The following is a 57671-nucleotide window of genomic DNA, read 5'->3' on the forward strand; positions in this document are numbered from 1 at the left end:
AACAAGGGCTGTCTTTTATAGGATGTTATCTAGCAGATTAGGCGAAATGAGTGAGTATGATGGCAATCCTACGAATTGAAAAAATATTAAATAATAACGTTCTAATCGCAGAGCATCCGTCGTATCAAGAGGTGGTTTTAATTGGTAAAGGGATTGGCTTCAACCGCAAACGAGGCGACTCGATTGATACCAACGGGATTGAAAAACTATTTGTGTTAAAGAATGAAAAGGAGCAGGAGAACTATATCAAACTGCTTCCTTTTATCGACCGGGATATTCATGAGGTAATTATTTCAGCGATTGAGCTGATCAAACAGCGGACGCACTCCGAGTTAAATGAACATATCCACGTCGGTTTTACGGACCATTTAATGTTTGCGCTTACCCGGGTATCGCAAGGCATGCAGATAACCAATCCATTTTTAGTTGAAACAAAGGCGCTATACCGCCGTGAATATGAAATAGCGTTAGAAGTGGTAAGCCTTATTAAGGAAAAAACGGGGATTGAGCTTCCCGCTGGTGAAATTGGCTTTATTACACTCCATATCCATAGTGCGATGACAAATAAAAACTTATCTGAAGTCAACCAGGATTCACAGCTTGTCAGCAGACTTGTAAGTATGGTGGAAGAACAATTGGGAATCACGATTGATAAGGATGGTATTGATTATATGAGACTTGTTCGCCATCTTCGTTTTGCCATTGAACGAGTGAAAAAGGGAGAACAGGTGGAGGAACCGGAGAAACTAGCATCTCTCTTGAAAGAGGAATATCCAATATGTTATAATCTCGCTTGGAAGCTCATTAAAGTGATGCAGCAAACTCTTAAATTGAAGGTTTTTGATGCAGAGGCCGTATATTTAACGATGCATCTGCAGCGGCTGCAAGCGAAAATTAAATAGTCATTATTTTTTACGTGTTACTGATACGATCAGGCATGAGTGAAAAGTATTGATAGAAATAGAGACGGTGGGGAAAACTATACCCATTGCCCTATTTCTATTGGACTTTTCCTCATGCCTTTTTTGTTTTTATTAAGCGCAAGCCTTAATGAGCATATTTTTCATTGTTTGGAGGTTTTATTATGTTTAAAAACGCATTTGGCGTACTGCAGAAAATCGGTAAAGCATTGATGCTTCCGGTTGCACTACTGCCGGCAGCTGGTCTGTTATTGGGAATAGGTAATGCGATCCAGCAGCCAAACATGCTTGAATATCTGCCGTTTTTAGATGCCCATTGGATTCAGGTAACAGCGGGTGTCATGGAGGACGCAGGAAGCATTATCTTTGGTAACCTGGCGTTGATCTTTGCCGCCGGTGTAGCAATTGGTTTGGCCGGAGATGGTGCTGCCGCTCTTGCTGCGATTGTCGGTTATTTAGTGTTGAATCAGGTTATGAGCTCTTGGCTTGGTGTAACTGCAGACATGGTTGCGAAGAACCCAAGCTATGCCAATGTCTTAGGGATTCCGACATTGCAAACCGGTGTATTTGGCGGGATTATCGTCGGGTTGATTGCTGCCTATTGTTACAATCGGTTCCATGATATTGAGATGCCGTCGTTCCTAGGCTTCTTTGCAGGCAAACGTTTTGTTCCGATTGTTACAGCCGCAGCTTCATTTGTCGCAGGCTTACTACTATTAATTATTTGGCCGCCAATTCAGCACGGTATGAACAGTGCCTCCACTTGGCTGCTAGGAAGCGGAACGTATATTGCGGTGTTCTTCTTCGGTTTTATTAAACGTCTCCTCATTCCATTCGGTTTGCATCATATTTTCCATGCACCGTTTTGGTATGAATTTGGTTCTTATAAAACAGCCGCTGGGCAAATTGTACACGGTGATATGACGATTTTCTTCGCACAGTTAAAGGATAATGTAAAAATAACCGCGGGAAAATTCATGGGCGGTGAATTTCCAATCATGATGTTTGGATTACCAGCCGCAGCGCTTGCTATGTATCACACTGCTCGTCCTGAAAAGAAAAAGCTGGTAGCGGGTCTACTTGGTTCAGCTGCTTTAACATCATTCTTAACAGGGATTACTGAACCCATTGAATTTTCATTTATGTTTGTTTCGCCATTACTATTCTTTTTCATGCGGTTTTAGACGGGATTTCATTCGTGTTAATGGCAATGCTTAATGTTCATTTAGGTTATACATTCTCAGGCGGGGCAATTGACTTCCTCCTGTTCGGAATTTTACCGGGGAAACAGCCATGGTGGATTGCCGTTCTATTAGGATTATGCTTTGCAGTGGTTTACTATTTTGTCTTCCGCTTTGCGATTACCAAGTTTAATTTGAAAACACCGGGAAGAGAAGATACTGATGAGAAAGAAGTAACGGAAACTGGAGCACAGGGCGCAGCGGGTGACCTTGCCTATAATATTTTAGATGCAATGGGCGGACAGCAAAACATTGCCCATCTTGATGCATGTATTACGCGTCTCCGCGTATCAGTAAATGATATTAAAAATGTTGATAAAAATGAGTTGAAGAAACTCGGTGCGGCAGGTGTTCTTGAAGTCGGCAACAATATTCAAGCGATCTTTGGACCGCGTTCTGAAATTATTAAAGGGCAAATGCAGGATATAATGAGTGGTAAGAAACCTCGCGTTGTTGAAAAAGCTCCGGAAAAAGGCGTTGAGCAGCAAATAGAGGAAATCAATCCAGAAGCACTGCAAAATGAGAAACAGGATGAGGATAACTTTGCCGCTCCTATTAAAGGGGAAATTAAAGCAATTTCCGAAGTTCCAGATCCAGTCTTTGCTGAAAAAATGATGGGCGATGGTTTTGCGATTGTACCAGAGGAAGGAATGGTTGTTTCACCGGTCGACGGTAAAATTGTGAACCTGTTCCCAACAAAACACGCTATTGGAATATTGTCTGACAGTGGCCGTGAAATTTTGATTCACGTTGGTCTTGATACTGTTAACCTGAAGGGCGAAGGATTTGAAACATTGATCGAAGAAAATGCCCAAGTGAAACAAGGTCAGCCATTGCTGAAATTCGATATTGCCTATATTAAGGAACATGCAAAATCAACAATCACACCTATTGTCTTCACTAACCTTGCAGAAGGTGAGAAGGTTGTTATTGAAAAACAAGGTCTTGTTGAAATGAAACAAGAAGGAATTGTTAAGATTACGAAATAGTTAAAAACGGCCCTAAGGATTTTCCTTAGGGCTGCTTTTTTAAGTTGCTTTGTCAGAAATAAAAGACTTTTAAAGTTAGTGTTGACGTTTTAATTCCACGATGCTATTATAGGTAAGCAGTCGTTACTGAGGAGTTCACAACACGGTGATGATAAAAAATTAAAACCAACTGTTGACTTCTGCTGAATGACATGATATATTAATAGAGTTGCTTCTAAAGAAGCGCGATTGTTCTTTGAAAACTAAACAAACAAAAACGTCAACAAACAATAATTATTTATCTCTTTATGAGATGAAGCCAACGTAAAATTTATGAGCTAATCAACTTTCTTGGAGAGTTTGATCCTGGCTCAGGACGAACGCTGGCGGCGTGCCTAATACATGCAAGTCGAGCGAACTTGCGGGAGCTTGCTCCCAAAAGTTAGCGGCGGACGGGTGAGTAACACGTGGGCAACCTGCCTGTAAGACTGGGATAACTTCGGGAAACCGGAGCTAATACCGGATAATTCTTATCAACACATGTTGGTAAGCTGAAAGTCGGTTTCGGCTGACACTTACAGATGGGCCCGCGGCGCATTAGCTAGTTGGTGAGGTAACGGCTCACCAAGGCAACGATGCGTAGCCGACCTGAGAGGGTGATCGGCCACACTGGGACTGAGACACGGCCCAGACTCCTACGGGAGGCAGCAGTAGGGAATCTTCCACAATGGACGAAAGTCTGATGGAGCAACGCCGCGTGAGCGATGAAGGCCTTCGGGTCGTAAAGCTCTGTTGTTAGGGAAGAACAAGTATCGGAGTAACTGCCGGTACCTTGACGGTACCTAACCAGAAAGCCACGGCTAACTACGTGCCAGCAGCCGCGGTAATACGTAGGTGGCAAGCGTTGTCCGGAATTATTGGGCGTAAAGCGCGCGCAGGCGGTCCTTTAAGTCTGATGTGAAAGCCCACGGCTCAACCGTGGAGGGTCATTGGAAACTGGGGGACTTGAGTGCAGAAGAGGAAAGCGGAATTCCACGTGTAGCGGTGAAATGCGTAGAGATGTGGAGGAACACCAGTGGCGAAGGCGGCTTTCTGGTCTGTAACTGACGCTGAGGCGCGAAAGCGTGGGGAGCAAACAGGATTAGATACCCTGGTAGTCCACGCCGTAAACGATGAGTGCTAAGTGTTAGAGGGTTTCCGCCCTTTAGTGCTGCAGCTAACGCATTAAGCACTCCGCCTGGGGAGTACGGCCGCAAGGCTGAAACTCAAAGGAATTGACGGGGGCCCGCACAAGCGGTGGAGCATGTGGTTTAATTCGAAGCAACGCGAAGAACCTTACCAGGTCTTGACATCCTCTGACACTCCTAGAGATAGGACTTTCCCCTTCGGGGGACAGAGTGACAGGTGGTGCATGGTTGTCGTCAGCTCGTGTCGTGAGATGTTGGGTTAAGTCCCGCAACGAGCGCAACCCTTGATCTTAGTTGCCAGCATTCAGTTGGGCACTCTAAGGTGACTGCCGGTGACAAACCGGAGGAAGGTGGGGATGACGTCAAATCATCATGCCCCTTATGACCTGGGCTACACACGTGCTACAATGGATGGTACAAAGGGCTGCAAAACCGCAAGGTCTAGCCAATCCCATAAAACCATTCTCAGTTCGGATTGCAGGCTGCAACTCGCCTGCATGAAGCCGGAATCGCTAGTAATCGCGGATCAGCATGCCGCGGTGAATACGTTCCCGGGCCTTGTACACACCGCCCGTCACACCACGAGAGTTTGTAACACCCGAAGTCGGTGGGGTAACCGTAAGGAGCCAGCCGCCTAAGGTGGGACAGATGATTGGGGTGAAGTCGTAACAAGGTAGCCGTATCGGAAGGTGCGGCTGGATCACCTCCTTTCTAAGGATATAAGCTGGACATATGAGCCAGACAATAAAAGTTTGTTTGATTGTTTCTTGTTTGTTTAGTTTTGAGGGAGCAATTTTCTCTCAAAACTTTTTTATTCGTTCTTTGAAAACTAGATAATCGTATAGAAGAAGAAACCAAGTAAGAACCGAGTATCGCCATTTTAGTTTTTCTCTCTAAATTTAGAGTAAAAAAACCTTTTAGGTTAAGTTAGAAAGGGCGCACGGTGGATGCCTTGGCACTAGGAGCCGATGAAGGACGGGACTAACACCGATATGCGTCGGGGAGCTGTAAGTAAGCTTTGATCCGGAGATTTCCGAATGGGGGAACCCACTGCGCGTAATGGAGCAGTATCTTTACCTGAATACATAGGGTATTGAAGGCAGACCCGGGGAACTGAAACATCTAAGTACCCGGAGGAAGAGAAAGCAAACGCGATTCCCTAAGTAGCGGCGAGCGAAACGGGAACAGCCCAAACCGAAAGGCTAGCCTTTCGGGGTTGTAGGACACTCAACATGGAGTTACAAAGGAACGGGGCAGATGAGGCGACCTGGAAAGGTCCGCAATAGAAGGTAAAAGCCCTGTAGTCGAAACTTCGTTCCCTCCTGAGTGGATCCTGAGTACGGCCGGACACGTGAAATCCGGGCGGAAGCAGGGAGGACCATCTCCCAAGGCTAAATACTCCCTAGTGACCGATAGGGAACCAGTACCGTGAGGGAAAGGTGAAAAGCACCCCGGAAGGGGAGGGAAAGAGATCCTGAAACCGTGTGCCTACAAGTAGTCAAAGCCCGTTTATGGGTAATGGCGTGCCTTTTGTAGAATGAACCGGCGAGTTACGATTACATGCAAGGTTAAGTTGAAGAGACGGAGCCGCAGCGAAAGCGAGTCTGAATAGGGCGAATATAGTATGTAGTCGTAGACCCGAAACCAGGTGATCTACCCATGTCCAGGGTGAAGTCCAGGTAACACTGGATGGAGGCCCGAACCCACGCACGTTGAAAAGTGCGGGGATGAGGTGTGGGTAGCGGAGAAATTCCAATCGAACTTGGAGATAGCTGGTTCTCTCGGAAATAGCTTTAGGGCTAGCCTCACGTTGTTAGAGTCTTGGAGGTAGAGCACTGTTTGGACTAGGGGCCCTCATCGGGTTACCGAATTCAGACAAACTCCGAATGCCAAAGACTTATCCGTGGGAGTCAGACTGCGAGTGATAAGCTCCGTAGTCAAAAGGGAAACAGCCCAGACCACCAGCTAAGGGCCCAAAGTATACGTTAAGTGGAAAAGGATGTGGAGTTGCTTAGACAACCAGGATGTTGGCTTAGAAGCAGCCACCATTTAAAGAGTGCGTAATAGCTCACTGGTCGAGTGACTCTGCGCCGAAAATGTACCGGGGCTAAACGTATCACCGAAGCTGTGGATTGACATCTACGATGTCAGTGGTAGGAGAGCGTTCTAAGGGCGTTGAAGCTGGACCGTAAGGACCGGTGGAGCGCTGAGAAGTGAGAATGCCGGTATGAGTAGCGAAAGATGAGTGAGAATCTCATCCACCGAATGCCTAAGGTTTCCTGAGGAAGGCTCGTCCGCTCAGGGGTAGTCGGGACCTAAGCCGAGGCCGAAAGGCGTAGGCGATGGACAACAGGTTGATATTCCTGTACCCCCTCTTTATCGTTTGAGTGATGGGGGGACGCAGGAGGATAGGGTAAGCGCGCTGCTGGTTATGCGCGTCTAAGCAGTTAGGCTGATGAATAGGAAAATCCGTTCATCGTAAAGGCTGAGCTGTGATAGCGAGGGAATTATAGTACCGAAGTTCCTGATTCCACACTGCCAAGAAAAGCCTCTAGCGAGATAAAAGGTGCCCGTACCGCAAACCGACACAGGTAGGCGAGGAGAGAATCCTAAGGTGAGCGAGAGAACTCTCGTTAAGGAACTCGGCAAAATGACCCCGTAACTTCGGGAGAAGGGGTGCTTATTGAGGTGCATAGCCTCGATGAGCCGCAGTGAATAGGCCCAGGCGACTGTTTAGCAAAAACACAGGTCTCTGCGAAGCCGCAAGGCGAAGTATAGGGGCTGACGCCTGCCCGGTGCTGGAAGGTTAAGAGGAGGGGTTAGCTCACGCGAAGCTCTGAATCGAAGCCCCAGTAAACGGCGGCCGTACCTATAACGGTCCTAAGGTAGCGAAATTCCTTGTCGGGGAAGTTCCGACCCGCACGAAAGGCGTAACGATCTGGGCACTGTCTCAACGAGAGACTCGGTGAAATCATAGTACCTGTGAAGATGCAGGTTACCCGCGACAGGACGGAAAGACCCCATGGAGCTTTACTGTAGCCTGATATTGAATTTTGGTACAGCTTGTACAGGATAGGTAGGAGCCTGAGCAGCCGGAGCGCCAGCTTCGGTGGAGGCGTCGGTCGGATACTACCCTGGCTGTATTGAAATTCTAACCCTCACCCCTGATCGGGGCGGGAGACAGTGTCAGGTGGGCAGTTTGACTGGGGCGGTCGCCTCCTAAAATGTAACGGAGGCGCCCAAAGGTTCCCTCAGAATGGTTGGAAATCATTCGCAGAGTGTAAAGGCACAAGGGAGCTTGACTGCGAGACCTACAAGTCGAGCAGGGACGAAAGTCGGGCTTAGTGATCCGGTGGTTCCGCATGGAAGGGCCATCGCTCAACGGATAAAAGCTACCCTGGGGATAATAGGCTTATCTCCCCCAAGAGTCCACATCGACGGGGAGGTTTGGCACCTCGATGTCGGCTCATCGCATCCTGGGGCTGTAGTCGGTCCCAAGGGTTGGGCTGTTCGCCCATTAAAGCGGTACGCGAGCTGGGTTCAGAACGTCGTGAGACAGTTCGGTCCCTATCCGTCGTGGGCGCAGGAAATTTGAGAGGAGCTGTCCTTAGTACGAGAGGACCGGGATGGACGCACCGCTGGTGTACCAGTTGTCTTGCCAAAGGCATCGCTGGGTAGCTATGTGCGGACGGGGTAAGTGCTGAAAGCATCTAAGCATGAAGCCCCCCTCAAGAGGAGATTTCCCATAGCGTCAAGCTAGTAAGATCCCTGAAAGATGATCAGGTTGATAGGTCAGAGGTGGAAGCATGGTGACACGTGGAGCTGACTGATACTAATCGATCGAGGACTTAACCAAGTCAATAATATTAGCGCACTCATTCTTACGAATCTTCTTCTGTATTATCTAGTTTTGAGGGAATGAACCTCAAATAATATTATAGTCCGGCGGTGATGGCGAGAAGGTCACACCCGTTCCCATACCGAACACGGAAGTTAAGCTTCTCAGCGCCGATGGTAGTTGGGGCAGGCGCCCCTGTGAGAGTAGGACGCTGCCGGGCAAACAAAAAAGACAATCTGTAAAAGGTTGTCTTTTTTGTTTGCTTTATTTGGGTATAGTTGTCTTATTGGGTGAGGAAATTAGTTTCTGTAGTTATATAATAGGCTAAATTCCCGAGAAGGTGGAGACTAAAGGATTTCGAGTAGTTAGAACGGGTCTAGTTACTCGAAAAGGTGGAGCCTGTAGGATTTCGAGTAATTAGACCAAGTCTACTTACTCTCTAACTGCCAAAAACCCGGTTCAAAGACCAAGTAGAAGCTCTCTAGCTGCTGTCCAAAGTCAAAAATCCAATTTAGAGATCAAGTAGAAGCCCTCTAGTTGCTGTCTAAAGCCAAAAATCCAATTTAGAGATCAATTAGAAGTGCCCTAGCTGCTGTCTAAAGTCAAAAATCCAATTTAGAGGTCAAGTAGAAGCCCTCTAGCTGCTGTCTAAAGTCAAAAATTCGATTTAGAGATCAAGTAGAAGCCCTCTAGCTGCTGTCTAAAGTTAAAAATCCAAATCAGAGGCCAAGTAGAACCCCCTGAAGTTGCACTTGGCCACCCCTCACTCCCCATAAAAACTAATCATCTCATCCCAATTCCACTTTGAATAATAATTACTTGCCAAAGTAATATTGTTGATCCAGTATCTTTCCTCACCCGTTATGACATCTCCCTCCATTACAACTGCAGCTTTCCGATTGGTCCTAACCCAATACAGCTGTTTATCAAAATAGTGCAAAATGAAATCACCTACAGTTACAGGGTGTCTGCCAATCTGATTTTGATGCGAACTGGAAAGAATTATTTTATACAAATATGGCAAGGGTGTTTGGTTTGGAGGACCTTGATTGGTTTCTACGGACCGTGATGCATAAAGCACTCCGCTGCCTTTCCAAATAAAATCAATATCTACATACCCCTTTGGTGTTAACGGCCTTTTCTTAAAGCTAGGAACATAAATAATCCGTAAATATTTGTTCACTGTTGCTTCCCGGCCGATGCCGGTTATATATCCAAGGTTGCTGCCTACAGGGGCCCATTGGAACCAATCATCGTAATTTAACATTTCTGCTATTCTGCGAAACGTTTTACCATCTGCCGACAGTATACAAAGGGTATTACTGTCAGCGGATATCGAAGCCGTGGGTACAAGCAAGAAGCTAAGCCATTTTTGATCATGTGACCATTTAAATTGGCTTGTACTAACCACAATTTCATTTTCTCCCACGGGAACAGTATAAAAATGTTTCACTAAAGGCTCATCAGGGTATTTTCCTAAAAAGACCTTATATAAGAGGATATCAGAATTTAGCTGCTGATCTTTCTTTTTTGAGACTAATAATCCATCGCCTTTTGGGAGCCAGGAAAAGTTTTCAACGCCCTTAGCGGCCAATCTGACCGTAAATGGTTTGGCGGGGTCAGTGGTTACTACAAATACGTCTCTTTGGATCATAAAACTAAGCTGATTGTCATGGCTCGACCACTGAAAATTATTACTCACATTTTCCTTCACCTTATAATGTTTATTCATCTGTACATGATAAACCCAAAGATCACCCAAATATCCATCGCTCTTTTTACCGCGTAAATAGGCAATCCGGCTTCCATCCGCCGACCATTTTGGAAAGCGTACATATTCACCGTTTGTTAATTGCTTTTCATTGCGGCCAATTTTAATCCAAAGATCATCATTTCGTATGAAAGCGGCTTTTAAGGAAGAATCTGCTGATACATTTAACTGAAAAGGAAGAAAGCTAATAAATATCACGAAAACTAGAACCATTTTTTTAAACATAAAATCACCTCGCCATAGTTTGTGCAAAATAAAGACTTACCAAAAATAAAATTTGTGATAAAGTGAAATCAGTATCGTGTATCGTAGTATATAAGGGGGCCTTATTGTGTTGGAAAATAGCTTTGTCATGGTTGCAATTATTTTAATTATTAATATCGTTTATGTATCATTTTTTACAATCAGAATGATCTTAACGTTAAAGGGTCAGCGCTATTTAGCCGCTTGTCTTAGTATGGTGGAAGTGGTTATCTATGTTCTTGGACTTGGGCTTGTTTTGAATAACCTAAATCAAATTCAAAACCTGATTGCTTATGCGGTTGGATACGGAATTGGTGTTATTGTCGGAATGAAGATTGAAGAAAAGCTGGCATTAGGATATATTACTGTTAATGTTATAACCTCGGAGTGGGATAAGGATTTGCCGAAGCTGTTAAGGGAAAAAGGCTATGGAGTTACCGACTGGCAGGCGCATGGACTTGAAGGCAACCGAATGGCGATGCAGATACTGACGCCAAGAAAATTTGAACTAAAGCTATATGATTCGATTAAAAGTCTGGACCCAAAAGCATTTATCATAGCTTATGAACCGAAAACAATCCATGGCGGCTTTTGGGTGAAATCAGTGAAGCGAGGGAAACTGTTTAAATGAGCAAAAAGAAATTTGAAGTCGGGGAACAAGAAAGTATTGAAGAATGTTTAAATAGAATGAAGCAAGCAGGATATACCCCGATCAAAAGAATGGAGAAGCCAATTTTTCAAGAAGTGAAAAATGGCAATGAGACGATTTATGAACCAATTGGGCGAAAAATCGTGTTTGAAGGTCAATTAATGAAGTAAAACACGAACGTTTTATTCAGGTTGTAAAAATAACGTTCGATTTATTATTGACATCTGCCCAAAACGGCTGGTAAGATAGAGGTAGTTAATTAAGAATTTACCTTTACCCTCGTATATCCATGGGAATATGGCCCATAAGTTTCTACCCAATAACCGTAAATTATTGGACTATGAGGGAAAGTCAATATGTTCGGCAGCAAATAGAGGGAGTCATAGGCTTTATTCCTTCGTTTTGTTGACCTGTTTTCGATGCCCGGACAAATGGCTTTCTCTTTTAGAGAGGCTATTTGCCGGGTATTTTTATTTATAGAAACAGGAGGCGAAAGGCATGACAGCTCGTGTTGGTGTTATTATGGGGAGCAAATCAGATTGGGAAACGATGAAGCATGCTTGCGATCAGCTTGAGCAATTAGAGGTTGCTTATGAAAAGAAGGTTGTTTCCGCTCATCGGACGCCCGATTTGATGTTTACATATGCAGAAGAGGCTAGAGAAAAAGGCCTCAAAGTGATTATTGCCGGGGCTGGCGGAGCAGCACATCTTCCGGGAATGGTTGCGGCTAAGACAACTTTGCCGGTTATCGGTGTTCCAGTACAATCGAAGGCTTTGAACGGATTAGATTCCTTGCTATCAATCGTGCAGATGCCGGGCGGGGTGCCAGTGGCGACTGTGGCAATTGGAAAGGCTGGTGCAGTCAATGCAGGACTTTTAGCGGCACAGATTCTGGCGACAGAGGATGATGAGCTGGCGAAGAGACTTGAGGCAAGAAGAGAAGCAATCCGTCAAGAAGTGTTGGAAAGTAGTGATGAACTTGTATAATAAAACAATTTTACCAGGTTCAACAATTGGCATTATCGGCGGCGGCCAGCTAGGACGGATGATGGCATTGGCGGCCAAAGCGCAAGGCTTTCGGATTGCGGTATTAGAGCCGACAACTGATTCTCCCTGCGGGCAGGTGGCTGATGTGGAAGTCATTGGCGCATACGATGACCGGGAGGCAATCAGCAAGCTGGCAGCAGTGAGTGACGTAATTACTTATGAATTTGAAAATATCGATGCAGAGACATTGCGGTGGATTTGTGAACAGGCATACGTTCCTCAAGGACCGGAGCTGCTGGCGATTACCCAGGACCGGATAAAGGAAAAAGCGGCGATCCGTGAGGCCGGAGTTCAGGTAGCACCGTATGAAGTGATCGAAAGTATGGATGATTTGGTTTTAAAAATCAAAACAGTCGGTTATCCAGCAGTGTTAAAAACAGCGAGAGGCGGTTATGACGGCAAGGGTCAGCTCGTGATTAAGTCTCAGCAGGACCTGGCTCAGGGAGAGTCTCTCATCAATCATGGAGCCTGCGTTTTAGAAAGATGGATTCCATTTGTAAAAGAAATTTCAGTAATTGTGACCCGCAGATTAGATGGTGAAACAGCAGTATTTCCGGTAGGAGAGAACATTCACATCGAAAACATTTTGCATCAGACGATTGTTCCAGCTCGAATTACGACAGGTTTGAAGCTAAGAGCAGTTGAAAAAGCAAAGCAGATTGCTGATTCACTTGGATTAGTTGGGACGCTGGCAGTCGAAATGTTTGTAACTGAAGACGGAACAATTTATATTAATGAATTGGCACCACGTCCGCATAATTCAGGGCATTACTCCATTGAAGCCTGCGAAACGTCACAGTTTGAACAGCATATCCGTGCCATCTGCAATTGGCACCTAGGAAGTACCGAGCTATTAAAACCGGCTGTAATGGTCAACCTATTAGGGGAACATCTAGATGAGCTGTTTTCAGAAATCCCTTCCTTGACAGACTGGAAGATTCATTTATACGGGAAAAAGGAAGCGAAGATCAAGCGAAAAATGGGTCATGTGACATTGCTAAGGGATTCGGTAGAAGAGGCCCTGGCTGTGGTTGAAACGAGTAATATCTGGGGTGCTGTTAAGCAAAAGATCGGAGGATAAGACATGATTGATCGTTATACGAGACCTGAAATGGGTGCAATTTGGACGGAGGAAAACCGCTTTAATGCCTGGCTGGAGGTTGAGATCCTGGCATGTGAAGCATGGGCAGAATTAGGCGAAATTCCGAAAGAGGATGTTAAGAAGCTGCGTGAAAATGCCTCATTTAATATTGAACGGATTAAGGAAATTGAAGAAGAAACTAGACATGATGTTGTCGCCTTTACCCGCGCTGTTTCGGAAACGTTAGGCGAAGAGCGGAAATGGGTTCATTACGGCTTAACTTCAACGGATGTTGTCGATACAGCCCTTTCCTATGTACTGAAGCAGGCAAATGCGATTTTACTTAAAGACATCGAGAACTTTATCGAGATTCTGCGGAATAAGGCAATTGAACATAAATATACCGTGATGATGGGACGTACTCACGGTGTTCATGCGGAACCGACAACTTTTGGTTTAAAGCTTGCTCTCTGGTATGAAGAAATGAAGCGGAATCTGGAGCGATTTAAACAAGCTGCAAACGGTGTGGAGTTCGGAAAGATTTCTGGAGCTGTTGGGACCTATGCAAATATCAATCCATTTGTTGAACAGTATGTTTGTGAAAATTTAGGCATCCAGCCGGCACCGATTTCTACGCAGACTTTGCAGCGCGACCGTCATGCTCACTATATGGCAACGCTAGCTTTGATTGCGACATCGATTGAAAAATTCGCCGTTGAGGTTCGCGGATTGCAAAAAAGTGAAACCCGTGAAGTGGAAGAGTTTTTTGCAAAAGGCCAGAAGGGGTCCTCAGCAATGCCGCATAAACGAAATCCAATTGGTTCTGAAAACATGACGGGGATGGCGCGCGTGATTCGCGGCTACATGATGACTGCATACGAGAATGTGCCGCTATGGCATGAACGCGATATCTCGCATTCCTCAGCTGAACGAATTATTTTACCGGATGCGACCATTGCATTGAACTACATGTTGAACCGCTTTGGTAATATTATCAAGAACTTGACGGTATTCCCGGAAAATATGAAACGGAATATGGACCGCACGCTTGGGTTGATTTACTCGCAGCGTGTACTGCTTGCGCTGATTGATAAAGGATTGTCTCGCGAAGAGGCTTATGATACTGTCCAGCCTAGAGCAATGGAGGCCTGGGAGAAGCAGGTTCCATTCCGCAGCTTGATTGAAGCAAATGAAAAAATTACTTCATTGTTGTCAGCAGAGGAAATTGCTGATTGCTTTGACTACAGCTACCATCTCCAGCACGTTGATACCATTTTCGACCGGCTGGGATTGAACGGGTAATTTACGAGGCAGCTGATTACGACGAACTACTGCAAATAATTAGGGGGCCGTACGCCCCCGCGCCTAACCTGAAGATTCCCAATATTACGAACAGGGAGTGACCTACCATGAGAGAACTGCTATACGAAGGAAAAGCCAAACGGATTTACGCAACAGATAACGAACAGATTGTACTTGTTGAGTATAAGGATTCTGCCACTGCTTTTAACGGGCAAAAAAAGGCGGAAATTACAGGTAAAGGCCGTTTAAACAACGAGATTACCAGTTTGCTATTTTCAAAGTTAAAAGAACACGGAATTGACTCGCATTTTATCAAGCGTGTATCAGATATAGAACAGCTCGTGAAAAAAGTTACCATCATTCCACTGGAAGTCGTTGTCCGTAATGCTGCTGCAGGCAGTATGGCAAAACGATTGGGAATCGAAGAGGGCCGTCCGCTTACAACACCTCTTGTTGAGTTTTATTTAAAAAATGATGAACTCGGCGATCCCCTTGTTACGAAAAGCCATATTCTTGAACTGGAAGCAGCAACAGCAGAAGAAATCAGCGTATTACGAGAAAAAGCACTGCAGATTAATGAAGTCTTATCCAATTTCTTTGCCGACCTAGGCATTCGCTTAATCGATTTTAAGCTGGAATTCGGTAAGGACTCTGAAGGGCAGATTCTACTCGCAGATGAAATTTCTCCTGACACATGTCGTCTATGGGATAAAAAAACAAATAAGAAGCTCGATAAGGATGTATTCCGCCGTGATTTAGGAAGCCTTACAGAAGCTTATGAAACTATTCTACAAATACTTGGAGGTCATCAGCATGTATAAAGTAAAGGTATATGTGACATTAAGAGAAAGTGTATTAGATCCGCAGGGAAAGGCCGTAACCAACTCGTTAAACGCGTTAAACTACCAGGAAGTCACCGATGTTCGGATTGGAAAATACATGGAGCTCAAGATTGAAAAGTCAGAACGTGATATTCATGATGTAGTCAATGAAATTTGCCATAAGCTTCTCGCAAATCCAGTCATTGAAGACTATCGCTATGAAGTAGAGGAGTGTGTTACCCAGTGAAGTTTGCGGTAATTGTCTTTCCGGGATCGAATTGTGATGTCGATATGTACCATGCTATCAAAGATGAGCTTGGTGAAGAAGTAGAATATGTTTGGCATGATGCTGACTCTTTAGACGAGTTTGATGGCATTTTGCTGCCTGGCGGTTTTTCTTATGGGGATTATCTACGCTCAGGAGCCATTGCCCGCTTTAGTAAAGTGATGCAAGAAGTAATCAAAGCGGCTGAGGCTGGCAAACCTGTTCTAGGTATCTGCAACGGATTCCAGATCCTATTAGAAGCAGGTCTTCTTCCAGGAGCAATGAGAAGAAACGAGAGTCTTTCGTTTATTTGTAAACCGGTTGAGCTGAAAGTAGAAAACAGCGCAACGATGTTCTCAGCAGAATACGAAGAAGGTCAAACCATCACGATACCTGTTGCTCATGGGGAAGGAAACTATTACTGTGATGCGGAAACTCTTGCAAACTTAAAAGCGAATAATCAAATCGTATTTACTTATACACAAAACGTGAATGGCAGCTTAGAGGATATTGCCGGAATCATGAATGAGAGAGGCAACGTACTTGGCATGATGCCGCACCCTGAGCGTGCGGTTGACACCTTATTAGGCAGCGCAGACGGACTGAAAATTTTTCAATCAATCGTAAAGACTTGGAGGGAAGCACATGTTGTTAAAGCATGAACCAAATCCGCAGCAGATTAAAACAGAAAAACTATACCAGCAAATGGGTTTATCCGATGAAGAATTTACGATGGTTGAAAACATTCTCGGCCGCACTCCGAACTGGACGGAAACAGGGCTGTTTTCGGTTATGTGGTCAGAACACTGCAGCTACAAAAACTCTAAGCCGGTTCTAAAGAAATTCCCGACATCGGGTGAAAAAGTTCTTCAAGGTCCTGGCGAGGGTGCGGGAATTGTGGATATCGGCGATGGTCAGGCGGTTGTTTTTAAAATCGAAAGCCACAACCACCCATCAGCAATTGAACCATATCAAGGGGCAGCAACAGGCGTCGGCGGAATTATTCGTGACATTTTCTCCATGGGAGCACGCCCAATCGCGCTATTAAACTCGCTTCGTTTCGGAGAGCTGGATTCTGCCCGCGTTAAATATCTATTTAAAGAAGTAGTTGCTGGGATTGCCGGATACGGTAACTGTATTGGAATTCCAACAGTCGGCGGCGAAGTACAATTTGAAGCATGCTATGAAGGCAACCCGCTTGTGAATGCAATGTGTGTCGGTCTCATCAATCACGAAGACATTAAGAAGGGCCAAGCACATGGTCTTGGCAACACTGTTATGTATGTCGGGGCAAAAACAGGCCGTGACGGCATCCACGGGGCAACCTTCGCTTCCGAAGAATTAACGGAACAATCAGATGAAAATCGTCCGGCCGTACAGGTTGGCGACCCATTCATGGAGAAGCTTCTCCTTGAAGCATGCTTAGAGCTTATCCAATCGGATGCCCTTGTTGGTATTCAGGATATGGGTGCCGCAGGTCTTGCCAGCTCGTCGTCAGAAATGGCAAGTAAAGCTGGCATGGGGATTGAAATGAACTTAGACCTGGTGCCGCAGCGTGAAACTGGCATGACGGCTTATGAAATGATGCTGTCAGAATCCCAAGAGCGGATGCTGATTGTTGTGAAAAAAGGCAGAGAACAAGAAATTGTCGATCTGTTTAAAAAATATGATTTAGAGGCTGTCGCTATTGGGAAGGTAACTGATGACAAGCAATTCCGCCTTTTCCATCAAGGAGAAGTGGTGGCTGATATTCCGGTTGATGCACTAGCGGAAGATGCTCCAGTTTATCACAAGCCTTCAAAAGAACCTGCCTATTTTGCGGAGTATCAAGCAATGGAAAATGAAATCCCGGCGGTTAACGATGTGAAAGAAACACTTGTGCAGCTGTTAAGCCAGCCAACCATTGCGAGCAAAGAATGGATTTATGAGCAATATGATCATATGGTACGGACAAACACAGTGGTTGCACCTGGTTCTGATGCAGCGGTTGTCCGCATTAGAGGAACACGCAAAGCGTTGGCGATGACAACCGATTGTAATTCCCGTTTTGTTTATCTTGATCCGGAAACAGGCGGAAAAATTGCTGTAGCAGAGGCAGCTCGTAATATTATCTGCTCCGGTGCAGAGCCATTAGCGATTACTGATAACTTAAACTTCGGAAACCCGGAAAAACCAGAGGTATTCTGGCAGATTGAAAAATCAGCGGACGGGATCAGTGAAGCCTGCCGTGTTCTAGAAACACCGGTCATTGGCGGAAATGTTTCTTTATATAACGAAACAAGCGGAACAGCCATTTATCCAACACCGGTCATCGGCATGGTAGGGCTTGTTACCGATCTTGATCATATCACGACCCAAGAGTTTAAAAACAATGGCGACCTTATCTACTTAGTTGGAGAAACTAGCCCTGAATTCGGCGGCAGTGAGCTGCAAAAATTGGTTAACAGCGGACGTGTATTTGGCAAGGCGCCTGAATTAAATATTAATCTTGAAAAAGCAAGACAAGAACAGGTACTGGCAGCGATTCGTGCAGGTGTGATCCAATCGGCGCACGACCTTTCAGAGGGCGGATTATCCGTTGCACTTGCTGAATCCTTATTCGGCAGCAAGAAGCTAGGCGCGAAAGTAAATATTAGCGGCGATCTTGTCACTGCTTTATTCAGTGAAACACAATCCCGTTTCTTATTATCAGTGAAAAAGGAAGATCAAGAGAAGTTTGAAAGTTTAGTAGAAGCACAGCTGATTGGTGAAGTCAATCAAACGGGCAGCTTACAAGTTTCTGCTGAAGGGGAAATTGTTCTTGAGGCAGAAGTTGCAGAATTGCAGGCAGCCTGGAAAGGAGCTATCCCATGCTTGCTGAAATCAAGGGATTAAATGAAGAGTGCGGCGTCTTTGGTGTCTGGGGACATCAGGATGCCGCCCAGCTTACCTATTATGGACTGCACGCCCTGCAGCATCGCGGCCAGGAGGGAACAGGAATTGTTGTTTCTGATGGCACAACACTTAAGGGTGTAAAAGGCGAAGGGCTGGTCACAGAAATTTTTACAGCAGATAGAATGGCGGAATTAACTGGCAGTGCGGCGATCGGCCATGTTCGTTATGCAACTGCAGGGGGCGGGGGCTATGAAAATGTTCAGCCGCTTCTGTTCCATTCGCAAAGCGGCAGCCTGGCATTAGCGCATAATGGCAACTTGGTGAACGCTAATTCTTTAAAGCACCAGTTGGAAGCACAGGGAAGCATTTTTCAAACAAGCTCTGATTCAGAAGTATTGGCGCATTTAATCAGAAGAAGCGGATTTGCCCATAAGAACGACCAAGTGAAAAACGCCCTTTCCATGTTAAAAGGTGCTTATGCTTACTTAATTATGACTGAAAATGAGTTAATGGTGGCACTTGATCCGCACGGTCTAAGACCGTTATCGCTTGCCTGCCTGGGTGATGCTTATGTCGTAGCTTCAGAAACATGTGCCTTTGACGTGATTGGCGCAGAATACATCCGAGATATTCAGCCAGGAGAACTATTAATTATTAATGATAACGGATTGAAATCTGAGCAGTTTGCCGTTAATTCGACGAAGGCAATGTGCATGATGGAATATGTTTATTTTTCAAGACCTGATAGTAATATTCTAGGCGTTAATGTTCATACAGCCCGGAAAAATATGGGGAAACGTTTAGCAATTGAGGCTCCTATAGATGCGGATGTCGTGACAGGGGTTCCCGACTCCAGTATTTCAGCAGCCATTGGCTATGCCGAAGCGACCGGCATTCCTTATGAAATGGGCTTGATTAAAAATAAATATGTAGGGCGTACCTTTATTCAGCCGACACAGGCACTTCGGGAGCAAGGGGTAAAAATGAAGCTGTCTGCTGTCCGTGGTGTAGTCGAGGGCAAGCGTGTCGTCATGGTCGATGACTCCATCGTCCGCGGTACGACCAGCAGAAGAATCGTTAATTTGTTGAAAGAAGCAGGGGCAACGGAAGTGCATGTTGTGATCAGCTCACCGCCGATTAAAAATCCATGCTTTTACGGGATTGATACTGCGACAAAAGAAGAGTTAATTGCCTCTGATAAATCAGTCGAAGAAATCCGCCAAATCATTGGGGCTGATTCATTAACCTTCTTAAGCACAGAAGGAATGGTTGCTGCACTTGGCCAAACGGAAGGGGCAAATGGCTTCTGCCTCGGCTGTTTTACAGGGAATTACCCGACAGAAATCTATCCAGATACACTTCAATACTATTACCAAAGGGGGTAACGGCTGTGGCAAATGCATACAAACAAGCAGGCGTTGATATCGAAGCAGGCTATGAAGCGGTAGAAAGAATGAAAAAGCATGTACAAAAAACAGCCAGAGCCGGGGTATTAGGCAGCCTCGGCGGCTTTGGCGGCATGTTCGACCTATCGGCATTGAATTTAAAAGAACCGGTTTTGGTGTCAGGCACCGACGGCGTCGGGACGAAAATCATGCTTGCCTTTATGCTGGACCGTCATGATACGATTGGGATTGATGCGGTAGCGATGTGTGTGAATGATATTGTGGTTCAAGGTGCGGAGCCGCTTTACTTTTTAGATTATATTGCCTGCGGGAAGGCGGAGCCGGGGAAAATTGAGGCGATTGTGAAAGGTGTGGCAGACGGCTGTGAACAGGCGGGCTGCGCGCTAATCGGCGGGGAAACAGCGGAAATGCCTGGTCTATATCGCGAGGATGAGTACGACCTTGCTGGTTTTTCCGTTGGAGCCTGTGAAAAACAAAAGCTGGTGACCGGTGAATCAATCAAGCCGGGAGATGTGCTGATTGGGCTGGCTTCAAGCGGCATCCACAGCAACGGCTACTCGCTGGTTCGCAAGGTGTTTAACAATTGGTCCCTGCTGGAATTTGTCGATGAACTCGAGTGCACATTAGGCGAGGAATTACTTAAGCCAACGAAGATTTATGTGAAATCGATTTTGTCTGCGCTAAAGAAATTTAATCTAAAAGGAATGGCTCACATTACCGGGGGCGGTTTTATTGAAAACATTCCACGTATGCTTCCGGCCGGACTTGGCGCAGAGCTTGATGAAAAAAGCTGGCATATTCCATCCATTTTCAAATTAATATCCGAGGTTGGACAAATCGAATACCAAGAGATGTATAATATTTTTAATATGGGAATCGGTATGGTCGTTGCAGTTGACCGTGAGGAAGCTGCCGCTGTGATTGAGCATTTTGAACAATGCGGTGAAACGGTTTATGAACTTGGCGTGGTTACAGACCAAGAAGGAATTGTCATCAATGGGCGCGGTGGCCGCCGATGAAAAACATCGCAATTTTTGCATCAGGAAGCGGCAGTAATTTTCAGGCGATTGTCGATGCTGTTCAAGCCGGACTTCTTAACGCGAATATTTCCTTGCTTGTTTGCGATCAGCCAGGGGCTTATGTGATTGAACGGGCAAGAGCAGCCAATATCCCTTCATATATATTTCGTGCCAAGGACTATCCAAGCAAGGAGGATTTCGAAAACGAAATTTCCCTTTTGCTAAAAAACCGCAACGTGGAGTGGATTGTACTGGCGGGCTATATGCGTCTGATTGGGCCGACGCTCTTGAAGCAGTATGAGGGTCGGATCATCAATATCCATCCTTCGCTGTTGCCGGATTTTCCTGGTAAAGATGCGATTGGTCAGGCGATTGCCGCTAGAGCACAATGGAGCGGCGTGACGATCCATTACGTGGATGAAGGTATGGATACGGGGCCGATCATTGCTCAGGAACGCACAAGGCTGGAAGAAGACGAGACAAGAGAAAGCCTGCAGCGGAAGATTCAAGCAATTGAACATAAACTATACCCATCGATTCTGCAAATGCTGCTAACAATAGGAGATGTTAAACATGACGAAAAAACGGGCGCTTATTAGTGTTTCAGACAAAAATGGAGTTGGGGAATTTGCCAAGGAGCTTGCGGGCCTTGGTTTTGAAATTATTTCGACTGGCGGAACAAAAAAAATGCTTCAAGAACTAGGAATCCCGGTTCTTGGTGTAAGTGATGTGACTGGCTTCCCGGAAATTCTTGAGGGCCGCGTTAAAACATTAAATCCGTTTATCCATGGCGGATTACTCGCAAAACATGATGATGAAGGCCATCAAAAACAGCTTGAGGAGCACAGCATTGAGCCGATTCAGCTAGTTTGTGTCAACCTTTATCCGTTCCAGCAAACGATTGAAAAGCCGGATGTAACGGTAGCGGATGCGATTGAAAACATTGATATCGGTGGTCCAACTATGCTTCGTGCTTCAGCGAAGAACCACCAGTATGTGACAGTGGTTGTAGACCCAGTTGATTATGCGACAATTCTTGACGAGCTGAAGGCTGACGGTGAAACAACGCTTGAGACGCGGAGAAAGCTTGCGGCAAAGGTCTTCCGCCACACTGCTGCATATGACGCGCTAATTGCGGAATACATGACCGACCTTGCCGGAGAAGAAAATCCTGAAAAATTAACCGTTACTTACGAATTGAAACAGACTCTTCGTTACGGAGAAAACCCACATCAACAGGCTGCTTTTTACCGTAAGCCCCTCGGATCTGCGTTCTCAATCGCCTATGCCGAGCAGCTCCACGGAAAAGAGCTGTCCTATAATAATATCAATGATGCCGATGCGGCCCTGCAGATTGTAAAAGAATTCGCGGAGCCCGCAGCGGTTGCGGTAAAACACATGAATCCATGTGGTGTCGGTACAGGAAACACTATTTTTGAAGCTTTTGAAAAAGCATTTGCAGCTGACCCGGTATCAATTTTTGGCGGCATTATCGCTTTAAACCGTGAAGTGGATGCGGTAACCGCAGGGAAGCTTCATGAAATTTTCTTAGAAATTATCATTGCACCGTCCTTCACTAATGAAGCGGTTGAAATTTTAACAGCGAAAAAGAATTTACGTTTATTAACCATTCCGTTTGATCAGGAGCAAAAGCCGGAAGCTAAGATGGTGACAATTGAAGGCGGACTGCTTGTTCAAGACCGTGATAGCTATACTTTAGAGGATGCGGAGATCACAATCCCAACGAAGAGACAGCCGACTCCGGAAGAGTGGGAAGCATTAAAGCTTGGCTGGAAGGTTGTGAAGCATGTCAAATCAAACGCCATCGTTGTTTCAGATAAGGACATGACACTTGGGATTGGTGCAGGCCAGATGAATCGTGTCGGTTCTGCGGAAATTGCCCTTAAACAGGCTGGTGCCAAAGCGGAGGGTGCCGCACTCGCCTCTGATGCCTTCTTCCCTATGAACGACACTGTGGAAGCAGCGGCAAAAGCCGGCATCACAGCGATTATTCAACCAGGCGGCTCTATCAAGGATGCTGATTCCATTAAAAAAGCAGATGAATATGGCATTGCTATGGTGTTTACTGGGGTAAGACATTTTAAACATTAATTTTTAAGGCGGCGCTAAAACGGCAGGTTCACGGCGATTCGCTAATAGCACTTCGAACAGCGCCGATATACGCGACCGAACGGCAGAAAAAAAGAGCCCCCCGGTCGCCTATAAGGTGTATACGCGACCGAACGGAAGAAAAAGAATCCCCATCGGTCGCCTATAAGGTGTATACGCGACCGAACGGGAGCCAAAAAGAGTCCCTCGGTCGCCTATAAGGCGTATACGCGACCGAACGGGAGCCAAAAAGAGTCCCTCGGTCGCCTATAAGGCGTATACGCCACCGAACGGAAGCCAAAAGGAGCCTTCCGGTCGCCTATAAGGCGTATACGTGACCGAACGGGAGCCAAAAAGAGCCCTCCGGTCGCATATAACTCGTATACGCGACCGAGCGGCAGAAAAAAAGCGCTCCCCGGTCGCATATAAGGTGTATACGCGACCGAACGGGAGCCAAAAAGAGCCCTCCGGTCGCCTATAAGGCGTATACGCGACCGAGCGGCAGAAAAAAAGCGCTCCCCGGTCGCCTATAAGGCGTATACGTGACCGAACGGCAGAAAAAAAGAGAGCCAAAGTCGCCTATAGGGATTAGAAGGTTAGATTCGCCTAATAACCCCCTTGAAGTCACTAATAAAACATGAAAATTCGTTAATACACTGAAATTTTTTATATAAACGAAACGGAGGTGGGCACCGTGAAGGTTCTTATCATTGGACGCGGCGGACGTGAGCATGCAATTTGCCGAAAAGTGAGCGAAAGCCCTCTTGTTGAAAAAGTATTCGTGGCTCCCGGCAATCCGGGGATGACAGATGTAGCGGAGCTTCTCGCAATTGAGGAATCAAACCACGAGCAGCTGCTTCAATTTGCCAAAGCTGAAGAAGTAGGCTTAACAATTATCGGTCCAGAGGTCCCGTTACTGGCAGGACTTGCTGATGAATTTGAGGCGGAAGGACTTAAGGTTTTTGGCCCGCGTAAAGCAGCCGCTGAAATCGAGGGCAGCAAATCATTCGCTAAAGAGTTAATGAAAAAGTACCAAATTCCTACAGCTGATTATGCGGTGTTTACCTCTTTTGCGGAGGCTCGTCAGTATATTGAGGAAAAAGGGGCGCCTATCGTTATTAAGGCGGATGGACTGGCAGCAGGAAAAGGTGTAACGGTAGCGTTAACGAAAGAAGAAGCTTTAGCAAGTCTTGAAGATATGCTCGTAAGTGAAAAGTTCGGGCAAGCATCTTCCAGAGTTGTAATCGAAGAATTTTTGAGCGGTGAAGAATTTTCACTAATGGCATTTGTCAATGGAGAAACAGTGGTGCCGCTGGAGATTGCCCAGGACCATAAGCGGGCATTTGACGGTGACGAAGGTCCGAATACCGGCGGGATGGGGGCGTATTCGCCGGTTCCGCAAATCGGTTCGGATACCGTGCAAACCGCTGTTGATACTGTATTGATTCCTGCCGCAAAAGCGATGGTTCAAGAAGGCAGAAGCTTCTGCGGAATTTTATATGCAGGTTTAATAAAAACTGAGAATGGCCCAAAAGTTATTGAATTTAATGCTCGTTTCGGCGACCCGGAAACGCAGGTAGTGCTGCCGCGGCTGGCATCAGATTTAGTTGAAGTCATTCTTGAGCTGTTAAATGGCGGCACTCCGGTTCTTGAATGGGATCCGCAGGCAATGCTTGGTGTTGTTGTCGCTTCGAACGGCTATCCGGAAAACTATCAAAAAGGTTCTGTATTAAACGGACTATCGGCCATTAATGAGTATGTTTTTCATGCCGGAACTTCTCAAAATGACGAAGGTGATTTTGTAACAGCGGGCGGCCGGGTGCTCCTCGTTGGGGCGAAAGCTGTTGAGCTGGAGAAGGCGCAGGAAAAAGTCTATATAGAACTTGAAAAATTAAACTGCGACGGCGTTTTCTATCGGAAAGATATCGGAATGAAGGCGATTGCGTCGGCAGTTCGCGGATGATGTTCATAAATTCGCGGATAACACTTTAGAGCAAAAATCGGGCTCGAGATTAACGAGCCCGATTTTTTGAACGGCGCCTAAATGCGAAAAAAAGAGCAATAATGCCGCCAATCAAGATAATATAAACAAATGCCGAATGAACGAACCAATTGCTAAGCATCTGTTATCGACTTCCTTTCTATTAAGACTGTCCCGTTAGTGAGATGGTGAACTTTATGAGAACAGAGTACCCCGGTTTTAAGTCTTTAAAGTTCTCATCAACACTTTATGAGAACAAAACGTCCCGATTTTAAGCCTATACTGTCCTCATATAGCTTTAGAGACAGAGCAAAAACCCTATTCAGTCCTCATCCCCCGCGTCAGGTCGGATTATGCGCTTCAACCTCATCATTCAGCCCTTCCATTCCATCCATAGACGAATATTCGGAAGAACCCCCGGCCGTAGAACCACATTTCTTCAACGGCTCCATAACCGGACATTTTTCATACATTGCCGTTAGCGGGCAATAGCGGACGATTCCTTCAGCCACTTTCATCGCCCCGCAGATCGCAACAAGTAAGTATGACTCCCGCCAAGGACGTTTCACCAATTTTGCCGTACACCATGCAAGAATAGTTAACCCGGCAGTGATTCGAATTAACGCGTTTAAAATACCAATATTCGGTTTCACATTCATGATGCTCACTCCTTCACAAAATATTTACATTAATTATCAATTCTTTACTGCTTTAAACTAGAAAATATGATAGTATAGTAATTAAGTATCCTTTGTAAGGGTTTTCTTACTGATAAAACCAATGTTTATATATAGATTTTTTTTTGCTGAGGGGGGACTTCGTATGATTGAACAACGCTACCGTTGGAAAAATAAACATTTACGGACGCATGTTTCTGTTTTAGATGGGGAAACGTCACCCACTATACTTTTGAAAAATGCCACTTATTTGAACCAAACGTTTCGGAAATGGATGAAAGCAAATATTTGGATTTACCAAGATCGCATTGTGTATGTTGGTGACAATTTACCATCACACATAAAAAATTGTGAAATAATTGATTGTACGGGTCAAATACTTGTACCGGGCTATATTGAACCGCATGCTCATCCGTTTCAACTTTATAATCCCCATACGCTGGCGGAATATGCATCCCAGTTCGGAACAACCACAATCATTAGTGATAACATGCCTCTTGTATTAAATTTCAAGAAAAGGGAAGCGTTTTCATTGCTGAGGGATCTTCGGAACATTCCAACCACAATGTTCTGGTGGTGCCGCTTCGATTCGCAAACGGAAATTTTGCATGAAGAAGAGACATTTTCACATAGTAATATTAAATCTTGGCTCGAACATGATGCCGTTCTTCAAGGCGGGGAGTTAACAGGATGGCCGAAGCTGCTGGATGGCGATGATATGATGCTTCATTGGATTCAAGAGGCAAAAAGAATGCGGAAGCAGATAGAAGGCCATTTTCCGGGAGCTTCCGAAAAAACACTGGCCAAAATGATGCTGCTTGGGGCGGATAGTGACCATGAAGCCATTAACGGCGAAGAGGTATACAACCGCTTAATGCAAGGATATATGGTGTCATTGCGGCATTCGTCCATCCGGCCTGATCTTCCCAAGCTGTTAGATGATATGAAACGGTTAGGCATCGATGCATATGACCGCATGATGTTAAATACCGATGGTGCTACTTCACCTTTTTATGAACAGGGTATTACCGACATGTTAATTCGAATCGCGATTGAAAAGGGCATTCCAGTCATTGATGCCTATAACATGGCGACGGTAAATATCTCCAGGTACTACAACATCGACCATCTACATGGTAATATTGCCACGGGCCGAGTTGCGAATATTAACTTCTTGGAAAGTAAGGAAAATCCGACACCTGTGTCTGTATTAGCAAAAGGGAAATGGGTAAAGCGTGACGGAGCGAAGGTTGAAGGTGTCTATCCTTCAATGGATTGGAGTGAATATGGTCTTAAACCATTAGAATTGAATTGGCATTTAACGATGGATGATTTACAATTTTCTATGCCGTTCGGAATTAAAATGGAGAACTCTGTTATTACCAAACCATATTCACTTTCAATTGATATTTCTGGTGATGAACTGGAGATGACACATGATGAGAGCTTTTTCACTTTAATTGACCGCCAAGGAAAGTGGCGCATTAACACATTATTAAAGGGATTTGCATCAAAATTGCATGCCTTAGCAAGCTCATTTTCCAATACTGGAGATATTATTTTAATTGGGAAAAACAAACAAGACATGCTTACTGCTTTTAATAGAATGAAAGAATTGGGCGGAGGAATTGTGCTGGTCGAGAATGGCGAAATTGTTTGTGAACTTCCGCTGCCTTTAGGAGGGATTATGTCAGGTCTTCCTATTGAAGAACTGATGATTGCGGAAAAAACCCTTTTCGCTGAATTGAAAAAACGGGGCTATGACTTTAATGACCCGATTTACAGTTTGCTATTCTTTTCTTCGACACATTTGCCTTACATTCGGGTAACACAGCAGGGCATGTACGATGTAATGAACAAAACAGTTCTCTTTCCGACTATAATGCGTTAAAATATAAGTGCAGTAAAGTGTAAAAGGATTTATCAGCCTGAATGGAAACAGGGGTGTTCATTGAATGAAGAAATGGGCTGTTGCCGCAGCAGCAATCCTTCTATTGTTCTCTGGCTGCAGTAAGGAGAAAGTGAAGGAACCGGAGAAGAAGCAAAACAAAGTCGAACAAGTTGTGAAACAAGAGGAGCAGGTGCCAGAGCCAGCTTATTCTTTTCCCTTAACAGGTATTGCCACTGAAAAAGAGCCAGAGCAAAGAGCCATTGCGGTGATGGTCAACAACCATCCCAAGGCAAGGCCGCAGTCTGGCTTGGATAAAGCTGATATTGTTTATGAAATACTCGCTGAAGGGGATATTACCCGCTTTTTAGCCGTTTTTCAAAGTGAAAAACCGAAAAATATCGGACCTGTCAGAAGTGCCAGAGATTATTATATCAAACTGGCGAAGGGATTGAATGCCCTTTATATTGCCCACGGCTTTAGTCCGGAAGCAAAGAAAATGCTGAACAATAAGTATATCGATAACCTGAATGGGATTTATTATGACGGTACATTGTTTAAACGCTCTAAAGCCCGAAAAGCACCGCATAATTCCTATATCACGTATGAAAATATTTTAAAAGGCGCCAAGCAGAAAAAGTTTTCGATGAAATCATTGCCGCCAGGCTTTCAATTTTTAACGGAAGAAGAAAGTAAAAATGTAACAGGCAATGACGTAAATTCGGTGAAAATTACCTACTCAAAAGGGGGAATATCGGATTCTGCATTTGAATATGATGCCGCGCTTGGTAAATATAAACGCTTTTCCGGCGGTGATCAAACCGTTGATTTAGACACAAAAGCTCCAGTTTTGGTTGATAATATTCTCATCATAGAAACCGTCCACCGATTCATTGATTCCTACGGTCGCCGGGATGTGGATTTAACTACAGGTGGAAAAGGATACCTGCTGCAAAAGGGCAAGGTAAATGAAGTGAAATGGGAGAATCGAGATGGCTTGATTGTCCCGGTAAGAGACGGTAAAGAAGTGAAGATGGTACCCGGTAAGACATGGGTAAATGTAGTGCCGACAAATCCCGGCCTGCAAAAGAGTGTTAAAATCGCACCGTAAAGGAGTAAGGATTACATGCAAATTAATAAATTACGAGGCAAAGAGCTCGATCAGTTATTTAAGTCGGTTCTTTCATTAAAGGATCTTGAAGAGTGCTATCGCTTCTTCGATGACTTATGTACGATTAATGAAATCCAATCGTTAGCTCAGCGTTTAGATGTGGCGAGAATGCTTCGCGAGGGAAATACGTATCATAAAATTGAAACAGAAACAGGTGCAAGTACAGCTACGATTTCACGGGTAAAACGCTGCTTGAACTTTGGCAACGATACGTACGAAATGGTGCTTGAGCGTATTAAAGAGCAAGATAGTAAAAAAGAAGTTGAATAAACGAACCGAAGACCGAGTCTTCGGTTTTTCTTTTTGGATGGAATTGCAGATATAATTAAAAAACTGCAGATATAATGCCCAGAATTGCAGATATATTGTAAAAACTGCAGATATACAGTCTAAACCCGCAGATATCTCCCAAAAACCCGCAGATATTTGGCCAGCCCAAAGCGAAATCTGACTTTATAAATAGTCTCACTATATATTTCCAACCTCAGATTCACTGTTTTCTTTTTTAATCGTTTCAGCAAATGCTATAATGGTGTAATGGAAATGAATATGGGAGGATTTATTAGATGTACGACGTTAGCCAGTGGCGCCATGTGTTTAAACTCGACCCAAATAAAGAAATAACGGACGAACAACTTGAAAAAATTTGTGAATCAGGAACGGATGCTGTCATTGTCGGGGGCACGGACGGAGTGACGCTTGAGGGTGTCCTTGATTTAATGGCTCGGATTCGCCGTTATACCGTTCCATGTGTGCTGGAGGTTTCCAGTATCGAAACGGTCACCCCGGGCTTTGACCTTTATTTTATCCCAACGGTCTTAAACAGCAGCGACCCTAAATGGATTACCGGGCTACACCATCAAGCCGTTAAGGAATTTGGTGAAATTATGAACTGGGATGAGATCATCATGCAAGGCTATTGCATCCTAAATGAAGAATGCAAAGCAGCCCAGCTGACAAAGGCCAGCTCCCATTTATCAAAAGAAGATGTAAAGGCGTATGCGATGATGGCGGAAAAAATGTTTCATCTGCCAATCTTCTATTTAGAATATAGCGGGGCATACGGTGATGCCGATTTAGTGGCCGATGTAAAGAAGGCACTGGAGAAGACAACGCTTTTTTATGGCGGCGGCATATCCACAGCTGAACAAGCGGTCGAAATGGCCAAGCATGCGGATGTCATTGTCGTTGGCAACGCGCTTTACGAGGATTTTGATCAAGCGCTAGAAACCGTTAAGAGTGTCCGCTAAAAATTTGCTAGAAATGGATATAAACGATAAAATAAGAACAAATGTTTGTAATGGTGGTGGAAAAATTGCAATACTTAACTGATAAGCTATTAAACGGCTTGAACCCGGAACAGCAAAAGGCGGTCAAGGCAACAGACGGTCCGCTCTTGATTATGGCAGGTGCCGGAAGTGGTAAGACTAGGGTATTAACGCATCGCATTGCCTACTTAATTGTGGAAAAGCGCGTGAATCCCTATAATATTTTAGCGATTACCTTCACAAACAAAGCTGCACGGGAAATGAAGGATCGGATTGCCAAAGTGATGGGCGGAGCGGCAGAGGAAATCTGGATCTCTACGTTCCACTCAATGTGCGTTAGAATATTACGCAGAGACATCGACCGCATCGGCTTTAACCGCAATTTCACAATACTCGACACAACCGATCAGCAATCGGTGATTAAAGGTATTTTAAAAGATAAAAATATCGATGCGAAAAAATTTGACCCGCGGGCCATTCTTGGCACCATCAGCTCGGCTAAAAACGAGCTGATTGACCCGGAAGAATACGCTAAAATGTCAGGCGGTTACTATGAACAGACGGTCAGCGATGTGTATGAAGAATATCAAAAGCGTCTCCGCAAAAATCAAGCACTCGATTTTGATGACTTGATTATGAAAACTATTCAATTATTCCAGCGTGTACCCGAAGTGCTGGAATACTACCAGCGAAAGTTTCAATATATCCATGTAGATGAATATCAAGATACAAACAAAGCCCAGTACTTGCTCGTCAAGCTGCTGGCAAATCGTTTCAAAAACCTTTGTGTCGTTGGGGACTCGGACCAATCGATTTATCGCTGGCGTGGTGCTGATATTGCGAATATTCTATCGTTTGAAAAGGATTATCCAAACGCGAACGTAATTCTCCTAGAGCAAAATTACCGCTCAACCAAACGAATTTTGTTAGCGGCCAATAAGGTAATTGAAAACAACTTTAACCGTAAAGCGAAAAATCTTTGGACGGAGAATCCTGAAGGAAATAAGATTGTGTATTATCGTGCTGACAGCGAGCAAAGCGAAGCACAGTTTGTCGCTGGTAAAATAAAAGAATTAACCCGTGACAATAAATACAAGCTGTCCGACATTGCGATTCTTTACCGCACAAATGCACAGTCGCGTGTCATGGAGGAAGTGCTGTTAAAATCTAATATCGGTTACCAGATTGTCGGCGGTACAAAGTTCTATGACCGTAAAGAAATTAAAGATATGCTTGCATATTTACGGCTTATTTCCAATCCGGATGATGATATCAGCCTGCAGCGGATTATTAATGTTCCAAAACGCGGCATTGGCGCGAGTTCTGTGGACAAAATTGCTAATTTCGCGGCGATGCATGATATTTCTCTTTTCCAAGCACTTGATTCCATTGAACTATTGGGATTAAGCCCGAAAATCACCAAGTCTGCAAGAGAATTCAGAGATCTAATCAAAAATTATACGCAAATGCAGGAGTTTCTTTCTGTTACTGAATTAGTCGAAGAAGTATTAGAAAAAACGGGATACTCGGAAATGCTGAAAGCGGAGAAATCACTGGAAGCACAAAGCCGTTTAGAGAACCTTGAAGAATTATTATCTGTTACAAAAAACTTTGAAGAGGTCAATGAAGATAAGAGCCTTGTTGCTTTCTTAACGGATTTGGCTTTAGTGGCGGACATCGATTCAATGGATGATGAGGAAGAAAAGGCTGATTCAATCGTGCTGATGACTCTGCACTCAGCTAAAGGCTTGGAATTCCCGGTAGTTTTCTTAATCGGAATGGAAGAAGGAGTCTTCCCGCACAGCCGTTCATTAATGGAAGAGGCTGAAATGGAGGAAGAGCGGCGCCTTGCCTATGTGGGAATTACAAGGGCTGAACAAAGCCTATTCCTGACCAATGCTCAGATGAGAACGTTGTTTGGTCGTACCAACATGAATCCCGCATCACGTTTTATCAGCGAAATTCCAGAAGATCTATTAGAAGGAGTCGAGGCGGAAAAAAGAACTCCGTTTGGTTCACGGCCGTTTGGTAGCAGCACAGGATCTTCTTCATTTTCATCGGGATCAAGATCTTCATTCGGGTCTCCGGCAGCACCGAGAAAACCGGTTATGCGACCAGCGGCTTCTGGCGGCGGTGAGGATGCTGACTGGAAGGTCGGCGATAAAGCCGAACACGGCAAATGGGGAATTGGAACAGTTGTCAGTGTCAAAGGTCAGGGAGAAAGCACTGAACTTGATATCGCTTTTCCAAGTCCAACTGGTATCAAGCGTCTGCTGGCTAAATTTGCACCGATTAAAAAGGCCTAATGAGGCAGCGATTCTGATAGTGAGAGTGGTTTCCTGACAAAAAGCGAAACCAAACCACCTTTGTTAGAGTCATATTATATGGATAAAGATATGGAAAAGAGCTGTGCGCGGCTTTAGTTATTCAGCCGGCGCGTATGTTATATCAGTTTTAGGAAAGGGCTGAATGTATGGACCTTCAAACAGCTGAAACCAAAATAGAGGAACTGCGAAATCTATTAAACCAATATGGTTATGAATATTATGTATTAGATAATCCATCTGTACCGGATGCGGAATATGACCGCTTGATGCAGGAGCTATTGATGCTTGAGGAACAGTTTCCAGAGCTGAAATCTCCGGATTCACCAACAGTTCGAGTTGGCGGCGCGATACTTGATATGTTTGAAAAAGTCGAGCACCGGATTCCGATGTTAAGCTTAGGAAATGCCTTTAATGAACAGGATTTACGTGATTTTGACCGCAGAGTCCGTCAGGCGGTAGGCGATCAAGTTTCCTATGTGTGTGAGCTTAAAATAGATGGGCTTGCTGTTTCGTTAAGATATGAAGACGGTCTGTTTATTCAAGGTGCCACTCGCGGTGATGGGACAATCGGCGAGGATATTACCGCCAACTTAAAGACCATTAAATCAATCCCGCTGCGATTAAAGGAAGCAGTTTCGATTGAAGTCCGCGGCGAGGCTTTCATGCCGAAGCGCTCGTTTGAAGCATTGAATGAAGTAAGAAAAGAACGCGGCGAAGAGCAGTTTGCTAACCCAAGAAATGCGGCGGCCGGGTCATTAAGGCAGCTTGATCCGAAAATTGCTGCTTCGAGGCGGCTGGATGTCTTTTTGTACGGAATAGGCAACCCCGAGGCCATTGGGGCAGTTTCCCATAGCGGCGGTCTGGATTATTTAGATCATCTTGGTTTTAAAACGAATAAAGAACGGCGCAAAAGTAAGACGATCGACGAAGTGATTGAATTTGTTCATGGCTGGGTTGAAAAGCGGCCGCATCTTCCGTATGAAATTGACGGTATTGTTATCAAGGTCGACTCACTGGCACAGCAAGATGAGCTGGGGACAACGGCCAAAAGTCCGCGCTGGGCGATTGCCTATAAATTTCCTGCTGAAGAAGTGGTTACAACCCTTTTAGATATTGAACTGAGTGTAGGCAGAACGGGTGTTATAACACCAACTGCAATTCTGACTCCAGTTAAAGTTGCCGGGACAACTGTACAGCGCGCCTCCCTTCACAACGAGGATCTGATTCGGGAGAAGGATATAAAAATTGGCGATCAGGTAGTCGTTAAAAAGGCCGGTGATATAATTCCGGAAGTTGTAAATGTTTTAGTTGAACAGCGGACGGGAGCAGAAATTGATTTCCATATGCCGACACATTGTCCGGAATGTGAAAGTGAGCTTGTTCGTCTTGACGGTGAGGTTGCGCTCCGATGCATTAATCCAAAATGTCCTGCGCAAATCCGCGAGGGTCTGATACATTTTGTTTCCCGCGATGCGATGAATATTGACGGGCTGGGGGAAAAAGTGATCACCCAGCTGTTTGCGGAAAAATTAATCGGTGATGTGGCTGATATTTATAAGCTTACCCGCGAGCAGCTACTAGCACTTGAGCGAATGGGCGAAAAGTCTGTTTCTAATTTGTTAGCTGCTATTGAGGCTTCGAAGAACAATTCGCTTGAAAAACTGCTGTTTGGGCTCGGGATCCGTCATGTCGGTGCGAAAGCGGCAAAGACATTGGCCATTGAATTTGGTTCGATGGAAAAGCTGGCTGCTGCTTCGAAAGAGGATTTAATTGCAATTAATGAAATTGGTAATAAAATGGCCGATTCCATTGTCAGCTTTTTTGAGCAGGAAGAAGCTGGTGAGCTTATTCAGGAGTTAATTACTGCGGGGGTAAACATGAATTATAAAGGGGCAAAACCTGTCTCGGCGGCTGATTCTGATTCTATTTTTGCCGGCAAAACAGTTGTCCTTACCGGAAAACTCGATGTATTAACAAGAAATGAAGCGAAGGAAAAAATCGAAGCGCTGGGCGGCAATGTTGCCGGCAGTGTCAGCAAAAAAACACATTTAGTAATTGCCGGTGCGGATGCTGGCTCGAAGCTTGCCAAAGCACAGGAGTTAGGAATTGAAGTGTGGGATGAAGAGAAGCTGCTGGAAGAACTAAATAAGTAAGAGGTGTACCAATTTTATGAGAAAGCTCTCATTCCTTGCCCTTGCCCTCGTTCTTTTGCTTAGCGCCTGTGCACCTAATTTTGGGAAGCAAAATGAAGAGGTCCAAACAAAGGAGAAGACAAAGGGAAAGGCGATTATTCCAAAATATAATATTTCAGACAAATATTATCGGACGATACTGCCCTTCAAACCAGGGCAAGCCCGCGGGCTCGTCGTCAATAATATAAATACAAGATTTGATTTGAATGAATTCGAAATGGGTTTAATGAGGATTGCCCAGCACAGCTTTGATACGGATAAGTATTATTTCCGTGAGGGCCAGGAAATCAAAGCGGACACAGTTCGGTTATGGTTAAACCGCAAATATACAAAAGAGCAGTTAAAGGAAAATAAATTAAAAGACTCTGAAAATATTGGGTTAAATCCGGTTAATACTGGATCGGTTGCTAATCCTAGCTCGCCGATTTATTTGGCTCACATTTTAGAGCATGATTATTTAACAAAAGATGATAAAGGGAATGTTAAGTTGGCCGGGATCACAATTGGACTGGCAATGAACTCCACTTACTATTTTAAGGTTCCAGTGGGGGCAGGCACAATTGAAAAGGAAGAAAGCATTTCTAAAGCTGAAATGGAGAGCCAAGGGAAGAAGATTGCAGCCGAAGTTGTCAAACGTATGCGGCAAATGAAAGGCCTGTCGGAAATTCCTATTACAATTGCCATCTTTAGACAGGAATCGAAAACTTCCGTGGTACCTGGAAATTTCGTTGCCTATACAACGGTTGATCAGGGAAGTTCAAGTTTAAATAATTGGGAAAAGGTAAGTGAAAAATACTATCTATTCCCTTCAACTAATGCGCAAAATGACCACCGGGATGATATGATTTCGTTTTTGAATTTTAAGCAGGATGTGGAGCAGTATTTTCCAAACTTTAACGGTGTGATTGGCAGAGCGTTTTATATTGGCGATCAAATGCAGGATTTAAATATTACGATCCCGATCCAATTTTATGGGAAAACGGAAGGGGTCGGATTCACGCAGTATGTAACCGGTTTGGTTATGCAGTATTTTCCTAAATATCTGCCTGTTTCCGTAAGTGTTACCTCTGTGGACGGACCAGAAGCGATTATTGTCAAAAAAGCAAATGATACCGAGCCATTCGTTTATATTTATCAATAATGTAACCGGCATGATTGCCGGTTATTTTTTGCTTTCGAACATTTGATACTATATTATTATTCATGTAGAATGAAAGGTGATGTAAACGTTTTAATACATAGGAGGGGTTAGAATGGTACAACCATACAAGCATGAACCATTTACAGATTTTACAGTGGAAGAAAACCGTCAGGCCTATCTTCAAGGGTTAAAAACTGTTGAAAGCTATCTGGGTCAGGACTACGATTTGTTGATTGGCGGGGAAAGAATTTCTACTGAGGAAAAAATCGTTTCCTATAATCCAGCCAATAAAGAAGAAGTCATCGGCCGCGTATCAAAAGCCAGCCAAGAGCTTGCTGAAAAAGCAATGCAGTCAGCTGTAGAGGCGTTTAAAACATGGAGAAAAACAAATCCAGAAGCCCGCGCGGATATCCTTTTTAAAGCTGCTGCAATTATCCGCCGCCGTAAACACGAATTTTCTGCTCTGATGACAAAAGAAGCAGGAAAGCCGTGGAGAGAAGCAGATGCGGATACAGCGGAAGGAATTGATTTCCTAGAATATTATGCTAGACAAATGCTCGCTATCAAAAATGGCGTGCCGGTACAAAGCCGTCCAAACGAACATAACCAATATGGATATATTCCACTTGGTGTTGGTGTCATCATTTCACCATGGAACTTCCCATTTGCGATTATGTGCGGCACTACTGTTGCGGCAATCGTATCCGGAAACACTGTTCTATTAAAGCCAGCTTCGACTACACCAATTATTGCGGCTAAATTTGTGGAAGTAATGGAAGAAGCGGGACTTCCTAAAGGCGTTCTAAACTTCGTTCCAGGCAGCGGCGCTGAAGTGGGCGATTACTTAGTTGATCATAAGGATACTCGTTTCATCAGCTTCACTGGTTCACGGGATGTAGGACTTCGCATTTACGAACGTGCCTCAAAATTAAGTCAAGGACAAATTTGGCTAAAGCGCGTCATTGCAGAAATGGGCGGTAAAGATACAATTGTAGTTGATAAAGAAGCAGACCTTGAGCTTGCGGCACAATCAATTGTTGCGTCTGCGTTTGGCTTCTCCGGTCAAAAATGTTCTGCATGCTCTCGTGCCGTTATTGTTGAGGATGTATATGATCACGTATTAAATCGCGTGGTAGAATTAACGAAACAATTGAAGGTCGGTGACCCAACAGAGCAAGATACATTTATGGGTCCTGTTAATGATAACAATGCTTGGAAGAAAATCATGGAGTATGTTGAAATCGGCAAACAGGAAGGTAAATTAATGGCCGGCGGCGAAGGAGACAATTCAAAAGGCTACTTCATTCAGCCAACCATTATCGCCGACCTTGCTCCAGATGCCCGTATTATGCAGGAAGAAATCTTTGGTCCGGTTGTTGGTTTCACGAAAGCGAAAGACTTCGACGAAGCGCTTGAAATTGCAAACAATACAGAATACGGCTTAACAGGTGCGATTATTTCCAGCAACCGTGCACATGTCGAGCAGGCCCGTGAAGACTTCAATGTCGGCAACCTTTATATTAACCGCGGTTGTACAGGGGCCGTAGTCGGCTATCAGCCATTTGGCGGTTTCAATATGTCCGGAACCGACTCCAAAGCAGGCGGCCCAGACTACTTACTGCTGCACATGCAAGCAAAAACAACTTCTGAGCTGTATTAATTCATATCGACAGCATAAACAAACCTCTTTCCCCTTTGGAAAGAGGTTTGTTTTATATCGTTGGTCTAAGCTTTTGTTTTTCACCTTGTTTCACTTTTACTGTAACGGTGATTTTTTGTAAGCTCTCTTTAGTTAAGGGTACTTTTCCGTTTTGTTCTATCTCTTTCCACGCTTTCACATTTTTACGATAAGCTTCTTCGGATAATCGAAAAATATCTACATGGTGTTTTAAGCCTTCAAGGTATGTGGCCAAAATCTGGGCTTTAATTAATTTCTCAGATTCCTTCTCTATTTTGGTTAATTGTTCTGGTTTGACTATTTCTGAAAGGGAAGCCGTGACATCCAGCGAAAGCTGAAATTGGATTTGACCATTTTTTACGATCGTTTTTTTCTTTGGCTTTAATTTCCAAACAATTAAACTAACATGTGATAACTCATTTGTTAAACTGAGCTCTTCCCGCTTAAAATCTTTATTCATCCATCTTAAGCCTTTGATGTTTTTAAAGGGTGCCATTAGTTTTAAGCCGTTTTTGGTAAGAGCAGCTACTCCGGCGAATTCAATCAAAGGATTGGTTTTTGTAGTCTCCGTTTCCCATGTATTTTTCGCTAACCGAATATAAGGAATAATAGCCTCATGAGGAGGTTCATTTATTGCGATTAGAAATTCTCTCATATCAAGTGGACGAATAAATGACCTTTGCTCATAGGTGGCCCTAGGGTCGCCCAATTTGGAAAGAGAAGGGGCCAAACTTAAGGGTGGAACGCTCTTTAAAACCTCGGATAAAGGCTCTTTGGTCGCATATAGATTCAAACTATACCGAGTTTCCCGATATCGGTCAAATCGATCAATCGTAGCCCGGATGTCTCCCTTTTTCAAAGCCTGTTCTGAAAAAACAATGAAGGATAAATGTCCCCAGAATAATCTTCGTTGGATGGATGCATATAAATTAAAGGCGGCTTCGTTCAATGTTTTGCCAGAGGCGTGCCCAACGACCACCTTGGTTGAGGTAATATCTCCTCTAACCTCGGATTTTGCTGTTAAGGAAGTATTGACTATCTGAATGTAAATTGTATATCTCAAACCATTATAGTCGACACCAATCCCTTGCACATATACCATTCTTTCTGACTCATTTGTATCCCAGCAGCCGGAAAGAATACAAGCAGTGAGTAGAATAGTCAAAAACAGAATAATCCTTTTTTGGTTATTTCTCATTTACTGCCCCCTTGTTTAAAGAGTAGGTTTCATTTTTTGTTTTTCACCATGGATAATCTTTACGATTACAGTGATTTTTTGTAGACTGTCAGCTGTTAAGGGGACTTTCCCATTTCGCTCAACTTCCTTCCATGTCTTTAAATTTTTTCGATAAACAACCTCAGATAAGCGTAATATGTCTGTATTGTGTTGTAATCCTCTCAAATAAGTGTCCTTTATTTCAGCAGAAAGTAATTTTTCAGCCTCCTGCTTTATCTTGGGCAGTTGTTCTGGTTTTTTGATTTCTGAGAGGGTGGTTGTCACATCGACAGTAATTTGAAATCTGATGGTTTTCGCATGTATTAATGGTTTTTTCTTTATTTTCAATTTTGTTACAACAAGACTGATAGGTGATAGATTATTGGTTAATGTAATTTCTTCTCGCTTTAAATCATTATTCGTCCATCTTAGTCCCTTAAATTGGTTTAAAGGTATACTTTCTAATAATTCGTTCTTTGTCAGAAGTGCAGCACCAGAAAATTCAATAATTCGTACCGGTTTCGTTTCTGTTTCCCATGTTCCCTTGGTAAGCCTAATATAAGGAATAACGGCTTCATGAGGAGGCTCATTCAAAGCGATTAATAATTCTCTTAAATTCAATGGACGAATAACAGATCTTTGCTCATAGGCAGCTTCGGGATCGCCCAAACGAGATAAGTAGGTTGACATTTCTAAAGGGGGGAGACTTCTTAAGACTTCTGTTAAAGGATCCCTCGTCACATAGAAATGAATACTATAACGTGTTTCTCGATAGCGGTCGAATTGATCAATCACCGCCTGAATATTTTTTTGCTTCAAAGCTTTTTCTGTTAACACGATAAAAGATAAATGGCCCCAAAATAATCGTCGCTGTGATGAGCTATATAAATTAAACATGGCTTGGTTAAGCGTTTTTCCTGATGCGTGGCCTACTACTAATTTTGTTGGGCTTGGCCCGCCCATGGCTTCCGTTTTGGCAGTTGTTGAAGTATTAACAATTTGAGCATAGACAGTGTATTTTTGATCTTTAAAATCAATACCTACCCCTTGGACATAAACCATTCTTTCGGGTTCATTCGTATCCCAGCAGCCAGAAAGAATGAATGAAGTGAAAAAAACAGGGAGCAGAATGATGATCCTTGTTCGAACCTTTATCATGTATTGCCTCCTTGCTTCGTGGGATCGGCAGGCTTTAAAGAGCCTGGGCGGCTATCATCTTTCTTTACAGGAATTCTCATAATGGCTTTTAGAACATATCTAAGGCTAAGCCTTTCCGCTACCTGAAGATACGGTAAATTAAATGATTGAACCTTGGCTGTAAAAATTCCGATTAGGAAGATGGATGTAAAGAATCCGAAAAAACCCAATGTTGCGGAAAATAATATAACCACAAAGCGTAACAACGAGATGGCACCAACAAGAGTCTGATTGACTAAGGTAAATGTAGCAATGGTGGAAGCGGCGATTACCACTAGCATGGCGGGATTTGTCAGTCCGGCTCTAATCGCCGCATCTCCAATAATGAGACCACCAATGACACTTAAGGTTTGACCAATGGAGACGGGCAGCCTTAGTCCCGCCTCCCTAAATACTTCGAATAATATAAGCATTAATATGGCTTCCAATGCCGTCGGAAATGGAACTCCTCTCCTTGATTCAATAACAGTGGCTAATAATGTAAAGGGCAGTTGATTTTGATGAAATGATGTTAAAGCCACCCAAAATCCCGGAAGAAAGGTGGCTACAGCAATTCCTAAAGCTCTCATTATTCTTTGAAAAGCATTATAGAAATAGTTTGTTTCAGAATCTTCGGCTGCCTTTAAAAGGAAAAATAGATTAACAGGAGCAATATAGGCATACGGAACACCTTCAATTAACACAATAAATCTGCCGTTTAATAGTGATTGCACGGCAAAATCTGGCCTTCCGGTATAGGTATGGCGGGGAAACACAGAGTAGGGATTGTCATTTATTAACCCCTCAAATTGTGTCCCGCTGTATAGGCCATCAATGTCAATTTCATTTATTTTATTTCTTAAATCCTCAATGGTCTCTGGATTTGCCAGGTCTTTCATATATAAAAGGGAAACTTTTGTTTTTGTACGTTTGCCGACCTCGAAGGATTCGCTCTGCAGTGAGGTCGTACGTAATCTTTTTCTAATTAGGGCGTAATTAACGAAAATATCCTCAATGAAGTTATCTCTGGGCCCCTTAATACTGATTTCCATATTTCCTTCTTCTGGCTTTCTTTGTGGCAGATCAGATGCCTCAACAGCATAAACCAAATTAAGCCACGTGAAAATTAGCAATAACTTACCAGAAAATACTTCATCAATTGATTTTTCCCTTGTAACAACAGGTGTCACAGTTGGCAGTTTAAGGAACTGAAGGGTTTCTTCATTCATCTCATTTGGTACGTCCTTAAAAAATTCCTCAAGGCGTGAAGGAACCGTTTTATATAACATATCGTTATTAACAAGTCCCTTACAATAAACAAGGGTAACCTGATATTGCTTGAACTGGAGAACAGAAAAAACCACATCGGAAGAATCCTTAAATGTTTCTCGCAACTTTTTTTCATCAAGTGGAATAGTCTTATCCTCCGATATACTATTGTTTATCCTCCCTGCATCTTTGTCTTTATTAACAGAAAGCTTTTTAAAGTTCATTTGTCGACCTCCGTTTTGCAATAACTTGAATGAGGGCAATTATACATAAGAAAATGGATAAGCTAAAAAATATCCAAAAAGTTGATGGCAAAATAAAGGTTCTAAGCAGAGCGATAAATCGATGATCGGTAATGGGAAGCAGCGTTAAAATAATTGTGATTGCTGCAGAAAACAATAAGCTTCTACTTTTTCGTTTTTTTGAATTTAAAACACTGAATTCCTTAATCATAAACAAAAATAAAGAGATACGAATAAAGACGCCTGATAACCATTGATAAATGGAAAGGAAATCAACATGTTCGATGTATCTGCCAATGGAGACAAGCCCCCATTCTTCATAGGGAGGGAATCTTTGGATAGATGCCTCCGTAGGCCCGAATTCAATAATGGCTCCGACCAAAGGCCCCAATGTTAACACTGTTAGGATAAGACTAATGATGAAGTAATGACGAAACCGGATTGGCGTTTCAATTTTGTGCTGCAATAAAAGAAAGAAAAACATTTCTGACATACCCGAAGCCTGATAAATCATGCCATCAAAGACACGACCGTAGCCGTGTTCCAAGACCGGGAGCAATAATGATGGCTGTTTATGCTGAATATTTGCTATCGCTACAAAAAAGCCAAATATCGTAATAAAAAACAATAGAAATACGTTAAGCATGCTGATAGTACGTAAATTATTTCCGGCCAGCATCCAGCAAATAAAAATAAAGACAATGACCAGTACAATTGGTGGTGTTGTAGGTAAAAAGGTAATATTTGTCCATGTAACCGTCTCTCGTAATGAAACACTAGTCAATATGATGAAATAGCACATCAAAAGGATGGCCAAAACCTTTGATAGTGTAGGACCAATTATATTTGATAGCCAAACAAAAAGCGGCTGTCTATTTGATTTCTTATGAATGTACAGAATTAACGGGATCCAAAGGATTGTTGGCAGTAATGTTAACAGAACCGTGAGCCACGCATCTCTTCCGGAAGTATCAATTAAAGGAGAAATGACAAACACATGATTATTTAAACCAATTGCCGTCATTGCCAACAAAATCATATGGACTGCTGTAATAGAATCTGATTGTTTAATAAACAGCACCCCTCTCATTTAATTAAAAATATTATCCCTCCAAATATGACCAATTATGTGAAGTTGTACAAATATCCTTCAACAGCGAGTTTTGGGTAAGATGATGGAGCCTCTTTATCTTTTATTACTATTTAACTGGGAAAATTAAACAATTATAATCAAAAGATGTGAAATTTTGTTATATAAATATGTCTGTTAACCTAGGTTAAAGGAATCATTTTTGAAAAAAATGGGAAATCACCTTCATAGTTAACTAAGAAAATAGTAAGAAGGATATAATTCCCATTTTGATTTATCATTGTCGACATCCATTTTCCTCATTTTTTTAATTTTCCCAATAAGGACCAAACTATTAATTTTTTTAACTATTGATTTCTGTGGCGCAAATCGACACAAACCCAATGATGAAAGAGTTATGTTTATAGCAGCACCTAGTTTTTGACATATAGTGTGCCGAGAAAGGAGGGCAGTAGATTATTGATTAAGGAAAATACTTAGGGGGGAAAAGGATGAAAAGAAAGCAACACCGTTGGTTATCCATTCTGCTTACGGCTATTCTAGTTTTACCGTTACTCCTGCAGCCGCAAATGAATGTAAATGCTGCTGGAAAGGGTGTAAGCGCTTCAGTAAAGGATGAGCTGCAATCTCCTAAACAAAAAGTAACGAAATCGTTGTACAAACAATTTGGTGATCAAGACAAGGTCACGTTTCTTATCAAAATGAAAGAGCAGGTGGATGCTGCAAAAGTGGCTAAGGAAGCGGAAAAGAAAGCCAAAACCCAGAAGGCAGCTCCTGCTAAAACAAAATCTATTAAGCGTAATACCATCGTTTCCGAGTTGAAAGCAAAAGCAAAGGAAACGCAGACTGACGTATTAGCTTTTCTACAAGAACAAAAAAAGGCAGGAAAGGCAAAGGATATTCATTCCTACTTTATTGTGAATGCCATTGCGGTAACGGCGACACAAGAGGTAATGGAAAAGGCGGCCGCATTCGCGGAGGTTGAAAAAATCTTACCGAATGAAACGCGCCAATTGTTTGTTCCGCAACAATCGACTGCGACAGCTGTTAAAAAACCTGCTGCTGCGGAAACGACAGCCATTGAGTGGAATATCGACCGTGTTGGCGCCCCAGCCGTTTGGGAAATGGGGATTGATGGTAGCGGTATTGTTATTGGCTCGATTGATACCGGAGTTCAGTGGAATCACCCAGCTTTAAAGGAAAAATACCGTGGATATAATCCGGCTTCAGGTCAAATAGAGAATACGTACAGCTGGTTGGATGCGGTTAGAGGACAAACAACGCCATATGATGATCATGGGCATGGAACGCATACAACTGGAACAATGGTCGGTTCTGAGCCTGATGGGTCTAATATCATCGGGGTAGCCCCGGGTGCCAAGTGGATTGCGGTCAAGGCTTTCACCGCTGCTGGCGGGACGGATGCCGATTTATTGGAAGCTGGAGATTGGATGATTGCGCCGGGCGGTAACCCTGATATGGCACCGGATGTTATTAATAACTCATGGGGCGGCGGTCCTGGACTCGATGAGTGGTATCGTCCGATGGTTCAGGCGTGGAGAGCAGCCGAAATCTTTCCTGAATTTTCTGCCGGAAATACAACCTTAAGTAATCCTGGCGGTCCTGGGTCTGTTGCCAATCCGGCCAATTATCCGGAATCTTTTGCTACAGGAGCAACAGATATTAACAACAAACTAGGAAGCTTTTCCTTACTTGGACCATCTCCGTATGGGGAAATCAAGCCGGAAATTTCAGCACCTGGTGTTAATATTCGTTCTTCTGTTCCAGGCAGCGGTTATGAAGGGGGATGGAACGGGACATCGATGGCCGGCCCGCATGTATCAGCGGCAATTGCTTTACTGAAGCAGGCTAATGCCAGTCTAACGGTGGAAGATTTAGAAAGGATTCTACAGGAGACAGCCATTCCGTTAACTGACAATAAATTTCCGGAGTCGCCGAATAACGGGTATGGTTCAGGGCTGTTAAATGTTTATGATGCTGTTTCTTCTGTCATTTCCGGTTTAGGAAAACTGAAAGGACAGGTAACAAAAGAAGGGGACGACAGTGAAGCACCGGTGTTAACACATTCCGCACCTGCCACGGTTTACGCAGGAATGCCGTTAACGTTAGAAGCCTCAGCTGCCGACAATATTAGTGTAACAGAAGTATCGGTCCAATATCAAAAGCCAGATGGTACATGGACAACTGCAGCTGCTAAGCGAACAAGCGGTGATTACAAAAATGGAACATACCGTGTGACCATCCCAGGAGAAGAAATTGCCGGTGATGCTTTCGTCTACAAGTGGAAAGCGGTTGATTTCGGCGGAAATGAAGCGGTGAGTGAACATACACTTACTGTCCGTCCGGGAATTACGGTCGGCTACTTGCAGGACTTTGAAACTACACCGGAAGGGTGGACTTCATACGGTGCCAATGATCCATGGCAGTGGGGCAAACCGACGAGCGGTCCTGGTAATGCTTTTTCCGGCGAAAAGGTTTATGCAACCAATCTAAGCGGAAATTATGCAAGCAGTACCGATGCTTCATTACGGATGCCGCCAATTGATTTACCGCAAGGCAGCAGTTACCTGCAATTTAAGCAATGGCACGATTTAGAAAGAAACTATGATTTCGGTCATGTATATGTGTCAACTGATGGAGTCAATTGGGTTCAAAAGCTTCGCGTAAATAATGTATCAAACGGCTGGATTGATGGTGAAGTGGATTTAAGTGAATACGCAGGGCAAAGAATTTATATTGCCTTTAATCTGAAAACCGATGGCAGTGTAGTGAAGGCCGGCTGGTATATCGATGATGTCCGGCTGACGAACGCACCGCTTTCGAACCCGCAAACTGCTGATTCGAAATTGGCGGTTGAAAAAGATAAAACTGCGGCCGATGATGTTAAAAAGGACAAAGTCAATCCAGATAAATTTACCATGATGGTACCAAAGGTGAAAAATGATACGGGAACGGAAAAGGCTGCACCGATGCTGTTGCCGATGCAGGCTAAAGTAACTGTGTTAGAATCTGGCCGTTCGGTCAATACCAATCCGGCAAACGGAAGCTTTGAGCTTTCCCATGCGACTGGAACGTATACGGTTATTGCTGAAAGCTACGGGTACCAATCACAGACAAAAACAGTAACGATTGAGCAGGATCAAGAAGCTGCAGCAAACTTTACGCTTCAAGAATTAGCGAAGGGAACGGTATCAGGAAGCATTAAAAATCAAGCGTCCGGAGAGCCGGTGGCAGGGGCAACTGTATATGTTGTGGAGGATGCGGCTGTTCAGCCTGTCCAAACCGATGCCAACGGACAATTTACGATCACTGCCTATGAAGGTGACTATACACTTAAAGTGATTGCACCGCGGTTTTATAGCCAAGAAGCAACGATTAAACTGAAAGGAAATATCGAGAAAAACTTTGATATGAAGCCTTTCATCGGTTATCCAGGGGAGATTGGCTATGACGACGGCACAGCCGAAAATGCACGGGCATTTTATGATGCCGGAAATGGCTGGGCAGTTAAGATGTCGTTAGCGGAAGGACAGAAGAAGGCCTTAGTTACAGGCGGATTGTTCCGCTTCTGGACTTCAGAATGGCCGGTTCCTGGCGGGACTGCCTTCAAAGTCGCTGTATATGATGCTTCTGGGGCAGGCGGAGCGCCTGGCAAAAAGCTGGCTGGTCCGTTTGATGCGACAGCACTTCGTAACGGGCAGTGGACGTTAGTGGATTTAAGCAGACATGGAATCCTTGTTGAAGGAGATTTCTATATCGTCTACATCCAAGCAGACATAAATACGAGATCGCCTGGGCTGGCTACTGACGAGAATGGTCAAAATGCGAAGCGGAGCTGGCAGCTTGTAAGTGGAGCATGGACGCAATCACCTGCGGACGAAGGGAACTATATGATTCGCGCTGTGGTTGATTACGAGGTAACAGCTCCATCAATCACCGCACCTGTTGATGGAACGTATACGAATGTTGAAACGGTAACCGTAAAAGGTGAAGCCGCTCCAACGACAAAGGTTCATATTTTTAATAAAGGAGAAGAAGCGGCTGCCGTTAATACGAAGGATGATGGCACATATGCTGTTGACGTAAAGCTTAAAAAGGGCGAAAATCAGTTAACGGCAAAGGCTTCTACTGTACAAGGAATGACAGATGCATCCGCACCGGTTAACATCATCTTTGATGCCGAGGCGCCGGAGCTGTCTATCGATACACCAACAGATGGAAGTAAGATAAATACGGAAACCGTCACGGTAAAAGGGAAAGTGAAGGATGATTATTTACAATCCGTAATGGTCAACGGAACAAAAGCCAAAGTTGAAAATGGCTCCTATTCGGCTAGAGTCATTCTGGATGAAGGAATCAATCAAATTAAAGTAACGGCTAAGGACGAGGCAGGAAATACGACGGAAAAAGCAGTAAAAGTCGATGTTAAATACACGGCCCCTGTCATTGAAAATGTAAAACCGGCTGAGGATAAGGAATTGAAGAAAGGTGAAAGTGTCAAAATTGAATTTACAAGCGAACCTGGCTTGAAAGCTACTTTTGCTATCCACATGCCGCTGACACAAACGAAAGCAGGACAGCTGTCAAATGCAACAGAGCTGCCGATGATGGAGGTTTCACCGGGATCTTATGTCGGTTACTATACCGCGACAAAGGACATGAAAGCCGCCGGGGCCGTCATTGAAGTTAAGGTAGTTGACTCCTACGGGAACGAATCAAGAAAAACCGCCGAAGGAAAACTATATATCAACGAAAAGATAAAGAAAAACTAAAACTTAAGGAAGCAAGAGGACCCAAACCGTCCTCTTGCTTCCTTTTTGTGGGGTTACAAATTTACAATATAAAAAAACAACCAGTTTAGGTTGTTTTTTCGTTTAGATATCGGTTGTTGCATATATTTCCGAGTCCTTATGGATGGAGAGACTGCTGGCTATCAAAAACTGAGCGAAGTAGTAGGTTGTCATAATAAAAACATCAGAAAAAGCGATGCTTGAAATGAACATATTCCAGGATAGGATGGAGTCGGAGATGACAAACAGGATGCTGCCTGCTGCAGCAAATATGTTACCGGTCAGGAGAGCTGATATGGCCATCAGAGCTATGGTTAGTATGTAGGCGATAACCGGGACGACGAGTGTATCGTTTCCTTCCGCCAGTAAGGAGGCGATCAGCTGACGGCCAATGATAAATGAGTAAAAAGCCATCGGCAAAATGGCTGTCATACGTCTTCTATTTATACGAGAAGATTTTAAGAAGCCGCTTAAATAGAAGAGATGACCAATCAAGAAAGCGCTGAGCCCGGCAACAAAAGACACGGCAATGAAGCCGTCGCCTAGCATACAGAAAAACAGTCCGATGATAATAAGACGGTGGGTCGCCGCCGGTTCGGCGGGCTGCTGGCGGAATCCGAAATATATGAAGTGAAAGATTTTTGATCTCCATATGCAACAATTTTGGGGGGCAAGGCTATTTAAAGTGTCGGACCATTGTTCTTGCTTCTATTAAATTATCTTTTTATTATTTAAGGTGGTATTATTTGTTGGCTATTGTTTCGATGGTCGAAAGAAGCAATCATAATAAAACAAAAGGAAAATAGCCCATTTCCTGTACAGGGCGGGGTTCGGAAAGGATAGTGATTTCGCAATGAAAATTTTGGAAACAGAACGGCTGATTCTTCGTTTGCAAACAAACGACGATGCCGATTTTATTCTTGAATTGCTTAATGATCCCTCTTGGCTGCAATACATTGGTGATCGTGGTATAAGAACCTTAGAGGACGCCCGTGCCTATATACTAAATGGACCTATTCGTATGTATGAGCAATTCGGCTTTTGTTTATATTTAGTCGAGCGAAAGGAAGATCATATCCCAATTGGAATTTGTGGTCTAATAAAAAGAGACTCCCTCGAAGATGTGGATATTGGTTTTGCTTTTCTTCCCAAGTATTGGGGAAATGGATATGCCTATGAAGCTGCTTCTGCAGTAATGGAATATGGTAAGGATGCATTAGGACTGAATCGAATCGTGGCTATCACGACTCAAGATAATCATGCTTCAGCCAAATTATTGGAAAAGGTAGGCTTGCAGTTTGAAAGATTGATCCAACTGCCCAATGATTCTGAAGAGATAAGACTGTTTGCATTTAATAATTTATAGGAAAACAAATCAATCACCTTTAAAAATCATTAAACCAAAAATAATAATGCCTTACCGCTGCTAAAGCAATATGATTCGCTTGTCATTGTTGCCTGGGCTATGTTGATCGGTGGTTTGGTATTAAGCTCGATTTATTCACATTGGCCGCTGCACTTTACTACTTTAACGCAAGAATATTAAACATGTAAGGCACTTACTAATAATGTTTACATTTAATGTACCGCAGCCGAAAACATGGCAAATAGCAAATGAAGGAAGCAAGGGTTCTCTTACTTCCTTTTTGTCATTTTTATTTGTCGTGTACTAATAAACTTACGATTGACTGTCTACCCCAGGCGTACAAATGTCCACGAGTGGTGTCAGGCACCAACTTCAACTACAAACGGTACTGTAAAGATTTCTCCTTCATGCTGGAATTGGCCCCAGATTTTGTAGATTCCCTTGTCCGGGAAGATGGTCATGAAGGTGACGTTTGGGCCGCTGCCTTCGAGTGTCATTGGGTGGATGTGGAGATATTTTTCCGCATTGGCACTGATGGCGACGGTGTGGCCGAGTGCTCCTAAATATGGCTGAAGGGTTTCAATTGGCTTCCCCGATTTGGCGTCGTAGATGGAAAATGTCATGTGCAATGTTTTGTTCGCGGCCAAATGGTCAAACGACAGGGTCACTTTTTTGCCGTCAACTGTTTTCGTCAGCTTTTGATCCGGAATAAGCGGCTTCGGTGCAGCCTCCTCACCGGCAACCTTTTGCCAATGACTTTCGATACTACTGTCCACCCCGCCTTTAGGTGTAACCTCGGCAATCAGCTTATAATCACCGCCTGCAGGAAATGTGGTGGTAATATCAAATTCCCCATCACCTTTATATTTAGGATGGATATGGGAAAAATAAGACAAATCCTTGCTTACAATAAACATATGCATCTTCTTTTCATGAACGGTTTCAAATAATTGAATAGGCTGATCGGATTCGTCCTTGATTAAGATTTTGATTGGGGTTTCCTCATTGGCCATTGGCTTCTCGGGAAGAATCCACTCGGAGGAAGTTGGCACCGCATTGACAGGAGCAGCACTCATTTTATGGTCTCCCATTGATTTCGGCACCTTTAGAGAATTACAGCTAGTTAAATGAAAAACGGATAAAAGAATTAGGGCGATTGTAACACGTCTCATAAAATCCTCCTTTCACAATTAGTCCATTCTATACTTTACATTACCTTATTAATCCACTGCAAGAATAATTTGTAAAAATTAATCAACAATGGAAAAATTTAATGATAATATAGAGGAGGCAGAAACGTTTTACCTAGGAATTTCGTCTTGATTAAGAGAAGATACAAGGTTTAATTTTTAGCTAAATTGGAGGAATTAGACATTTGATACCATTGTATTTGTTTCACGTTACGGCAGTGGAGCACAGTGAAAGTGCGCTTTGGACTTGTCTCATTTGCAATATTTTTGTGGTTGCCTCGGGAATTGTGTTCATGTATAAACTGTTTACTCAGAAAGATGTTCGCAAGTCGGGAATAATATTTGCTATCGCTATTGTAATCAATTATATTTTTATCGCCATTTTTGGAGACCCGTTTGACCTTCTGGGATAAACAGGAGAGGAGATGAAGGAATGAAGTATTACCGTTTATGGGTGCTTGCTTTTTTACTTAAATTTATTGGTTCGGCATGGGATGCGTCTTATCATTTCAAGTATTTATTCGAAGAATATTCAATCCCTCATATTGTGAATTTTATCGGATTTGCGCTTGGCGGGTATCTGCTTTTTAAAGAATGGAGAAAGTCGCAATTCATGGACCACTTCTCAAGAAATCTGATTACCATCGGTTATGTGTTGTTCTTAATCGGCATTCCGCTGGATTTCACGTATCATATTGCCTATGGAATTGACCTGACAACCTGGAGTCCAACCCATTTTATTTATTATATTGCTACATCAATTATGATTTTTGGCGTTTGGCGCGGCTATTATCAATTGACCCAGGACGTAGAGCCAACGTGGAAATCGATGCATACTTGGTTTGCTATGTTTCTTTTGGAATGTTTCTTGTTTCCAAACATGCAGCAGGAAAATGGGGCGATTTCCTATGACCAGTACATTCATGGAAAATCGATCGCCTCGCCGGAAATATTAGCATTGATTTCAAACCCGGCATCACAGATCTTCGGCGGAATTCCTGAATGGGTATATCCGATTTACTCCGTACTGATGGTAAGTTTACTGACGGTATTTACCATTCGGATTTGCCGCAATTTCACTATCCCTGTCATGGGAACCGCACTATATATTTTGATAAGATTTATTTTTAAAGGCGTCTTTTTCGCGGTTGGTTACCCAACTTCTTATGTGCCGATTACGATTCTATTCATCCCGTTGATTTATTTATTATTTCGAAAAACCAATTGGACAGCGGGGCTCGTCGGCAGCTTGTTGTATTTCCTTGGTGTGTTTGCGATTCACACACTTGGAATATTGATCACGCCGCCGCTGGTTTTATGGGAAGTCGTTCCCGCTGTTTTAGCTGGAGTACTTGTTCCGGTGATTGTCCCGCTGATTAAATTAACCCCGTCGTTAAAAAGAGCAAAATCAATCGTTTAATTTTTGAGAGGTATCCTTTTTATTTAAAAAGGGTGCCTTTTTTATTTGTTGCTTCGCTTTATGTTGAGGATTTCGCGGAATTTCAGTTTTATTTCGCGGGTTTTTGAAATGATTTCGCGGATTTTCAAAATAATTTCGCCGACTTCCACCATGATTTCGCGAATCACTCTAATTCTCACATCCCCCAAGCAAAAATAACCAGCCAAATCCCGCTATATATAAGCAACTGGGGAATATTTACCCATTTTTATAAAAATTTTCAGAAAAGTGGTTCCTTTTTTAAAAAGAGTGTTATATAATACAAAACGAGGACAGTTACTGTATTATAACAAAGAGGTGATCTAGTTCATGTCGACGCAGACACGGGGGATTGAAGTGGTTGGGGCATTGAAAGCCCAATATGATGAGGTTTTGACGCCTGAAGCGTTAAAATTTATTGAAGATTTAGAAAGAAATTTCGGCAGCCGAAGAGTGGAACTGTTACAGTCCAGGCAAACACGCCAAGAGGAAATTAACAATGGAAAACTTCCTGATTTCCTTCCAGAAACAAAACATATTCGTAACGGGGACTGGACAATCGCACCGCTTCCGCAGGATCTGCAGGACCGCCGGGTGGAAATAACCGGGCCGACTGATCGAAAAATGGTCATTAACGCACTGAATTCAGGTGCAAAATTATTTATGGCAGACTTTGAAGATGCCACTTCACCGACATGGGGAAATGTGGTCGAAGGACAAATCAACTTAAGAGATGCAGTAAGACGGACAATTTCCTTTGAAAATCCTAATGGCAAAAGGTATCAATTAAATGAACAAACAGCTGTACTAATCGTGAGACCGCGGGGGCTTCATTTAGAAGAAAAGCATGTACTGGTAGACGGAAAACCAATCTCAGGGAGCTTTCTCGATTTCGGGCTTTATTTTTTCCATAATGCAAAAGAATTACTGGCGAGAGGGTCAGGTCCTTACTATTACTTACCGAAGCTCGAAAGCCATTTAGAAGCAAGGCTTTGGAATGATGTGTTTGTTTATGCTCAAGAACAGCTTGGCATCCCGCAAGGAACGATTAAGGCGACTGTGCTGATTGAGACGATAATGGCTGCGTTTGAAATGGATGAAATTCTGTATGAGTTAAAGGAACATTCGGCAGGCCTTAACTGCGGCCGCTGGGATTACATCTTCAGCTATTTGAAAAAGCTGCGTAACCAAGACAATGTGATTTTACCGGATCGCTCACAGGTTACGATGACCGCGCCGTTTATGCGCTCCTATTCACTGCTGACAATTCAAACCTGTCATCGTCGGAAGGCACCGGCAATGGGCGGCATGGCAGCGCAAATTCCGGTAAAAAATAATCCGCAAGCAAACGAAGAAGCGTTTGGCAAGGTACGCGCGGATAAAGAGCGTGAGGCACGTGATGGTCATGACGGGACATGGGTTGCCCACCCGGGACTTGTTCCGGTGGCGATGGAAGTGTTCAACCGCGAAATGCCGACACCAAATCAAATCCATACAGGTAAACAGCAAAAAATTACGGTTACCGCTCAAGACTTGCTTGAGGTTCCAAATGGCACAATTACTGAAGCCGGTATCCGTACAAACATAAATGTTGGTATTCAATATGTTGCTTCATGGTTATCCGGACGGGGAGCTGCCCCAATCTACAATTTAATGGAGGATGCGGCAACCGCGGAAATTTCACGGGCGCAAGTTTGGCAGTGGATCCGCCACCCTAAAGGTGTACTGGAGGATGGCCGGAAAGTGACAGTTGAAATGTATGAGACGTTAAAGGTGGAAGAATTGGAAAAAATCAAGCAGGAAATTGGCGAACAGGCATATGCCAGCAGCCGGTTTGACGAAGCCGTTCAATTGTTTGATGACCTCATTTTAAAGGATGAGTTTGTGGATTTCTTAACGTTACCTGGTTATAAGCTTTTATAAAAATTTTTATATAAAAAAATTAATAGGTTAATAGGAGGAATTTATAATGACTAATTCAAGAGCTGCTCAATTACAAGAAAGCTGGGAAATGGATGCACGCTGGAAGGGGATTGCAAGACCGTATACGGCAGAGGATGTTATTAAGCTTCGCGGTTCCATTGATATTGAACATACTTTAGCACGTAAAGGTGCCGAAAAGCTTTGGAAGCTTATTAATGAAGAAGACTATATCAATGCGCTGGGTGCACTTACTGGCAACCAAGCTGTGCAGCAGGTTAAAGCAGGCCTTAAAGCCATCTACTTAAGCGGCTGGCAGGTTGCAGCCGACGCCAATCTTTCTGGACATATGTACCCGGACCAAAGCTTGTACCCTGCAAACAGTGTACCATCTGTCGTAAAAAGAATTAACCAAGCGCTGCAGCGTGCTGACCAAATCAGCCACTCTGAAGGCGATAATTCGATCGACTGGTTTGCACCAATTGTAGCCGATGCTGAAGCAGGCTTTGGCGGCCAATTAAACTGCTTCGAATTAATGAAAGGCATGATCGAAGCAGGAGCTGCCGGCGTTCACTTCGAAGACCAGCTTTCTTCCGAGAAAAAGTGTGGCCACTTAGGCGGAAAGGTTCTTCTGCCAACTCAAACAGCGGTTCGTAACCTGATCGCAGCCCGTCTTGCCGCAGATGTTATGGGTGTTCCAACTGTATTAGTTGCCCGTACAGATGCTAACGCTGCTGATTTAATCACAAGCGATATTGATATGAATGATGCGCCGTTTATTACTGGCGAGCGTACACCGGAAGGCTTTTACCGCACAAATGCCGGTCTTGATCAAGCGATTGCCCGCGGCTTAGCTTACGCGCCGTATGCTGACTTGATTTGGTGTGAAACTTCCGAGCCAAATATTGAAGAAGCAAGACGTTTTGCTGAAGCGATTCATGAACAATTCCCTGGCAAACTGCTGGCTTATAACTGCTCACCTTCTTTCAACTGGAAGGCGAAGCTGGATGAAGAAACCATTGCGAAGTTCCAGCAAGAGCTTGGCAAAATGGGCTACAAGTTCCAATTCGTTACCCTTGCCGGCTTCCATGCGCTTAACCACAGCATGTTCGAGCTTGCTCGCGGCTACAAAGATAACGGCATGGCAGCGTACTCTAAATTACAGCAGGCCGAGTTTGCCAGCGAGCAGCACGGCTATACGGCAACCCGCCATCAGCGTGAAGTTGGTACTGGTTACTTCGACCAAGTTTCGATGGTGATCACTGGCGGAACATCATCTACTACTGCACTTAAAGGCTCTACTGAAGAAGAGCAATTCACAGGTGCAAAATAATAACCGTATGCAGGACCCTTTTCCCTTGAATTTTAGGGAAGGGTTCTTTTTTTGTTTGAAAAATTAACTCTAATCATTATTTTAAAATAATTTATAACAGTTGGTTAAAGTCCTCTATTCTATGAAAAAACTAACAATTGACAACTTTCGACATTTACAATACTATTTTAATATAGAATTGGAGGCTTAGTATTATGTCAACGTTAAAAAAACAGAAAATTGAAGAAAGTATTCCGGTAGAAACCTCTAATAGACAGAAAATTGTGGCTAGCGTTCCACAAAAAGGATTTTTTGGCCATCCTAAAGGATTATTTACGTTATTCTTTACAGAGTTCTGGGAGAGATTTTCGTACTATGGAATGAAAGCAATCCTTGTTTACTATATGTACTATTCCGTATCAAAAGGCGGTTTAGGGATTGATCAACAAACTGCCCTTGCAATTGCTTCTGTATATGGAGCTTTGATTTATATGTCCGGGATTATCGGAGGATGGGTGTCTGATAGATTAATAGGTCCCTCTAAGTCGATGTTTTATGGCGGAGTCTTAATCATGTTTGGTCATATTGCATTAGCTGTACCGGGCAGTATGACGATGTTCTTTGTATCGATGATTCTGATTATCCTTGGTACAGGATTACTAAAACCAAATATTTCAACTGTTCTCGGGGAAATGTACGATATTAACGATGCCCGTCGTGATGCAGGCTTCAGTATTTTTTACATGAGTGTAAACCTTGGCGCATTTATTGCTCCATTCATTGTTGGAACGGTCGGCATGAACTACAATTTCCATTTAGGTTTTGGAATTGCCGCGATCGGTATGTTCTTAGCGTTAGTCACTTATGTTCTTACTAGAAAGAAAAATCTTGGTCTTGCCGGCACGTTTGTTCATAACCCGTTATCACAAGAGGAAAAGAAAGGCACGTTTGTAAAATTCGGATTAGCAGCAGTTGTCATTGCGGTTATTGCCACTGTTGCCATAATGACTGGATTTTTAACCATTGACCGATTTATTGCTCTTGTTGGAATCCTTGGTTTTGTTATTCCAACCATCTATTTTATTTACATGTATCGTAGTCCAAAAACAACGAAGGAAGAGCGTTCACACTTAATTGCATTTATTCCGTTATTCCTTGCATCTGTTATGTTCTGGTCAATCCAAGAACAGGGTTCAACGATTCTGGCAGCATTTGCCGATAAAAGGACACAACTGGATTTTGCCGGAATGCATATTAATCCTTCTTGGTTCCAATCATTGAATCCATTGTTTATCGTTGTGTTTGCGCCAATCATCGGGGCACTTTGGGTAAAACTAGGGAAAAAAGCACCTACGATACCAGTTAAATTTGGTTTCGGTATCTTGTTTGCTGGTCTTTCATTCGTTGTCATTTTAGTACCTGCATTAATTGGCGGTTCCGGTGCACTAGTAAATCCGTTATGGCTTGTGCTTAGCTACTTTATTGTCGTTCTAGGTGAATTGTGTTTATCTCCGGTAGGTTTGTCAGCGACAACGAAACTGGCACCGGCTGCTTTCTCAGCGCAAATGATGAGTATGTGGCTGTTATCAAACGCTGCGGCCCAGGCACTTAACGCACAAATTGTTAAATTCTATACACCTGCAACGGAAATGACGTATTTTGGTGTCATTGGGGTTGTAGCAATTGTACTTTCGGTTATTTTATTTGCCTTATCACCGAAGATTCAAACCTTTATGAAGGATATTCGCTAATTTTAAAAACTGCGGGGGATGCTCTCCGCAGTTTTTTTATTGCCTCGATTTTTGGAGCGGAACGTTTCTTAGGGTATTATCATACATAATAATAGCCTTGATGATGGAGTTGATTATGTTTTGAAAAAGCCTGGCGTTGAGGAGGTTCTGCAGCAAGGAATCCACGGACCTTTAGAAACGAAACCGGATGAGCGGCGAAAATACTTAGGGACATTAAGGGAACGGATTGTGGTGGCCTTAAAGAAAATTCAGGTAGCGGAAGAAACGGTGTATCCGCAGGTGGAGAAGTTAATGAAGGAATACCCGAAAGCACATCTGTTTTTAAATGGGAATTTACCTTACGAGCAATTATCCAAGTATATAAAAAAGGCTGCCAAATATAATATTCGGCACACCATTGTGACCAATAAGGAAAGTGAAACAGACATTGGCCTGGTGCTGGCTATGGATTATGCGATTGAAAAGGATGAGATCTTTATTTTTAAAAAGGCACCAGAAATCCCGATTGCCAAAAAAGGTTTTTTTGCGAAGCTTTTTAAAAGGTAGGTTGATGAAAAAGTGTGTGACTCCAAGTGGGGCATGCGCTTTTTTGTTTTTAGTCGCGTTTTAAGTACTATAGGCGACCGAGGAGCGAGAAAAAAAGTGAGCAGGGTAGCGTATAAGGGCTATAGGCGACCGAGGGGCGAGAAAAAAAGTGAGGAGGGTAGCGTATAAGGACTATAGGCGACCGAGAGGGGAGAAAAGAAGTGAGGAGGGTAGCGTATGAGGGCTATAGGCGACCGAGGGGCGAGAAAAAAAGTGAGGAGGGTAGCGTATAAGGACTATAGGCGACCGAGAGGGGAGAAAAGAAGTGAGGAGGGTAGCGTATGAGGGCTATAGGCGACCGAGAGGGGAGAAAAAAAGTGAGGAGGGTAGCGTATAAGGGCTATAGGCGACCGAGAGGCGAGAAAAAGAGCCAGCAGGGTAGCGTATAAGGACTATAGGCGACCGAGAGGCGAGAAAAAGAGCCAGCAGAGTCGCGTATAAGGACTATAGGCGACCGAGAGACGAGAAAAAGAGCCAGCAGAGTCGCATATAAGGACTATAAGCGACCGGGAAGAGCCAAAAACAGCCCGCCCGTCGCCAATCACGTCCATAATTAAATTTTTTAAAACGATTCACTACTATTCCTCTTGCCATCCCCATTCACCGTTACGCTATCGACCAGCAGCTGCATATTAGTTAGAACCTTTGTACTGTAGGTAAAATCGCCATAGCAGTAGGGGTAGCGGAAATTGCTTTTATCGCCGTTGCAATTATAAAGCTCCGGTTGCTTTTTTACCTGCATTTGTGAAAATTGCTTCGCCAGTTCTTCGCTGTGCTTGCCGCCGTGCTTTGCCACAAAGGTGATATAACCGCTGCCCATGTTGTAGGCTTGAATAACTGTAGGGAAATCAACCTTTTGCTGATTTCCATAAGTGAGGACCCGGTGGAAATGCTTAACCCCCGCTTGAATGCTTTGCTTTGGATCCTGTATTGTATTCCGTGCCAGACCTGCTGATTCCGAAGCCTGCATGGGATCGCCGCCATGGCCGTGGCTTTCCTGCTGCATTAATGCTAGTAAAACATCGGTGTATTTTTCAAGGTGGTATTTTTCTAATTCACTTTGGAGCTGCGGACGATACTGTTTGACGGCAGCGAATGGATCTACTTGCATAAGAGGCTCTTGAGTCTTATGTTGAAAATGATTTTGAATCGCGGCTAAAATGCAAAACAGCACGAATAGACCGAAAAACGTTTTGGATTTCTTTCGTCTTCGTTTTTTCATAAGTGATTCTCCTAAACTA

The 57671-nt window shown here is 43.7% G+C and carries 42 protein-coding genes, 3 rRNA genes, 1 pseudogene and 1 riboswitch (1 of these 47 cut by a window edge); of the genes and pseudogenes, 35 read left to right on the forward strand and 11 right to left on the reverse strand.

Going from position 1 to position 57671, the window contains the following annotated elements:
* Positions 1–59 precede the first annotated feature (59 nt).
* The 5 genes and pseudogenes from glcT (at position 60) to rrf (ending at position 8374) form a co-directional block, all read left to right on the forward strand.
* Positions 60–902: a glucose PTS transporter transcription antiterminator GlcT gene (glcT, locus tag A6749_RS14610; RefSeq protein WP_066390860.1), complete on the forward strand. Its 843-nt coding sequence runs from the start codon at positions 60–62 to the stop codon at positions 900–902.
* A gap of 182 nt (positions 903–1084) precedes the next feature.
* Positions 1085–3150, forward strand: a pseudogene (ptsG, locus tag A6749_RS14615) (glucose-specific PTS transporter subunit IIBC).
* A gap of 327 nt (positions 3151–3477) precedes the next feature.
* Positions 3478–5027 (forward strand): 16S ribosomal RNA (locus A6749_RS14620).
* A gap of 209 nt (positions 5028–5236) precedes the next feature.
* Positions 5237–8172 (forward strand): 23S ribosomal RNA (locus tag A6749_RS14625).
* A gap of 85 nt (positions 8173–8257) precedes the next feature.
* Positions 8258–8374: ribosomal RNA gene (gene rrf, locus A6749_RS14630) — 5S ribosomal RNA — on the forward strand.
* Together the 16S, 23S and 5S rRNA genes form the textbook arrangement of a ribosomal RNA operon.
* Before the next feature lie 543 nt (positions 8375–8917).
* On the opposite strand, the gene A6749_RS14635 is transcribed toward rrf, so the two are convergent.
* Positions 8918–10150: a TolB-like translocation protein gene (locus A6749_RS14635; protein ID WP_066390866.1), complete on the reverse strand. Its 1233-nt coding sequence runs from the start codon at positions 10148–10150 to the stop codon at positions 8918–8920.
* A gap of 106 nt (positions 10151–10256) precedes the next feature.
* Between A6749_RS14635 and A6749_RS14640 the strand changes: the two genes are divergently transcribed.
* From A6749_RS14640 to purD, 14 genes are all read left to right on the forward strand, one after another.
* A complete protein-coding gene (locus tag A6749_RS14640; RefSeq protein WP_066390868.1) occupies positions 10257–10799 on the forward strand; it encodes a DUF2179 domain-containing protein in 543 nt (180 codons plus the stop codon).
* Positions 10796–10987 carry an NETI motif-containing protein gene (locus A6749_RS14645; RefSeq protein ID WP_066390872.1) on the forward strand — a complete coding sequence of 64 codons (192 nt, stop codon included), beginning with the start codon at positions 10796–10798 and terminating at the stop codon, positions 10985–10987. Before A6749_RS14640 ends, A6749_RS14645 begins: the two co-directional genes overlap by 4 nt.
* A gap of 89 nt (positions 10988–11076) precedes the next feature.
* Positions 11077–11178, forward strand: a riboswitch (purine riboswitch).
* A 137-nt stretch (positions 11179–11315) separates the two neighbouring features.
* Entirely contained in the window at positions 11316–11804 is a 489-nt protein-coding gene (purE, locus tag A6749_RS14650) for a 5-(carboxyamino)imidazole ribonucleotide mutase (RefSeq protein WP_066390884.1), read from the forward strand.
* Positions 11725–12945 (forward strand): 5-(carboxyamino)imidazole ribonucleotide synthase, encoded by a 1221-nt coding sequence (purK, locus tag A6749_RS14655; protein WP_236719671.1) that lies wholly within the window; start codon positions 11725–11727, stop codon positions 12943–12945. The genes purE and purK overlap by 80 nt, the downstream gene beginning before the upstream one ends.
* 3 nt (positions 12946–12948) lie before the next feature.
* On the forward strand, positions 12949–14247 hold the full coding sequence (gene purB, locus A6749_RS14660; RefSeq protein WP_066390885.1) for an adenylosuccinate lyase: 1299 nt from the start codon (positions 12949–12951) through the stop codon (positions 14245–14247).
* Positions 14248–14354: 107 nt separating this feature from the next.
* Complete coding sequence (gene purC, locus A6749_RS14665) at positions 14355–15068, forward strand: phosphoribosylaminoimidazolesuccinocarboxamide synthase (RefSeq protein WP_066390886.1); 714 nt, start codon at positions 14355–14357, stop codon at positions 15066–15068.
* Positions 15061–15315 (forward strand): phosphoribosylformylglycinamidine synthase subunit PurS, encoded by a 255-nt coding sequence (purS, locus tag A6749_RS14670; protein ID WP_066390887.1) that lies wholly within the window; start codon positions 15061–15063, stop codon positions 15313–15315. Before purC ends, purS begins: the two co-directional genes overlap by 8 nt.
* Positions 15312–15995, forward strand: coding sequence for a phosphoribosylformylglycinamidine synthase subunit PurQ (gene purQ, locus A6749_RS14675; RefSeq protein ID WP_066390888.1), 684 nt, complete (start codon positions 15312–15314; stop codon positions 15993–15995). Before purS ends, purQ begins: the two co-directional genes overlap by 4 nt.
* Positions 15979–18207: a phosphoribosylformylglycinamidine synthase subunit PurL gene (gene purL, locus A6749_RS14680; RefSeq protein ID WP_066390890.1), complete on the forward strand. Its 2229-nt coding sequence runs from the start codon at positions 15979–15981 to the stop codon at positions 18205–18207. Before purQ ends, purL begins: the two co-directional genes overlap by 17 nt.
* Positions 18183–19592, forward strand: coding sequence for an amidophosphoribosyltransferase (purF, locus tag A6749_RS14685; protein ID WP_066400975.1), 1410 nt, complete (start codon positions 18183–18185; stop codon positions 19590–19592). Before purL ends, purF begins: the two co-directional genes overlap by 25 nt.
* A 5-nt stretch (positions 19593–19597) precedes the next feature.
* Complete coding sequence (gene purM / locus A6749_RS14690) at positions 19598–20632, forward strand: phosphoribosylformylglycinamidine cyclo-ligase (protein WP_066390892.1); 1035 nt, start codon at positions 19598–19600, stop codon at positions 20630–20632.
* Entirely contained in the window at positions 20629–21231 is a 603-nt protein-coding gene (gene purN, locus A6749_RS14695) for a phosphoribosylglycinamide formyltransferase (protein ID WP_066390896.1), read from the forward strand. The genes purM and purN overlap by 4 nt, the downstream gene beginning before the upstream one ends.
* The gene (gene purH, locus A6749_RS14700) at positions 21206–22744 is read left to right on the forward strand and encodes a bifunctional phosphoribosylaminoimidazolecarboxamide formyltransferase/IMP cyclohydrolase (RefSeq protein ID WP_066390897.1); all 1539 of its coding nucleotides are present in this window, start codon (positions 21206–21208) and stop codon (positions 22742–22744) included. Before purN ends, purH begins: the two co-directional genes overlap by 26 nt.
* A gap of 691 nt (positions 22745–23435) precedes the next feature.
* Positions 23436–24704: a phosphoribosylamine--glycine ligase gene (gene purD, locus A6749_RS14705; RefSeq protein ID WP_066390899.1), complete on the forward strand. Its 1269-nt coding sequence runs from the start codon at positions 23436–23438 to the stop codon at positions 24702–24704.
* Positions 24705–24753: 49 nt separating this feature from the next.
* Here the strand turns inward: purD and A6749_RS29400 are convergent, their stop codons facing one another.
* Positions 24754–24864 (reverse strand): EYxxD motif small membrane protein, encoded by a 111-nt coding sequence (locus A6749_RS29400; RefSeq protein ID WP_350268267.1) that lies wholly within the window; start codon positions 24862–24864, stop codon positions 24754–24756.
* A gap of 199 nt (positions 24865–25063) precedes the next feature.
* A complete protein-coding gene (locus tag A6749_RS14710; protein WP_066390904.1) occupies positions 25064–25381 on the reverse strand; it encodes a YgaP family membrane protein in 318 nt (105 codons plus the stop codon).
* A gap of 163 nt (positions 25382–25544) precedes the next feature.
* Here A6749_RS14710 and A6749_RS14715 point away from each other — a divergent pair, with 163 nt between their 5' ends.
* From A6749_RS14715 to pruA, 8 genes are all read left to right on the forward strand, one after another.
* Positions 25545–27290: an adenine deaminase C-terminal domain-containing protein gene (locus tag A6749_RS14715; RefSeq protein WP_066390906.1), complete on the forward strand. Its 1746-nt coding sequence runs from the start codon at positions 25545–25547 to the stop codon at positions 27288–27290.
* 64 nt (positions 27291–27354) lie between these two features.
* Entirely contained in the window at positions 27355–28398 is a 1044-nt protein-coding gene (locus tag A6749_RS14720) for a DUF3048 domain-containing protein (protein ID WP_066390907.1), read from the forward strand.
* A gap of 15 nt (positions 28399–28413) precedes the next feature.
* Positions 28414–28728: a YerC/YecD family TrpR-related protein gene (locus A6749_RS14725; RefSeq protein ID WP_066390908.1), complete on the forward strand. Its 315-nt coding sequence runs from the start codon at positions 28414–28416 to the stop codon at positions 28726–28728.
* Between the two features lie 296 nt (positions 28729–29024).
* Positions 29025–29708, forward strand: a complete 684-nt coding sequence (pcrB, locus tag A6749_RS14730; RefSeq protein WP_066390910.1) for a heptaprenylglyceryl phosphate synthase — start codon at positions 29025–29027, stop codon at positions 29706–29708.
* 65 nt (positions 29709–29773) lie between these two features.
* Positions 29774–32032, forward strand: coding sequence for a DNA helicase PcrA (pcrA, locus tag A6749_RS14735; protein WP_066390911.1), 2259 nt, complete (start codon positions 29774–29776; stop codon positions 32030–32032).
* Between the two features lie 167 nt (positions 32033–32199).
* Complete coding sequence (gene ligA / locus A6749_RS14740; protein WP_066390915.1) at positions 32200–34206, forward strand: NAD-dependent DNA ligase LigA; 2007 nt, start codon at positions 32200–32202, stop codon at positions 34204–34206.
* Positions 34207–34222: 16 nt separating this feature from the next.
* The gene (locus A6749_RS14745; RefSeq protein WP_066390916.1) at positions 34223–35386 is read left to right on the forward strand and encodes a CamS family sex pheromone protein; all 1164 of its coding nucleotides are present in this window, start codon (positions 34223–34225) and stop codon (positions 35384–35386) included.
* A 112-nt stretch (positions 35387–35498) separates the two neighbouring features.
* Entirely contained in the window at positions 35499–37046 is a 1548-nt protein-coding gene (gene pruA / locus A6749_RS14750; RefSeq protein WP_066390925.1) for an L-glutamate gamma-semialdehyde dehydrogenase, read from the forward strand.
* 52 nt (positions 37047–37098) lie between these two features.
* Here pruA and A6749_RS14755 read toward each other — a convergent pair whose 3' ends face one another.
* Genes A6749_RS14755 through A6749_RS14770 form a run of 4 tightly spaced genes read right to left on the reverse strand, consistent with a single transcriptional unit; the run spans position 37099 to position 42048 of the window.
* Positions 37099–38262 carry a Ger(x)C family spore germination protein gene (locus A6749_RS14755; RefSeq protein ID WP_066390931.1) on the reverse strand — a complete coding sequence of 388 codons (1164 nt, stop codon included), beginning with the start codon at positions 38260–38262 and terminating at the stop codon, positions 37099–37101.
* A 15-nt stretch (positions 38263–38277) separates the two neighbouring features.
* Positions 38278–39438, reverse strand: a complete 1161-nt coding sequence (locus A6749_RS14760; protein ID WP_084797836.1) for a Ger(x)C family spore germination protein — start codon at positions 39436–39438, stop codon at positions 38278–38280.
* A complete protein-coding gene (locus A6749_RS14765) occupies positions 39435–40949 on the reverse strand; it encodes a spore germination protein (protein ID WP_084797837.1) in 1515 nt (504 codons plus the stop codon). Before A6749_RS14765 ends, A6749_RS14760 begins: the two co-directional genes overlap by 4 nt.
* On the reverse strand, positions 40939–42048 hold the full coding sequence (locus tag A6749_RS14770) for a GerAB/ArcD/ProY family transporter (protein WP_236719672.1): 1110 nt from the start codon (positions 42046–42048) through the stop codon (positions 40939–40941). The genes A6749_RS14765 and A6749_RS14770 overlap by 11 nt, the downstream gene beginning before the upstream one ends.
* A 500-nt stretch (positions 42049–42548) precedes the next feature.
* Between A6749_RS14770 and A6749_RS14775 the strand changes: the two genes are divergently transcribed.
* Positions 42549–46850, forward strand: a complete 4302-nt coding sequence (locus A6749_RS14775; RefSeq protein ID WP_066390935.1) for a S8 family serine peptidase — start codon at positions 42549–42551, stop codon at positions 46848–46850.
* 102 nt (positions 46851–46952) lie between these two features.
* Here A6749_RS14775 and A6749_RS14780 read toward each other — a convergent pair whose 3' ends face one another.
* Positions 46953–47522, reverse strand: coding sequence for a lysoplasmalogenase (locus A6749_RS14780; RefSeq protein ID WP_084797839.1), 570 nt, complete (start codon positions 47520–47522; stop codon positions 46953–46955).
* A 199-nt stretch (positions 47523–47721) separates the two neighbouring features.
* On the opposite strand from A6749_RS14780, the gene A6749_RS14785 reads away from it, so the two are divergent.
* Entirely contained in the window at positions 47722–48234 is a 513-nt protein-coding gene (locus A6749_RS14785; RefSeq protein ID WP_066390947.1) for a GNAT family N-acetyltransferase, read from the forward strand.
* A 359-nt stretch (positions 48235–48593) separates the two neighbouring features.
* Here A6749_RS14785 and A6749_RS14790 read toward each other — a convergent pair whose 3' ends face one another.
* A complete protein-coding gene (locus A6749_RS14790) occupies positions 48594–49406 on the reverse strand; it encodes a hypothetical protein (RefSeq protein ID WP_066390949.1) in 813 nt (270 codons plus the stop codon).
* A gap of 203 nt (positions 49407–49609) precedes the next feature.
* Between A6749_RS14790 and A6749_RS14795 the strand changes: the two genes are divergently transcribed.
* From A6749_RS14795 to A6749_RS14820, 6 genes are all read left to right on the forward strand, one after another.
* Positions 49610–49837 carry a hypothetical protein gene (locus tag A6749_RS14795; protein WP_066390951.1) on the forward strand — a complete coding sequence of 76 codons (228 nt, stop codon included), beginning with the start codon at positions 49610–49612 and terminating at the stop codon, positions 49835–49837.
* 20 nt (positions 49838–49857) lie between these two features.
* Positions 49858–50844: a hypothetical protein gene (locus A6749_RS14800; protein WP_066390954.1), complete on the forward strand. Its 987-nt coding sequence runs from the start codon at positions 49858–49860 to the stop codon at positions 50842–50844.
* Between the two features lie 348 nt (positions 50845–51192).
* Positions 51193–52785 carry a malate synthase A gene (gene aceB / locus A6749_RS14805; protein WP_066390960.1) on the forward strand — a complete coding sequence of 531 codons (1593 nt, stop codon included), beginning with the start codon at positions 51193–51195 and terminating at the stop codon, positions 52783–52785.
* Between the two features lie 46 nt (positions 52786–52831).
* Positions 52832–54115, forward strand: a complete 1284-nt coding sequence (aceA, locus tag A6749_RS14810) for an isocitrate lyase (protein WP_066390965.1) — start codon at positions 52832–52834, stop codon at positions 54113–54115.
* Positions 54116–54309: 194 nt separating this feature from the next.
* Positions 54310–55845, forward strand: coding sequence for a peptide MFS transporter (locus A6749_RS14815; RefSeq protein WP_066390967.1), 1536 nt, complete (start codon positions 54310–54312; stop codon positions 55843–55845).
* Positions 55846–55965: 120 nt separating this feature from the next.
* On the forward strand, positions 55966–56391 hold the full coding sequence (locus tag A6749_RS14820) for a YueI family protein (protein WP_066390969.1): 426 nt from the start codon (positions 55966–55968) through the stop codon (positions 56389–56391).
* 601 nt (positions 56392–56992) lie between these two features.
* On the opposite strand, the gene A6749_RS14825 is transcribed toward A6749_RS14820, so the two are convergent.
* Together A6749_RS14825 and A6749_RS14830 are read right to left on the reverse strand one after the other, a co-directional pair.
* A complete protein-coding gene (locus A6749_RS14825) occupies positions 56993–57652 on the reverse strand; it encodes a lysozyme family protein (RefSeq protein ID WP_066390973.1) in 660 nt (219 codons plus the stop codon).
* Positions 57653–57668: 16 nt separating this feature from the next.
* A protein-coding gene (locus A6749_RS14830; RefSeq protein WP_066390974.1) for an OsmC family protein crosses the window boundary here: on the reverse strand, positions 57669–57671 show its end. Its footprint extends 450 nt past the window's final position; only the last 3 of its 453 coding nucleotides appear in the window; the start codon falls outside the window, past its right edge; its stop codon occupies positions 57669–57671.

This window comes from Neobacillus mesonae (genome assembly GCF_001636315.1).
In the GTDB taxonomy this organism is placed as follows: Bacteria; Bacillota; Bacilli; order Bacillales; family Cytobacillaceae; genus Neobacillus; species Neobacillus mesonae.

Coding starts and splice junctions, on each gene's coding strand:
- A6749_RS14710 (WP_066390904.1), bottom strand. CDS start 25,381: ATGAATGTGAAACCGAATATTGGTATTTTAAACGCGTTAATTCGAATC.
- A6749_RS14800 (WP_066390954.1), top strand. CDS start 49,858: ATGAAGTATTACCGTTTATGGGTGCTTGCTTTTTTACTTAAATTTATT.
- A6749_RS14785 (WP_066390947.1), top strand. CDS start 47,722: ATGAAAATTTTGGAAACAGAACGGCTGATTCTTCGTTTGCAAACAAAC.
- purS (WP_066390887.1), top strand. CDS start 15,061: ATGTATAAAGTAAAGGTATATGTGACATTAAGAGAAAGTGTATTAGAT.
- A6749_RS14725 (WP_066390908.1), top strand. CDS start 28,414: ATGCAAATTAATAAATTACGAGGCAAAGAGCTCGATCAGTTATTTAAG.
- A6749_RS14815 (WP_066390967.1), top strand. CDS start 54,310: ATGTCAACGTTAAAAAAACAGAAAATTGAAGAAAGTATTCCGGTAGAA.
- A6749_RS14745 (WP_066390916.1), top strand. CDS start 34,223: ATGAGAAAGCTCTCATTCCTTGCCCTTGCCCTCGTTCTTTTGCTTAGC.
- purH (WP_066390897.1), top strand. CDS start 21,206: ATGACGAAAAAACGGGCGCTTATTAGTGTTTCAGACAAAAATGGAGTT.
- purB (WP_066390885.1), top strand. CDS start 12,949: ATGATTGATCGTTATACGAGACCTGAAATGGGTGCAATTTGGACGGAG.
- purL (WP_066390890.1), top strand. CDS start 15,979: ATGTTGTTAAAGCATGAACCAAATCCGCAGCAGATTAAAACAGAAAAA.
- pcrB (WP_066390910.1), top strand. CDS start 29,025: ATGTACGACGTTAGCCAGTGGCGCCATGTGTTTAAACTCGACCCAAAT.
- A6749_RS14775 (WP_066390935.1), top strand. CDS start 42,549: ATGAAAAGAAAGCAACACCGTTGGTTATCCATTCTGCTTACGGCTATT.
- purN (WP_066390896.1), top strand. CDS start 20,629: ATGAAAAACATCGCAATTTTTGCATCAGGAAGCGGCAGTAATTTTCAG.
- glcT (WP_066390860.1), top strand. CDS start 60: ATGGCAATCCTACGAATTGAAAAAATATTAAATAATAACGTTCTAATC.
- A6749_RS14715 (WP_066390906.1), top strand. CDS start 25,545: ATGATTGAACAACGCTACCGTTGGAAAAATAAACATTTACGGACGCAT.
- A6749_RS14825 (WP_066390973.1), bottom strand. CDS start 57,652: ATGAAAAAACGAAGACGAAAGAAATCCAAAACGTTTTTCGGTCTATTC.
- A6749_RS29400 (WP_350268267.1), bottom strand. CDS start 24,864: ATGCTTAGCAATTGGTTCGTTCATTCGGCATTTGTTTATATTATCTTG.
- purF (WP_066400975.1), top strand. CDS start 18,183: ATGCTTGCTGAAATCAAGGGATTAAATGAAGAGTGCGGCGTCTTTGGT.
- A6749_RS14760 (WP_084797836.1), bottom strand. CDS start 39,438: ATGATAAAGGTTCGAACAAGGATCATCATTCTGCTCCCTGTTTTTTTC.
- A6749_RS14755 (WP_066390931.1), bottom strand. CDS start 38,262: ATGAGAAATAACCAAAAAAGGATTATTCTGTTTTTGACTATTCTACTC.
- aceB (WP_066390960.1), top strand. CDS start 51,193: ATGTCGACGCAGACACGGGGGATTGAAGTGGTTGGGGCATTGAAAGCC.
- purC (WP_066390886.1), top strand. CDS start 14,355: ATGAGAGAACTGCTATACGAAGGAAAAGCCAAACGGATTTACGCAACA.
- purK (WP_236719671.1), top strand. CDS start 11,725: ATGAGCTGGCGAAGAGACTTGAGGCAAGAAGAGAAGCAATCCGTCAAG.
- pruA (WP_066390925.1), top strand. CDS start 35,499: ATGGTACAACCATACAAGCATGAACCATTTACAGATTTTACAGTGGAA.
- A6749_RS14635 (WP_066390866.1), bottom strand. CDS start 10,150: ATGTTTAAAAAAATGGTTCTAGTTTTCGTGATATTTATTAGCTTTCTT.
- ligA (WP_066390915.1), top strand. CDS start 32,200: ATGGACCTTCAAACAGCTGAAACCAAAATAGAGGAACTGCGAAATCTA.
- A6749_RS14765 (WP_084797837.1), bottom strand. CDS start 40,949: ATGAACTTTAAAAAGCTTTCTGTTAATAAAGACAAAGATGCAGGGAGG.
- purE (WP_066390884.1), top strand. CDS start 11,316: ATGACAGCTCGTGTTGGTGTTATTATGGGGAGCAAATCAGATTGGGAA.
- A6749_RS14720 (WP_066390907.1), top strand. CDS start 27,355: ATGAAGAAATGGGCTGTTGCCGCAGCAGCAATCCTTCTATTGTTCTCT.
- A6749_RS14790 (WP_066390949.1), bottom strand. CDS start 49,406: ATGAGACGTGTTACAATCGCCCTAATTCTTTTATCCGTTTTTCATTTA.
- A6749_RS14645 (WP_066390872.1), top strand. CDS start 10,796: ATGAGCAAAAAGAAATTTGAAGTCGGGGAACAAGAAAGTATTGAAGAA.
- aceA (WP_066390965.1), top strand. CDS start 52,832: ATGACTAATTCAAGAGCTGCTCAATTACAAGAAAGCTGGGAAATGGAT.